We start from the raw sequence: 57,127 nt of genomic DNA on the forward strand, positions 1-57,127 counted from the left end.
GGGTGCACTACGACGAGGTCGCGGACCTGTTCGGTCGCGAGGCCGACGACGGCCTCCGCGCTGCGAGCGAGCTGCTCGACCACAGCCTGCGCGACCCGTTCGCCTCCACATGAGGGTCATCCTCGACACCAACGTGCTGATCGACGGTGGGCTCGACGCCATCGACGCAGAGCTCGCCATCAGCGTCGTCAGCCTCGCGGAGCTGCAGTTCGGCATCCTCGTCGCGGACGGCACCGCCGAGCGTGCACGACGGCTGCGCGTCCTGAGCTTCGTCGAGCGACGCTTCGACCCACTCCCTGTCGACGCGGAGGTGGCCTCGAGCTTCGGGCTCGTCTCCGCAGCGGTCGTCGCGACCGGCCGGCAACCGCGGGCCCGCTCGCTCGACCTGCTGATCGCCGCCACCGCGCACGCGCACGGCGCAGCGCTCATCACACGCAACACCGTCGACTTCGTCGGGCTCGAGGGGATCGTCGAGGTGATCCCGGCGTCCTGACGGTCGCCGCACATCCCGATCACCCCGGGGCGGGTGTCACACCCGTCTCCTTCCGTGATGCCTCGCAGATCTGAGGAGTACCCATGCCCAAGACGTTCGACCAGACGCAGGCCCTGATCCGCACGCTGCTGGCCATCGCCGACGGGGGCTCACCGCACGAGGCCGAGCGTGAGCTCGCCCGCAGCCGCGCGGAGAAGCTCATGCTCCGGCACAGCATCGACGAGGCGAGCGTGCGGATGACGCGCGAGGAGGCGCACGAGCCGGTCCGGACCGACACGGAGATCGTCGGCTCGTGGGTGCTGGACCGGCTCGCGCTGCGCTCGGCCGTCTACGGGGCGTTCGGCTGCCGCTCGCTGCGGGTGCGACGCGGCGGCGCGACCGAGCACGTGGCGTTCGGGTTCGCGTCGGACATGTCGATGGCCGCCGTGCTCGCCGACTCCCTGGAGCCGCAGATGCTCGCCGAGATGTACGCGCACGGCGGGACGGCCAGCGACAAGCGGGCGTTCGCGGCGGGGTTCACGATCGTCGTGGCGGACCGGCTCACCGCGTTCTACGCCGAGGTGCTGACCGAGGCCGAGGCCGAAGGGACGTCGAGCGCGCTGGTCGTGGCCGCGCGCGACGCACGGGTCGACTCGGCGCTCGCGCAGGCCTTCCCGCAGGTGCGCACGTCCCGGCGTCGGCTGAGCGGGGCGGGCTGGTCGGCCGGGGCGGCCGCCGGCGCCCGGGCCGACATCGCTGTCTCGGGCCGCAAGGTCGACCCGTCGACGACGAGGGCGCTGGGGGCGTGACGGCTCGAGCCGCGCGTCGGTGGGCGCCGATACGGTCGCGGTGTGTTCCTCCTCGATGACGGCGGGCTCGTCCTGAGCCCCAGCGACCTCACCCACGCCGCGACCTGCGAGTTCGCGGTCGTGCGCGCGCTCGACGCGCGCCTGGGCCGAGCCCCGGCCGTCCAGCTCGAGGCTGACGCGATGCTCGCGCGGGTCTCCACCCTCGGCCAGGTGCACGAGCAGCAGGTGCTCGCCGGGTACGGGCCCCGCGTGGTCCAGATCGCCCGGCCGACGTGGGAGCACGCGACCGAGCGGGCCACACTGGTCGAAGTCCAAAAGCGGACCCTCGCGGCGCTGCGGTCCGGCGCGCCGGTCGTCTACCAGGCCGGGTTCTTCGACGGCACGTTCAGCGGCTGGGCGGACTTCGTCGTCCGGCAGCCCGACGACCGCTACGCCGTGCACGACACCAAGCTGGCCCGCAGCGCCAAGACCACGGCGCTGGTCCAGCTCGCCGCGTACGCGGACCAGCTGGTGCGCGTAGGCGTCCCGACCGCCGACGAGGTCCACCTGGTGCTCGGCGACCGGAAGGTCTCGAGCCACCGCCTCGCGGACCTGCTGCCCGTGTACCGGGACCGTCGGGCGCGGCTCGAGGCACTGCTCGCGGAGCGGCGGGCGGACGACTCGCCCCTGCGGTGGCGCGACGAGCGGTACGCCGCCTGCGGGACGTGCGACGTGTGCGCACCGGAGGTCGCCGCGCACCGCGACGTGCTCCTGGTCGCGGACATGCGCAAGACCCAGCGCGCCCGGCTCGCGGACGCGGGCATCGAGACCATCGACGCGCTCGCGGCGTCCACCGAGCCGGTCGACGGCCTGAGCGGCGCGACGCTCGGCAAGCTGCGGCTGCAGGCCCGCCTCCAGGTCGGGCCGGGCGGCGTCACGCGTGAGGTCGCCGACGGCGCGCCGCTGGCGTTCGAGGTCGTGGACCCCGCGGCGATCGTCGCGCTGCCGGCGCCGAGCGCGGGCGACATCTTCTTCGACTTCGAGGGCGACCCCCTGTGGACCGACGACTCCGTCCCCGCCGACTCGCCCGCGGACTGGGGGCTCGAGTACCTGTTCGGGGTGGTCGAGGCTCCGGTCGGCGATGCCGACCCAGGGTTCGTACCCTTCTGGGCGCACGACCGCGTGCAGGAGCGAGCCGCCCTGGTCGCGTTCGTCAACTATGTGCAGTCGCGGCTCGCGCGGCACCCTGACCTGCACGTCTACCACTACGCGCCGTACGAGAAGACGGCCCTGCACCGCCTCGCGGGCCGGCACGGGGTGTACGAGGAGGTCATCGACCAGTGGGCGAAGGACGGTCTGCTCGTCGACCTGTACGCGACCGTGCGCCACTCGCTGCGGGTGGGCGCCGCGTCCTACTCGCTGAAGAAGCTCGAGCCGCTCTACATGGGCGACCACCTGCGCGAGAGCGACGTGACCAACGCGGCCGCGTCGATCGTCGAGTACGCCGAGGCGTGCGCCGAGCGCGATGCCGGGCACGACGAGGAGTGGCAGCGGCGGCTCGGCGAGATCGCCGACTACAACGAGTACGACTGCGTCTCGACGCTGCGGCTGCGCGACTTCCTGCTCGAGCAGGTCGGCGGCTCGGGGTCGGCGGACGACGGCGCGGCCGGGCCGGGCGCCGGCGGAGGCGACAAAGGCGACGGCGCAGGGCCGGAGGTCGACGAGCTCGAAGTCCGGTTGCGCGAGGGTGCCGCGGCGCTGCGGGCCGTGGTGCCGACCGACGAAGCAACCGACGAGGCCGCCGCCCGCGAGCGCGACGCGCACGCGCTCGAGCTGCTGGGCGCGTGCCTCGCCTACCACCAGCGCGACGACAAGCCGTTCTGGTGGGCCCACTTCGCCCGCTTCCGCGACCCGGTCGACGAGTGGTCCGACGCCCGCTCGACGCTGCTGGTCACGGGGCCGGTCGACGTGGTCGCCGACTGGCACGTCACCCCCAAGGCGAAGCGCCCCCGCCGCGAGCTGCGGCTCCGCGGGACGCTCGAGCCCGGGAGCGAGATCAGGGCCGGCGCGAAGCCGTTCGTCCTGTACGACGCGCCGCCGTCGTTCACGACGATCCCGCACAACGGGCTGCGCGGCGCGACGGGCTCCGAGGTGCTGAGCGTCGAGACCGTCGAGGACGACGACGCACCCGGCGGGTCGTGGGACGTCGTGACCGTCCGCGAGACGATCGACGCGACCGCCGAGCAGGGCGACGACCTGCCCATGGGCCTGACCCCCGGGCGGCCGCCCGTGACCGACAACATCGCCGCCGCGATCCGCGAGCTCGCGACCACGGTAGCGAGCGGCCTCCCGCGCCTGCCGCAGCACGCGGCCCTCGACATCCTGCGCCGCGTCCCGCCACGCACGAGGTCGGGTCTGCCCCTGCCCCGGCCGGACGGCCCGCAGGGCACCACCGAGGCGATCACCGACGCAGTCCTGGACCTCGACCACTCCTACCTCGCGGTGCAGGGCCCGCCCGGGACCGGCAAGACCTACACGGGCGGCCACGTGATCGCGCAGCTCGCGATGCAGGGCTGGCGCATCGGCGTCGTCGCGCAGTCGCACGCCGTGGTCGCGAACATGCTCCAGTCCGTGATCGCCGCGGGCTTCCCGCCCGAGCGCATCGCGAAGCGGAACAAGGACAAGGACGCCGACCTGCCCTGGCGCCCGGTCCCGAACGACAGGGACTACGGCGCGTTCTACGCCTCGGTGACCGGCGGCGGGTACGTCGTCGGCGGCACGACCTGGGACTTCGTCAACGCCAAGCGGATGCCCGACGAACCCTTCGACCTGCTCGTCGTGGACGAGGCCGGCCAGTTCGCGCTCGCCAACGTGGTCGCCGTCTCGGGGATCGCGCGCAACCTCATGCTGCTCGGGGACCCGCAGCAGCTGCCGCAGGTCAGCCAGGGGTCGCACCCGTTCCCGGTGGACCGTTCGGCGCTCGGGTGGCTCGCGGACGGGCACGACACCCTGCCCGACGAGCTCGGCTACTTCCTCGACCGCACGTGGCGCATGCACCCCGACCTCACGGCGGCCGTGAGCCGGCTGTCCTACGAGGACCGGCTGACCTGCGTGCCGCAGACCGCCGACCGGGACCTCGACGGCATCACGCCCGGGGTCCGGGTGCTGCTGGTCGACCACGAGGGCGACGCGGTGAGCTCGGCGGCCGAGGCGACCGTCGTGGTCGAGCAGGTCCGGGCCGTCGTAGGCCGCCGCTGGCGCGACCCCGCCGACGGCACGGACCGGCCGCTGACCAGCGCGGACGTGCTCGTCGTCGCGCCCTACAACGCGCAGGTCTCGACCGTCCGGAAGGCCCTCGACGCCGCCGGTCTGCAGGGGACCCGCGTGGGCACGGTCGACAAGTTCCAGGGGCAGGAGGCACCCGTCGCGCTGCTGACGACCGCGGCGTCGTCGCCCGACGACGTGCCCCGCGGCATGGAGTTCCTCATCAACCGCAACCGCGTCAACGTGGCGATCTCCCGGGCGCAGTGGTGCGCGATCGTCGTCCGCTCGCGCACCCTCACGGACTACCTCCCCTCGCGCCCCGAGCAGCTCGCCGAGCTCGGCGCGTTCCTCGGCCTGGGAACCCCGCCGGACTGAGGCGAGCGGCGTCATCATGCGGCTCGCTCAGCGCACGTCCAGGTTCATCGCGTACGGTTCCGTGGTCCGCCGCCTCGTCGCCCGGGGTGGAGCCCCCGAAACGACGGAGTACCTCGTGCGCAGCACGACACGAGCCCGCGGCCTGGCCGCCGGTGCACTCGCCCTGACCCTGGCCGCCACGCTCGCCGCGTGCGGCACCGACTCCGGTGACGGGTCGACCGCGTCGCCGTCCGCCTCGTCGAGCAGCTCCCCGCAGCCGACGACCGCGACCGCGAGCGCCGCCGACATCGCGTCGGTCAAGAAGATCACGGTCGTGGGTGACGCCGGCAAGGAGCCCAAGGTCACGCTCCCCGAGAAGCCGTTCTCCGTGGGCGGTCTCGTCGTGAACGTCGTCAAGGACGGTGACGGCGACGCGATCGAGGACGGCCAGCACCTCAGCGTGCAGATCGTCGCGATCTCGGGTGCGGACGGCTCGGTCCTGCAGTCGAGCTACCCCGACAGCGCCGAGTCGTTCACCGCGGGCGCGACGCAGATCCCCGACCTCGACGCCGCGCTCAAGGGCACCCACGTGGGCGTCCGCCTGACGTTCGCCGCCCCGTCGGCCGCCACGGCGACGACCCCCGCGGCGACCCAGGTCTTCGCGCTCGAGGTCGTCGGCGCCAAGACGATCCCGACCCGCGCCGAGGGCGACGCCGTCGCCCCCGAGGCCGGCCTGCCGACCGTCACGCTCAGCGACAAGGGCGAGCCGACCATCGAGCCCTCGACCGAGAAGGCGCCGACCACGCTCGTCGCCCAGCCGCTCATCAAGGGCAAGGGCGCGGAGGTCAAGAAGGGCCAGACGGTCACCGTGAAGTACTCGGGCTGGCTCTGGGACGGCACCGCGTTCGACTCGTCCTGGTCCCGCACGCCGGACACCTACGACGTCGCCAACATCGGCGAGGGCCAGGTCATCGCCGGTTGGAACGAGGGCCTCGTCGGCCAGACCGTCGGCAGCCAGGTCCTGCTGGTCGTGCCGCCGGACAAGGGCTACGGCGAACAGGCGTCGGGCTCGATCCCCGCGAACTCGACGCTCGTCTTCGTCGTGGACATCCTCGACGCCAGCTGACGAACGCCAGCTGACGTAGCGCAGAAGCTGACGGCCCGCGTCCCACCCCGAACTGGTGGGCCGCGGGCCGTTCGCATGCCCGGCTCCGCTCGCTAGGGTGAGGCGAGGGCCGACGGCGGCGCGTCCGCCGGCTGCCGGCGAGCGACCGGGAGACGAGCATGGCGACGACGCCGAGGATCCGCACCGTGGCCCTCGTCGGCGCGGCAGCCGTCGGCAAGACGACGCTCGTCGAGGCACTGCTGCACCGCGCGGGCGTGCTCACCCGGCCGGGCCGCGTCGAGGACGGCTCGACGGTGAGCGACCACGAGCCCGAGGAGATCGCCCGCGGCGTGTCCCTGAGCCTGGGCATCGCGCCCTTCACGTGGACGACCCCGGACGGGCAGGACTACGAGGTCACGCTCCTCGACACCCCGGGCACGGCCGACTTCGCCGGCGCGGTCGACGCGGCCCTGAGCGCGGCGGACCTCGCGGTGCTCGTCGTCAGCGCCGTCGACGGCGTGCAGGCCGGGACCTACGCGGCGTGGCGGGCGGCGCAGGACGTGCCGCGGCTGGTCGTCGTCACCAAGGAGGACAAGCCGCGCGCGGACTTCCGCCGCGTGCTGGCCGAGCTGCGGGCGGAGCTCGGCGACGGGTTCGTGGCGCTCGAGCTTCCGCTCGGCGAGGAGCAGGCGTTCCACGGCATCGCCGACGTGCTCACGGAGCAGGGGCTGGAGTACGACGAGGCGGGGCGGCACCACGACGAGGCGCTGCCGGAGCAGGTCGCAGACGAGGAGCACCGCCTGCACGACGAGGTCACCGAGGAGATCGTGGCGCACGACGACGACCAGCTCGAGCGCTACCTCGCGGGGGAGGTGCCGACACCCGCGGACCTCGGTCGAACGCTCGCCCACGAGGTGCGCGACCTCGAGGCCTTCCCGGTGCTGGTCGCGAGCGGCCTGACGGGCGTCGGCGTGGACCGCCTCGCGGACCTCGTGTGCGAGCTCGGCCCGTCCCCGGCGGAGCGGACCGCGCGCGTGCGGGCGGGGTCGACGGTCGTCGAGGTCGCCCCCGATCCCGACGGGCCGCTGCTGGCGCACGCCTTCCGCACGGTCGCCGACCCCTTCGTCGGGCAGGTCACGGTGCTGCGCGTGCTGTCCGGGACGCTGCGCCCGGGCGACCGGCTCGTCAACACCGCGACGCACGCCGACGAGCGCGTGCCCGGGCTGTTCCGCGTGCGCGGCAAGGAGCACCTGGTCGTCGAGCGGGCCCAGGCCGGCGAGGTGGTCGCCGTCGCCAAGCTGGCGGGCACCCCGTCGCACAGCCTGCTGGCCGAGCGGCACGGCCCGGGTGCGTCGATGACCGCGGCACCGGCGCGCGAGCGGGCCAGCGTGTACGGCCTCGCGCTCGAGCCGGTCACGCAGTCGGACGACGACCGGCTCTCGGCCGCCCTGGCCCGGCTCGTGGCCGAGGACCCGACGCTGGTCGTCGACCGCGCGTCGGAGCGGACCGTGCTGCGCGGGCTCGGCGAGACGCACCTCGCGGTCGCGCTCGAGCGGCTGACCCGCGTGTTCGGCGTGCACGTGAGCACCGCGCCCGTGCCGATCGGCTACCGCGAGACGATCCGCCGGGAGGCGACCGCCGAGGGCCGGGTCAAGAAGCAGTCCGGCGGCCACGGGCAGTACGCGGTGGTCCAGCTCCGGGTCTCGCCGCTGCCCGCCGGGTCGGGTCTCGACTTCGTCGACAAGGTGGTCGGGGGCGCGATCCCGCGCGGCTACCTGCCCGCGGTGCAGCGCGGCGTGGCCGACGCGATGGCGGGCGGCGGGCCGCACGGGTACCCGGTGGTCGACCTGCGCGTCGAGGTGGTCGACGGGCGCGCGCACTCGGTCGACTCGTCCGACATGGCGTTCCGCACCGCCGGCGCGACCGGTCTCCGGGAGGCGCTCGCCGACGCGGGCACGGTCGTGCTCGAGCCGGTGTGCCACGTGGACGTCGTCGTACCCGCGCACTCCCAGGGCGACGTGATGGGCGACCTGTCCGCCCGGCGCGGGCACATCACCGCGACGACGACGCTCGAGGACGGCCTCGTCCGCGTCGAGGCGTTCGTGCCCGAGGCCGAGCTGGGCCGCTACGTGCTGGACCTGCGCTCGATCACGGGCGGCCGCGCGGACCTGACGATCCGGCCCGACCACGACGAGCCCTGCCCGGACCACGTGACCGCCAGAGCCTGATCGCGCGATCACGGCCCGGGCCTCGTACGCTCGCAGCATGGCGCGCTACCTGGACGTCCACCCCGAGAACCCCCAGCCGCGGTCCATCGCCCAGGTCGTCGACATCCTGCGCAAGGACGGCGTCATCGCCTACCCCACGGACTCCTGCTACGCGCTGGGCACCCGGATCGACAACCACGAGGGCGCCGAGCGGATCCGCAAGATCCGCCACCTCGACGACCGGCACCACTTCACGCTCGTGTGCGCGGACTTCGCCCAGCTCGGCCAGCTCGTGCACCTCGACAACAGCGCCTTCCGCGCGATCAAGGCCGCGACGCCCGGGCCGTACACGTTCATCCTGCTCGCCACCCCGGAGGTGCCGCGGCGGCTGGCTCATGCCAAGAAGCGGTCCGTCGGCGTGCGCATCCCGAACCACCCGGTGGTCTCCGCGATCCTGCGCGAGCTCGGCGAGCCCCTGCTGTCCAGCACGCTGCTCATGCCGGGCCACGACTGGCCGATGACCGAGGGCTGGCAGATCAAGGAGGAGCTCGACAACGAGCTCGACGCGGTCGTCGACGCCGGTGACTGCGGGACGGCGCCGACGACCGTGGTCGACTGGACCGACGGCACGCCCGAGGTGGTGCGCGTCGGAGCGGGCGACCCCGAGCGCTTCTGATGCCCGACGCGCTGGCCGACCTCGACGCCGAGGTCGTCGCGTGCCGCGCGTGCCCGCGCCTGGTCGCGTGGCGCGAGGAGGTCGGCCGGGTGCGCCGGGCGGCCTTCCGCGACGAGACCTACTGGGCGCGGCCCGTGCCGGGCTTCGGCGAGCCGCACGCGCGCGTGCTCGTCGTCGGGCTCGCGCCGGCCGCCCACGGCGCGAACCGCACGGGCCGGATGTTCACGGGCGACCGGTCGGGCGACTTCCTGTTCGCCGCGATGCACCGCACCGGCTTCGCCTCGCAGGCGACCTCGACCCGCATCGGCGACGGCCTGACCCTGACCGACATCCGCGCGACCGCCCCCGTGCGGTGCGCCCCGCCGGACAACGCACCCACGCCCGACGAGCGCCGCACGTGCGCGCCGTTCCTCGCGCGCGAGCTCGAGATCGTCGACCCGGCGGTCGTCGTCGTGCTCGGCGGCTTCGGCTGGCAGGCGCTGCTGGCGACCCTGCGCGACCTCGGCTGGGACGTGCCGAGGCCGCGCCCCGCGTTCGGGCACGGCGTCGAGCTCGTGGTCACGCGCGGCACGACGAGCCTCACGCTGCTGGGCTGCTTCCACGTCAGCCAGCAGAACACCTTCACGGGTCGCCTCACCCCGGACATGCTCGACGCGGTGCTGCTGCGCGCTCGCGCGCTGTCGGAGGTCTGAGGGACGCTGGCGCGATGGACATCTCCTTCGTGGCCGGCTTCGGCCCCATCACGCGCGACGCGTCCGCCCGCTCCTTCTGGTCCGAGGGCGGGCTCGGCATCGAGCTCCAGGAACCCGTCCCCGGCTACCTGACCAACGACGACCTCGAGGGCGTCAAGGCGTTCGCCCTGTGGCCGCTCGAGGCCGCCGCCGAGTCGACGTTCGGCACGCCTGCGTGGCCCGACGACGTGCCCGTCCCGCAGGCGTGGGTCGAGTTCGACGTCCCCTCGCCGGCGGCGGTTGCCGACGCGGTCGCCGAGCTCACCGCCGCCGGACACACGATCCTCAAGGGTGCGGCCGAGGAGCCGTGGGGGCAGACGACCGCCCGCCTGCAGAGCCCCGAGGGTCTGCTCGTCGGCGTCACCTACACGCCGTGGATGCACCCCACGGCGTAGTCGTCAGTCGTCGACCATGCACAGGAGCTTGCCGGCGTCGCCCTCGACCGTGCCGATGTACTCCTGCGGGCACTGGGCCTCGTCCGTGACCTCGGCGATCGCCCGGTAGGAGTGCGATGCCGAGCACGGCACGGCCACGGCCTGGTCCCCGTCGAGCTTCCAGCACGAGCCGACGGTCGCGGTCACGTTCTCGGACTCCACCCACGAGCTCGCGGCGACGCCTCCTGCGACCACGCTGACGAGCAGCGCGATCCCGACGACCGCCATCGCCCGGCTCGTCAGTGCCGGACCGCCGGACGCGCGCGAGGCGCGGTAGCTCATGACAGCCCGCACGAGAGAGGCGATGCCGACGATCAGACCGCCGTACCAGATCACGCCGCCACCGTTGCGGGACGCGATGTAGATCGCCACCGAGCTCGCGACGAAGAACGCGATGCCGATCCAGAACGAGCGGACCGCGTGCTTGCGCTGGTGGTCGGTCTCGGTCACGGCGGCCAGGGGCTCACCCTCGATCCACAGCCGCCAGCCCGGGGGCGGGGGCGGCAGCGAGGGGTCCGGCGTCCAGCCGGCAGGAGGGACCCAACCCTCGGGAGGTGCAGGCCAGTTCGGGGGTGGGTTGAATCGCATGCGCATCCATCGGCACGCTCGGTCGCGGGCTTGACGGGAATGCATGCCCCGGGCGATTCGTTCTCCAGGTCATGCCGCTGACCGGAGAGTACGCACCGAGCACGTCCGAGCACGCCCGCACGCAGGCCGAGACCTACGAGGCGACTGACGGCCGCGAGGCCAACACGATGCGCGGCGTGCCGATCATCGTCCTCACGACGCTCGGCGCCACGAGCGGCAAGCTCCGCAAGACCGCACTGATGCGCGTCGAGCACGAGGGCTCGTACGCCGTCGTCGCCTCGAAGGGCGGAGCGCCCGAGCACCCGCTCTGGTACCACAACCTCGTCGCGAACCCGCTGGTCGAGCTGCAGGACGGCGCAGACAAGCGGGACTACGTCGCGCACGAGGCCTCCGGTGCCGAGCGTGACGAGTGGTGGGCCCGCTCGGTGGCGAGCTGGCCGGACTACGCGAGCTACCAGACCAAGACGGACCGGCTCATCCCGGTGTTCGTCCTGACGCCGGTCGAGTCAGCCGAGTAGCAGCTTCCATCCGCCGACGCCGATCACGCCCGCCACGAGCGGCGCGACGACCGGCACCCAGCCGTACCGGAAGTCCGACCCGCCCTTGTGCTTGAGCGGGAACAACGCGTGCACGATGCGGGGACCGAGGTCGCGCGCCGGGTTGAGCGCCGGACCCGTGGGTCCGCCCAGCCCGGCGACCAGGCCCCAGACCAGGAAGCCGATCGCGACGTGCGCGACGCCGGGCTCGGTCGCGGTCAGCGGGGAGTGCACGAGCGCGAGTGCGCACGAGAACAGCACGACCGACCCGAGCAGCTCGTTGGCGAAGCCGTTGACGCGTGAGTGCGCGGCGTTGATCGTCGAGAACGTGGCGAGCACGTCGTCGGTGCTCGTCGTCCGGTCGTAGTACGGCTTGTGCGTCAGGACGATGGCGGTCTGCCCCGCCATCGCGCCGAGCAGCTGCGCGACGACGTACGGCGCGACCTCCGACCACGGGAACAGGCCCCAGGTGGCCAGGCCGATCGTGAACGCCGGGTTGATGTGGTTGCCGCTGATGCCGCCGAACATCACGGCCGGGATCATCACCCCGAACCCGTAGCCCATCGCGATGAGCGACCAGCCGCCGCCGTAGCCCTTGGACCCCTTGAGGTGCACGTTCGCGACCGTGCCGTTGCCGAGGATGATGAGGATCGCCGTCCCGATGAACTCGCAGGCGACTCGGGTCCACAGGTCGTAGGACGGGTCCATGCAGGTCAGCCTGTCAGGTCGACGGCGGCCCGACCAGGACCTTGAGCCGACCACAGGTGGATCCGCGGCTCCCGCGGCCGAGCGCGCGCGGCATGGTCGGAGGGTGCGAGCGCGCTGGGTGTGGGCCGGGCTGCTCGCCTGCTGCCTCGTCGTCGGGCTCGGCGGCCCGTGGTGGCTGCGCACGCGCGCGGCCGCGCAGTTCCCCGTCGCCGCGGCCGACCTCGCCGACGCCCGGGCCGCGCTCACCGCGCTGCCCGTGCGCGCGCCAGCGTCGTCCGACGGGTACGAGCGCGCGCAGTTCGGGGCAGCGTGGGGCGACGAGGACCACAACGGCTGCGACACCCGTAACGACGTCCTAGCCCGCGACCTGACCGCGCCCGTCGTCGAGGAGTGCGTCGTGCTGCGCGGCACGCTCGACGACCCGTACACCGGCACGCGGATCGCCTTCGCGCGCGGTTCAGGCTCCGCCGCGGTGCAGATCGACCACGTGGTCGCGCTCGCCGACGCGTGGCAGACCGGCGCGGCCTCGTGGAGCGCGGCCCGACGACGCTCGTTCGCCAACGACCCGGCGAACCTGCTCGCCGTCGACGGCGGCGCCAACCAGGACAAGGGCGCGTCCGACGCGTCCGCCTGGCTGCCGCCGTCGGTCGGCTACCGGTGCGTGTACGTCCTGCGGCAGGTGCGCGTGAAGGCGGCCTACGGGCTGTGGGTCACGCCCGACGAGCGGTCGGCGCTCGCGCGCGAGCTCGGCCGGTGCGTCATCGGGCGCTGAGCAGCCACCAGCCGCCGAGCGCCAGGGCGCCCAGGCAGACGAGCAGGAGCACGGCGACCCAGAACCCGCCCGGCAGATGGGTGAGGCGACCGAGCGAACCCGCGTCCGACGTGTCCTGCCGGCCGCTGCGGCGCAGGCCACGGCGCTGCGACTGCATCTCCAGCACCGCGCGCGGCGCACCCAGCAGCAGGAACCAGGTCACGGCGTGCGTGGTGATGCCCTGCACGTCAGACGATCCCCACACGGTGACCGCGACGAGGACCGCGCCGCTGACGAGCACGGCCCACAGCCCGTACCAGTTGCGGATCTGGACGAGCACGAGCACGACGAGCACGAGCAGCGCCCACAGCACCCCGACCGTGTAGCCGAGCGAGAGGAACCAGGCCGCACCGAGCCCGACGATCGCCGGGCCCGGGTACCCGGCAGCGGCCGTGGCGACCATGCCCGGGCCGCGCGGCTTGCCGACCGAGACCGTCAAGCCGGAGGTGTCCGAGTGCACGCGGATGCCGGACAGGCGTCGCCCGACGAGCACCGCCACGAACGCGTGCGCGGCCTCGTGGACGATCGTCAGCGCGTGCCGGGCGATGTGCCAGACCGAGGGGATCACCAGGCACGCGAGCACGACCGCGGCCGTGATGAGCGTTGCGGTGGTCGAGGGCGCGGGCTGGGGGTTCGTGACGTCGTGCCAGACGTCGGAGAGCCAGTCCACCCGTCAGCTCTGGGCGGTCAGGACGACGTCGTCGCCCTCGGCCGTGATGCGCAGACCCTCGTCGGTGACCGTGGCGTCGGTGAGCGCGAGGCCCTCCGGCAGGCCATCGACGGGGATGTCGATGCCCTCGAGCTTCGACCCGCCGCCGCCCGGGATGTCGCTCGGGTCGACCTTCAGCCCGCCGAGGGAGAGCCCGGTGATGTCCACGAGCAGCTTGCCGTCGGCGACGCGCGGCTGGATCTGCGCCGCGAGCGTCAGCCCGAGAACCGAGCCGGAGACCTTGAGCTCGTCACCGACCAGCGCGACCTTGAGGTCGAAGCCGGTCCGGTCGGCCACCACCTTCTCGATCGACGCGGTCGGCAGCGTCGCGGACACGGTCGCGTGGTCGGCGGTGTACGGCTCGCTCGTCGAGACCCCCGTGGCCTCGACGTCGACGTCGGTCGCGTCGAGCCCACCGAGCGTCGCGCCCTGCACGTGGCCCGTGACGTCATCGATCGAGCCCGCCCAGATCTGGGTGAGGAACGGGAAGCTGCCCACGTCGACCGAGGGCGTGCCGACGACGCCCTCGAGATTCTGCTCGATCGCGTCGACCGCGCGGTCCTGCGTCTCGCCGGCCGCCCACCGGTCGGCCCCCACGGCGCCCGCGCCGAGGACGACGACGACCACGACGACGCCGATCACCGCACCTCGTGCACTCACGCGTCGCTCCGGGGGTTGCTGGTCCTGTGTCGGGTCACCGGAACACCGTAGGCGAGACGGCTCAGGGCGCCCACTCGCAGCCCACGCCGTCGCCGTCGCCGTCGCGGTCGAGCTTGCGGCTGTAGCCCGGGTCGCCCGCGTGGACGGGCGCGGCGCCTGCCTCCCACGCCGCGGCGCAGTTCGCGTACGTCACGTCGGCGTTGGTCGTGGTGGGCTTCTTCGTCGGCTTCGGCGCGGTCGCCTTCGGGGATCCGAGGTCGGCGCCACCCGGACCAGGGACCGGGTCCGACGTCGGCAGCTTCTGCTTCGGGCACGTCGCGAGCACGCGCGCCATGGCGTCGTGCTCTGCGCGCGTGACCCACAGGTCGTAGTCGAGCTTCACCGCGACCTGGCGCGCCACGTACTCGCAGCGGAACGCCTTGTTCGGCGGCAGCCACGTGGCCGCGTCGCCGTCGCCCTTGGACTGGTTGAGCGGGCCGTCGGCGGCGAGCAGGTTGAGCGGGTCGTTCGCGAACGCGGTGCGGCGCGCGTCGTCCCAGCGCTGGGCGCCCTTCTGCCAGGCGTCCGAGAGTGCGACGACGTGGTCGATCTGGACCGCGGTGGACGTGTCCTGGCCGCGGACGAAGTCGATGTCGTCGCCCGAGTAGCGGTCGTGCAGCGTGCCGTAGGCGACGACGCACTCGCGCGTGGACGGCTTGTAGCCGACGTCGACGAGGTCACGGCCGAGGATGTCGTTGCGGGTGTCGCAGCCGTTGCGGTCGACGTCCTGCCACGCGGGGCCGAACTCGTCGCGGTCGTAGCCCGTGCGGGGGGCGCGGCCCTTGACGTCGAGCTCCGCGACGGCGGCGAGGGCCGTGCCGGGTGCGGTGGTGGGCGTCGTCGTGGGCGCGGTCGGAGCGGACGTCGGCGTCGGTGTGGGCGTGGGCGTCGGCGTCTCGGCCGACGGCACCGGGCTCGGCGCCGGGGTGGTGGCCGCGGGAGTGCTCGTGACGGGCGCGTCCGACGAGGCCGCCGGCTGCTCGACCGAGGCGTCGCACCCGCCGAGGCCGGCGAGCGCCAGCGCCGCCACGATGCTCAGCACCGCGGTGCGTGTCGTCGTCAGAGCCCTCACCCCCTTCGCATCGGCGGCGTTCACCCCGGTCCTGAGCGCCGCCCCCCTGGCGTGCGTCACAGTGCGGACCTAGCCTGACGAGACCTGCACGACGAAGGACGCCCGATGATGTGGGTTCTGCTGATCTTCGTCCTCCTCCTTCCGGGGGCGCTGTTCTGGCTGGCGGTCATGTGCATCCCGTCGCCCGACGAGCCGCCGCGATGGCGGACGGCCCTGGCCGCCCGCCTTGAGGCGATGGCGAACCACCTGCGGCACCGGCACCCGCCCGTCACGGACCCGTTCGACGCGCTGCGCGTGCAGGAGCGACTCGGCGTCGTCGCGGACCACGTCCGGGCGCTCGAGCGCGACCCGCACCTGTTCGCCCGGGCCGAGCGGATCATCGCCTCGCAGCTCGCGTATGACCAGCTGCTCGCCGAGGCGTGCCAGATGGCCGGCGTCGAGGTACTGCCGAGCGCGCTGGGCGACCCGAGCGAGCGGTTCCGTGAGGAGGTCGAGCTCACCTCGCGCGGGTGGTCCTGGTAGCAGAGGCGCTCACGACGCGAGGACGCGCAACGTGCTGGGCCCGTCCGGCAGCGGTCGGACCTCGATGCGGTCGGCGATCGACTGCTTGAGCGCGTCGACGTGCGAGACCACACCGACGACCCGCCCCCCGGCGCGCAGCTTGCCGAGCTCGAGGAGCACCTGGTCGAGGGTGTGCGCGTCGAGCGTGCCGAACCCCTCGTCGACGAACAGCGTGCCGAGGTCGATGCCGCCGGCCTCCGCCGTGACGACGTCCGCCATCCCGAGCGCGAGGCACAGCGAGACGTAGAAGCTCTCGCCACCTGACAACGTCCGCGGGTCGCGCGGCTGCTGCGTGCGGTGGTCGATCACCCGCATCGAGAGGCCCGTGCGCCGCGAGCTGACGTCCTCCTTCTGCTCGGAGCGCGTGAGCTCGTAGCGGCCGTCGGACATCGCCAGCAGCCGCTCGTTGGCTGCGGCGACCACGTCCTCGAACCGGCGCGCGAGCACGTATGTCGCGAGCGACAGGCCCTTGCCGTTGTCGCCGCCCGTGCCGGACGCGAGCCCCGCCAGCCGGGTCACCGGGCCTCCCGCGGTCCATGCGGCCGCGAGTCGGCCCGCCGCGTCGGACACGTCGGCGGCGGCGCCCTGCGCGGCGGCCGCGCGCTCGACGGCGATTCGCGCGTGCCCCTCGGCGGCGGTGGCTGCAGCTCGCGCAGCACGCTCGGCGTCGCGGGCGGCGTCGAGGTCGACGGCGGCGTCGGGCGCCAGCGCGCGGATCTCGTCCTCCGCCAGGCCGGCGCGCACCCGCTCGACGGCCGCGGTGTACGCGGTGATGCCCTGCTCGAGGTCCGCCAGGTCGGCGCGGCCGATCTGCGCGGCCCGCGCGGCATCGGCGTCGGCGAAGTCCCGCTCGGCCAGCGCCCCGTCGAGCTCGGCGCGCCGGTCGGCCGCGTGCCGCTCCGCCTCTTGCCGGTCGGTGACGGCCTCGAGGAGCTCGGTGGCGGCCCCGACCACGGCCAACAGGACCGACTGCCGTGCGACGACCGTCGGGTACCCGGCGCAGGCCAGCGCGACCTCGGCCTCGTCGGCGTCCAGCGCCTGCTGCAGCACCTCGACGCGACCGGTCACGTCCGCCTGCCGCGCAACGGTCTCGTGCCGAGCTGCCTGCCGGGCCGCGGTCGCCTCGTCGTGGGACGTGAGGCCAGCCGCGAGCCGTGCGGCGTCCCCCACGGCGGTGCGAGCGGCCGCCAGCAGCGCGCTCGTGCCCGCGAGGTCTGCCGCGACCTGCTCGGGGGTCGAGCCCGCGAGCTGCTCCTCGGCCAGCTGAACGCGCTCGGAGAGTCGTCCGTGCAGGTCGCGCGCGCGGCCCAGCGCGGCCTCGGCGTCGCTGCGTCGGCGCTCCGCGGCGGACACGTCGGCGGCGGACACGTGGTCGGGGGCGAGCGAGGCCTTCGCGGGGTGGTCGGCCGACCCGCAGACCGGGCACGACTCGCCGTCGACGAGCGCGGTCGCGAGCTCACCGGCCAGCCCCGCGATCCGCGCGGTCCGCAGCGCGGCCTCGCGCGTGACTGCCTCGGTCGCCTCGGTCGCTGCCGCCGCCTGGGCCTTCGCAGCCCGCGCGAGCTCGCTCCGCGAGGTACCGAGGGCCAGGTGCGCTGCCGCGGTCGCCTCGAGGCCAGCGAGTGCCGCCGCGTGCTCCGGTGCGCGCGCGGCCAGCGCGTCGGCGGAAGCAGCCTGCTCGGCGAGCGACTCGCGCAGCGCCGGTCGGGCGGCCAGCCATCGGTCGTCCGCCGCGATCTCGTCGCGCAGCGTCTCGACCAGGTCGCGGGCGTCGCGCACCGCACGCCGCTTGTCGTTGAGGTCCGCCTCGAGCCCGACGACCCGCGTGAGCGCGGCGGCGTCGCGGACCCCGTCCTCGCGGACCTGCCGCACGGACGCGAGCACGGCGGGGTCGTCGAGCACGTCGACATCGCCGTCCGGCACCAGGCCGGGGACGAGCGCGGTCAGCCCCGCCGGAGCCGCGTCGAGCGCGGCGAGGACTGTCTTGCGTGCAGTGGCCACGTCGGCGAGAGCACGATCCGCACCCTCGAGCAGTGGCCGCACCGCGGCGGCGGACCGCCCGCGCTCGAGCAGCAGCACGGCCTCGCCGTGCTGCTGGAGCGCGGCGTCGAGCGCACCCTGCTCGGCCAGCAGGCGCGTCCGGCGCGCCAGCAGGCGGTCGGTCCGCACGGCGTCGTCCAGCGCGACCCCGGCGGCGGCGCGCCCGAGCTCCGCGATGGCGGCCGCCGCGAGCGAGCGCTCCGCGTCCGCACCCAGCGCCACGGCGTGCCCGGCGACCAGGGCCGTGACGTCGTCGACCCCCGTGGACGCGGAGACCGCGTCCACGCATCCGCGCAGCGCGGCGGCGTCGTCCTCACCGAGCCGGGCCGCGCCGATCAGGTGGGCGGTGGCCGTCCCGAGCGCGGCGCGTGCCGCCTCGATCTCCCGGTTCGCCTCGGCGCGCATCTCCGCGAGCCGCTGCTGCATCCGCTCGTACACCTCGGTGCCGAAGATCTTCTGCAGCAGCCCGCGCCGGTCCTCGGGGTTGGCGCGCAGGAACCGCGCGAACTCGCCCTGCGGCAGCACGATCGTCTGCACGAACTGCGTGCGCGAGAGGCCGACCACGCGCTCGATCTCGAGTCCCGCCTCGTCGAGCCGGGTGAGCGGCTCGCTCGCGGGCGCACCCGTGGGGTCGTCTGGCAGCACGCGCCACATGCGCACGGAGGCCTGCTGCTTGACCGTTCCGGAGCCGCGCTTCTTCGGCCGGTCGTACGCGGGCGTGCGCCGCACCCGGTAGATCCCCGAGCCGACCTCGAACGTGAGGTCCACGTAGCTCTCGACGTCCTCGGCGGCGTACGCCGAACGCAGGCGGTCGTCGCTCGCCTCGGCGGACGCGACCTTGCCGTAGAGCGCGAACACGACAGCGTCGATGAGCGTCGACTTGCCCGAGCCCGTCGGCCCGTCGAGCAGGAACAGCCCGGAGGCGGACACGGCCTCGAAGTCGACCGTGTGCTCGCCCGCGAACGGGCCGATGGCCTGCAGGGTCATGGTGCGCAGGTGCATCAGGCGCTCCGCTCCGCCGCGGCGACGTGCTCGTACGCGGCGCGCAGCACCGCGAGCTCGTCGGCCGAGGGCGCGTGGCCCGTCACGTGCTGGACGAAGTCGGCCCCGACGGCGACCGGGTCGTGGGAGGCGGTCACGGCGACGGCCCGCGCCGCGACCGCGTCGGACGACGAGCGGTGCTGGACCACGAGCGCGTGCGGGAAGCGGTCGCGCACCCGGCGGTACAGGTCTGCGGGGCGGTGCGCGTCGGTGACCGTCACGCGCGTCCACGCGTCGACGTGCGGCTCACCGGCGGCGCCCAGCAGCTCGTCGAGCGTGCCCGTGACGTCGGCGAGGCGGCGAGGGACGGGCGCGGCGACCAGCTCGGTGCGCACCTCGTCGGCCGAGAGGTCCACCAGGACCGACGACTTCGCGTGGTGCTGCTCCGAGAACGAGTAGGCCAGCGGCGAGCCCGAGTAGCGCAGCGTGGTGCCGTCCGGACCCGAGACGCGCTGCGGCCCGTGCAGGTGACCGAGGGCCACGTAGTCGGCGCCCGCGAACACCCCGGCGGGCACGTGGTCGACACCGCCGACGCGGATGTCCCGCTCGGACTCCGACGCGAGGCCACCCACGACGAACGCGTGCGCGGCCACGACGGCCCGGTGCCGGGCGGGGCGGCCGGCGAGGTCCGCCCGGATGCGGCTCATCGCGGCGACGGTCACGGCCTCGTGCGAGCGCGCCGGCACCGTGCCCTCGTCGTCCGCGAGCGCGTGCCGCACCGCGTCCGGGTCCAGGTACGGGATCCCGTAGACCAGCACGCCGTCCGGCAGCTCGACGGGCTCGGCGAGCCCCGCCACGCGCGTGCGCAGGCGCACCCGGTCACGCATGAGGGCGGACCCGAACCCGAGCCGCGTCGCGGAGTCGTGGTTGCCGGACGTCACGACCACGGTCGCGTGCTCGGACAGCTGCGCGAGCGTCTCGGACAGCAGCGTCACGGCCTCGACGGGCGGGATCGCGCGGTCGTACACGTCACCCGCGACGACCACCGCGCCGACCTGCTCGGCGCGCACCACGTCGACCAGGTGCGCGAGGTACGCCGCCTGGTGGTCGAGGAGGTCGACCCCGTGCAGCGTCCGGCCCAGGTGCCAGTCGGAGGTGTGCAAGAACCGCATGCCCGGACCGTATCCCGCGGGTCCGACACGACTCCGAAGGCAGGCCGGGCCCTACCGGACGGGTGCGGCGTCCGCGTCCCGGAGCTGGTCGGAGTAGCCGATCATCTCGAGCACGTCGCGCAGCACGCGCCGCGGGTCGCGCAGGGCGACGTCGATGCCGGCCTCGGCCGCCGCGTGGTGCAGCTGCATGACGAACGCGATGCCGGACGAGTCGATGAACGTCGCCTCGGTCGCCTCGATGAGCACGGGTGCGTCGGCCGTCAGGGCCAGCGCCATCGACTCGCTCGCCTGCGAGCGCAGGGCCGCGTCGATCTCCCCGACCAGGCGCACGACGGTCGTCTCCGGGCCCGCCTCGATGCGGATGCTGCCGGCTGCTGCCAGGTCGATCACGTGCGCCCCTCGTCGGTCGTCTGCCGGGTCGTCGGCCGGTCGTCTGCCGGGTCCTGCCACGCCTCGGCGACAAGACCGTACGCCGGTCGCCGCCGGGCGCCACTCGAACGGAACAACGGGCCGGACGTACCGGACGTTCCCGACGTGGCGTGCCTCACGCGGGGGTCTCGGGGTCGGTCACGTCGGCGACCGTCGCCCCGAGCGCGCGCACCAGCGCGGACCCGTCGAGACCCGCCGCGACGCCGTGCGCACCTGCGCCGATCGATATGTAGCCGCCGGGCACGCGGGCGTCCGCGACCACGGGCCAGGGCTGCAGCGAGCCGAACGGCGTGATGGTGCCGCGCTCGTACCCCGTGACGTCGCGTGCGACCGCCGCGTCGGGCATCGAGATGCGGTTGACGTCGAGCAGCTCGCGCAGCTTGGGCCAGCTGATCGTCCGGTCGCCGGGCACCAGGACGAACACGAAGTCCCCCTCGCCCCGCCGCACGACGATCGTCTTGACGATCCGCGACGGCTCGACGCCGCGCGCCGCCGCTGCCTCCGCGAGCGACCCGACCCGCCCGTGCCGGGTCAGCTGGTAGGTCAGTCCGCTCGCCTCCAGCGCGGCCACCGCGCGCTGCTCACCCTCCGTGGTCTCCACCGGATCACCGTACGACGCGTGCCGGACAGATGACCGAGTTGCGCCGGTTTGTCCGTCCGCGCGAAGGTGTCGGGGTTGCCCGTCGCACCCGCCGCCACAGCCGCCGGGGCCGGGCCGACGTCAGGGGGATCCGATGACCACACGACCACGCACGCGCGCGCTGCTCGCCGCGCTCACGTCCGCCGCGCTCGCGCTGTCCGCGGGCGCACTCACCGCCACCGCATCGAGCGCCGCCGCGCCCAAGCCGGACACGACCAGCGCGACAGAGGCCGCCCGGGTGGACCGGGTGAAGTCCAAGCCGGCCTGGTTCGACTGCTCGAGCGTCGTCGGGCCCCGCGCCCAGTGCGGGACGATCGAGCTCCCGCTGGACTACGACCAGCCGAAGGGCGCCACGACCGAGGTCGCGATGCTGCGGATCAAGGTCGCGGACCCGAAGAAGAAGATCGGCACCCTGTTCCTCAACCCGGGCGGACCGGGCGGCTCGGGCGTGTCCATCGCCGCCGCCGCCCCCGACTTCCTGTCGCCGGCCGTGCTGGCCCGGTTCGACGTCGTGGGCATCGACCCGCGCGGCACCAACTTCAGCGACAACGTCGCGTGCTTCAAGAACCTCGGCGTCCAGGCGACCGCCCTCGGCCCGCTGCTGACCACACCGTTCCCCGTCGGGTCGAAGGAGCGCACCGCGTACGTCGGCGCGGCCGAGAAGTTCGGCAAGGCGTGCTCGACCACGGGCAAGCCGCTCTCGGCGTCGATGTCCACGGCCGAGGTCGCGCGCGACACGGACGTCGTGCGCCGCGCGCTGGGCGACAAGAAGCTCACGTTCCTCGGCTTCTCCTACGGCACCTACCTCGGCAACGTCTACGCCAACATGTTCCCGGACCGCGTGCGGGCGATCGTCATCGACGGCGTCCTCGACCCGCTCGCCTGGGCCGGCCGGGCCTCGACCGCGTCGGTCCCGCAGACCCAGCGGCTCAAGTCCGGCGAGGGCGCCTACCGGGCTCTGCAGGAGATCCTCAAGCGCTGCCAGAAGGCCGGGCCCACGAAGTGCTACACCGCCCAGTTCGGCGACCCCGAGCTGGTCTGGGCCAAGCTCGTCGCGAACGTGAAGAAGAAGCCGATCGCGCTCCGCGACGACGAGGGCGGGCTCGTGTTCGAGGTCAACTACGCGATTCTCACGTCGATCCTGCTGGGTGACCTCTACCAGCCCTACGCGGGCGAGCTGATCGACAGCGACATCACCTGGTTCACCGAGCTCGCGAACCCGTCGAGCACGGCGAAGAAGGCGGCCGCCCGGGCCGGCCTGCTCGCCCACCTGAGCGGCCAGAAGGCGGCGGCGAAGGCCGCGGACAAGAAGACCGCGCGGCTCGCGAAGGCGATGGGCTTCGGGTTCCCCTACGACAACTCGCCCGAGGCGTTCCAGTCCGTGCTGTGCAGCGACGGCCTCAACCCCGCGAAGGCGTCGAGCTGGGGAACCGCCACCAAGTACGCCGAGGTCAGCGCGCCCGGGTTCGGGCCGCTGTGGTCGTGGGCCTCGGCGCCGTGCGCGTCGAGCACGTGGACCGCGAAGGACGAGGACTCCTACCGCGGCTCGTTCTCGCACCGCACGTCGGCTCCGGTCCTCGTCGTCGGCAACTACTGGGACCCCGCGACGAACTACGAGGGTGCGGTGCGCGCCGCGCACCTGCTGCCCAGCAGCCGGCTGCTCTCGAGCGACAGCTGGGGGCACACCGCCTACGGCACGTCGCCCTGCGTGACAGGTGCAGTCGACACGTACCTGCTCACCGGCAAGACGCCCAAGGCCGGCAAGGTCTGCAAGGGCGACGCGCAGCCGTTCACGCAGGTGATCGACGACGAGAGCGGTCCGGTCGCCGGTGACCAGGGTCTGCGCACGGGCACCAAGCGCACGCTCCCGCCCGTGGTCGCGCCGCTGCCGGGTGGCCTGCCGCGGTACTGACGCATCCCGTCTCGTGGACCCGGCGCTGCTGCGCCGGGTCCACGAGCCATTTCAGGGCGCGGCCAGGGCGCCGGGCCTGGGAGAATCGTTGATCGTGACCACCAGCCCGCCGAGCCCGGCGTCCCCCGCCTCGCGCGGTCGCCGCGGTCGCGGTCGGGGTGGAGCCGCCCGACGAGAGGGCGGGGGTGCGCCGACGACGGGCGCCCGCCGCCCCCGCGGGGGCACGGGGTCAGGGTCGAGCGAGGCCGACGAGCAGCGCCGGGCCGCCCGCCGCGCGCGGGACGCCGAGCGCCGCGCGGCGGTCGTCGTCCCGCCCCTGAACTTCCCCGAGCAGCTGCCCGTCAGCGCCCGGCGCGACGAGATCGCCGCGGCGATCCGCGACCACCAGGTCGTCGTCGTCGCGGGAGAGACCGGCTCGGGCAAGACCACCCAGCTGCCCAAGATCGCCCTCGAGCTCGGCCGCGGCCGCGCCGGCCAGATCGGCCACACGCAGCCCCGCCGCATCGCGGCGCGCAGCGTCGCGGAACGGATCGCCGAGGAGGTCGGCACCACGCTCGGCGAGATCGTCGGCTACCAGGTGCGGTTCACCGACCAGTCGTCGGAGTCGACGCTGGTCAAGGTCATGACCGACGGCATCCTGCTCGCGCAGATCCAGCGCGACCCGATGCTGTGGTCCTACGACACGCTGATCATCGACGAGGCGCACGAGCGCTCCCTCAACATCGACTTCATCCTCGGCTACCTCACGCGGCTGCTCCCGCGGCGGCCGGACCTCAAGGTCGTCATCACCTCGGCGACCATCGACTCCGCGCGGTTCGCCGCGCACTTCGCCGACGCGAACGGCGTCCCGGCGCCGGTCGTCGAGGTCAGCGGGCGCACCTACCCGGTCGAGATCCGGTACCGGCCCCTGTCGCCCGACGAGCTCGGGACCGACGGCGCACCGGTCAAGGGCGCGAAGGACCGCGACCTGCCGACCGCGCTGACCGAGGCCGTCGACGAGCTCATGGCCGAGGGGCCGGGCGACATCCTCGTGTTCTTCTCGGGCGAGCGAGAGATCCGCGACGCCGAGGACGCGCTGCGCGGCTCGCTCGGCCCCCGCGTGACCGACCCGAAGCACCCGCAGCACGTCGAGCTGCTGCCGCTCTACAGCCGGTTGTCCGCGGCCGAGCAGCACCGCGTGTTCGAGCGCCACCAGCACCGGCGCATCGTGCTGTCGACCAACGTCGCGGAGACGTCGCTGACCGTCCCCGGCATCCGCTACGTGATCGACCCCGGCACCGCGCGCATCAGCCGCTGGTCCAAGGCCACCAAGGTGCAGCGGCTGCCCATCGAACCCATCAGCCAGGCATCGGCGAACCAGCGTTCGGGCCGCTGCGGGCGCGTGGCGGACGGCATCGCGATCCGGCTGTACTCGGAGGAGGACTTCGAGTCGCGACCGATGTACACCGAGCCGGAGATCCTTCGTACATCGCTCGCGTCGGTGATTCTGCAGATGATCGCCGTGGGCGTGGCGACCACCCCGGAGGACGTCAACGACTTCCCGTTCGTCGACCCGCCCGACGACCGGTCGGTGCGCGACGGCGTCCAGCTGCTCACCGAGCTCGGCGCGCTCGAGCAGCGCGACGGCGTCACGCGCCTCACGACGACGGGCCGCGCGCTGGCCCAGCTCCCGATGGACCCGCGCCTGGCCCGCATGATCGTCGAGGGCGGCCACCGCGGCGTGGCCCGCGAGGTCATGATCATCGCCGCCGCGCTGTCCATCCAGGACCCGCGCGAGCGTCCGGCCGAGGAGCGCGAGCGGGCCGACCAGATGCACGCGCGCTTCGCGGATCCCACGTCCGACCTGCTGTCCTACCTCAACCTGTGGCACTACCTGCGCGACCAGCAGCGCGACCTGTCCGGCTCCGCCTTCCGCCGGTTGTGCCGCGCCGAGCACCTCAACTACCTGCGCATCCGCGAGTGGCAGGACGTCGTCACGCAGCTGCGCGAGCTGGCCAAGCCGCTCGACATCGTCGTCGGCGCCCCTCGCCCGAAGGACGAGCCGGAGGGTGAGGTCGACGAGACCGTCCGCACCGGGCAGTTCGCACTCACCTGGGACGGCGACCGCATCCACATCGCGATCCTGGCCGGCCTGCTCTCGCACATCGGGATGCAGGAGGCCACGGAGGTGTCCACCCGCAAGGGTGCCAAGGACCCGCGCGGCGGCCGTCGGCCCCGCAACGAGTACCTGGGAGCCCGCGGCGCGCGCTTCGCGCTCTTCCCGGGCTCGGGCCTGTCCCGCAAGCCCCCCGCCTGGGTCATGGCGGCCGAGCTCGTCGAGACCTCGCGGCTGTGGGGCCGGGACGCCGCGCGCATCCAGCCCGAGTGGGCCGAGGAGGTCGGCGCGCACCTGGTCAAGCGCACGTACTCGGAGCCGGCGTGGTCGACGAAGCAGGGGGCGGCGACCGCTTTCGAGAAGGTGCTGCTCTACGGCGTGCCGATCGTCGCGCAGCGCCGCGTGCTGTTCGCCAAGGTCGACCCCGCGCAGGCGCGCGAGCTGTTCGTCCGGCACGCGCTCGTCCAGGGCGAGTGGACCACCCACCACCAGTTCTTCCACGAGAACCGCCGCCTGCTCGCCGAGGCCGAGGCGCTCGAGGCCCGCGCGCGCCGCCGCGACCTGCTCGTGGACGACGACGTGCTGTTCGACTTCTACGACGAGCGGGTGCCCGACGACGTGGTCTCCGCGCGCCACTTCGACCAGTGGTGGAAGTCCGCGCGGCGCACGACGCCGGACCTGCTCTCGTTCAGCCGCGAGCTGCTGGTCGCCTCCGGCGCGGACCAGATCGACGAGGCGGCGTTCCCGTCGCGCTGGCCCCAGGGCGACCTGTCGCTCCCGCTGACCTACCAGTTCCAGCCCGGCACCGAGGCCGACGGCGTCACGGTCCACATCCCCATCGGCCAGCTCACGCGCGTCCAGCCCGACGGCTTCGGCTGGATGGTGCCCGGGCTGCTCGACGAGCTCGTCACCGCCACGATCCGGGCACTGCCCAAGCACGTGCGCGTGCAGCTCGTCCCGGCGCCGGACGTCGCGCGCCAGGTCGCCGCGTGGATCCGCGCGAACATGGCCGACTGGACCGACACCGTGCGCGCAGGCGACTCCGCGCCCTCGTTCCACGACGCGTTCCGCTCGGCCGTCCGCGCGCTGCGGGACGTCGACGTGGCCGAGGACGACTTCGGCGACGACCGCCTGCCGGGCCACCTGCGCATGACGTTCCGCGTGGTGGGGGACAGGGGCGGGGTGATCGACGAGGGCAAGGAGCTCGCGGTCCTGCAGGACCGGCTCGCCTCGCGGGCGCAGCGGGCGGTGGACGACGCGGTGCGCACGGCGGTCCAGGCGGCGATGGCCGAGGCCCGCGCGGCAGCGCCGGCACCGACCCCCGCGCCCGCCGCCGCGGCGGCTGACGACGGGCCGAGCGCGAGCACCCCGGCACCGTCCCCGGCGGTCGACCTCGTGCGCACCGGCCTCACCACCTGGCCCGCCGACCTGCCCACGCTGCCCGAGGTCCTCGAGGCGACCGGCCCGAGCGGGGTCGTCGTCCGGGCGTACCCGACGCTCGTCGAGGAGCCCGACCGTTCGGTCGCGGTCCGCGCGCTGGCCGACGAGTACGCCGTCCCGGCCGCCGCCCGGGCGGGGCTGCGCCGGCTGCTGCTCCTGGACGTCGGCCTCCAGCCCGCCCGCATCACCTCCCGCTGGACCGGCACCCAGGCCCTCACCCTGGCGGCGAGCCCCTACCCCAGCACGAACGCGCTGGTCACCGACGTGCAGCTCGCGGCGATCGACGCGCTCGTCGGCCCGATCGTCGTGCGCGACGCCGAGGCCTACGCCGCGCTGCGCGCGAAGGTCCGCGACGGGCTCGAGGACGCCGTGCACCAGGTCGTCGGATCGCTGGTCACCGTGCTGACCTCGTGGCGCGAGCTCGACGTGGACCTGCGCGGTGCCACCAGCCTGGCCCTGCTGGCGACCGCCCAGGACGTGCGCGCGCAGGCGAACCGGCTCGTGCACGACGGCTTCGTCGCGCAGATCGGCGCGGCCCGGCTCCCGCAGCTGACCCGCTACCTGCGCGCGGCGCAGTACCGGCTGTCCAAGGCGGCGGACAACCCGCAGCGCGACGCCGACCGCGGCTGGCAGGTGCGCGACGCCGCCGAGCAGCTCGACACCGTCCGGCCGGGGGCCGACCCCGCGAAGGTCGACGAGGTGCGGTGGCTGCTCGAGGAGCTGCGGGTGAGCCTGTTCGCGCAGCAGCTCGGCACGCCCGTACCGGTCTCGCCGACGCGGATCCGCAAGGCGATCGCCGCCCTCTAGGACTGCGGCTCGTTCGGCCCGTCCTGGCCGGCCACGAGGTCGCCGCAGCTGACCTCCTGCGCGGTCGTCACGACGGGATCGTCCTTGGCGGCACCCGTGGCCACCTTCTCGGCCTCGCCGTTCGTCGCGGTCCGGCCGTCCGACGAGAGGTCGACGAACGTCCGCGTCACGTCGAAGGTCGCGCCGTCGTCGGCCGACACGGCGTTCAGCCCGGCCAGCCGCAGGACGCCGCCGTCGGACGTGCAGCCCACGCCCGTGCCCGCGTCTCCGAACCCGCGGTCGAACGTGTACGGCTCGCCCTGCGCGTTCTGGACGGGGGTCACGGCGCAGTCCGACAGGGAGAACAGCAGCGCCTCCCGGCCGACGTCGACGAGGGCGATCGGCAGCTTGTCCGTCTGCACCAGCTGCACGACCGCGGACGCCGGCTCGGGGCTCGCGCTGTCGATGGCCGCCGAGAAGGTCGCGCCCGACGCCGTCGTGATGCCGAACCGCCGGTCCGCGCCGCCGGTGATCCAACCCTGGTCCTCGCGGCCGTCGCCGTCCACGTCAGCGACCTCGGCGACGTCGGCGCTCGCCGGTGTGGTGTCGTCGGTCGGGGCGCAGCCGGCGGGGGCGGTCGTCGTGGTGGTGGTCGCGGTCGGTGCGGCGGACGAGGGTGCGCTCGTCGTGCTCGTCGTGCTCGTGGTCGGCGCCGGCGCGGCGGCATCGTCGTCGGGCCTCGTCGCGAGGATCACCGCCACCACGACCACCACGACGACGACGCACGCCGCCACCACCCATGCCCAGGTCCGACGGGAGGCGGTCGGGTTCTCGATGCTCACCCCACCTTCCTACCCCCAGCGCCTCACCGCTGCCGCCGGAACAGCACGCTCGCGGCGACCCAGCCGACGAGCAGCAGCCCCACGCACCAGGCGATCGCCTGCGCGGCCGACGAGCCGACCGGCGTACCCAGCAGCAGCCCGCGCACGGTGTCGGCGACCGGGGTCACGGGGTTCCAGGCGGCGATCGACGAGAGCACGGACGGCATCGAGTCGACCGGGACGAACGCGCTCGAGACGTAGGGGAGGAACAGGATCGCGAACGAGAAGCCGCTCGCGGCCTCCGGGCCGGACGCGACCACACCGATCGCGACCGCGATCCACGTCAGGGCGGCCACGTACAGGGCGATGAGCCCGATCGCCGCGAGCCAGTCGAGCGCCGAGGCCTGCGCGTCGAAGCCGATGAGCAGCGCGATGCCGATCACGAGCGCGGTCGAGACCGCGTTGCGCGCCATGCTCGCCGCGACGTGGCCGGTCATCACGCCCGTCGCGCGGATCGGCATCGAGCGGAACCGGTCCATGATCCCGGCCGTGATGTCGCTCGCCACGTCGACCGCCGTCGTGGACGCGCCGTAGCCGGCGGTGAGCAGCAGGATGCCGGGCACCACGAAGTCGACGTAGTCCATGCCCGACTGGATCGCGCCGCCGAACACGTAGACGAACATCAGCAGCAGCATCACGGGCAGCATCACGGCGAGCAGAAGCGTGTCGAGCTGGCGGGTGGACCGGCGCAGGCACCGGCCGACGAGGGCGAGGGTGTCGCCGAGGTTCCCCGTGGGGGACTGGTCGACGCGGGGGGTCAGGTCGAGCGTGGTCATCGGATCTCCTGGAGCTCTCGGGCCTCGGTCGTGGCGGGTTGGCCGGGTTCGGCGGGCTGGCCGGTCAGGGTGAGGAAGACGTCGTCGAGGGTCGGGGTGCGCACGGCCCAGCTGTCGACGAGCAGGCCGCGGCGCTCCACGTCGCCGAGGATCCGGTGCACGTCGCCCACCGAGCCGTCGGTCTCGATCCGCTCGATCCCGGTGGCTGTCGTCAGCTCGACGTGCGCGGCGCCCACCTGGCTCTTGAGCGAGGCCGCCGTCCCGCTGGCGATGACGCGGCCGTGGTCGATCACCGCGACGCGGTCGGCGAGCTGGTCGGCCTCCTCGAGGTACTGCGTGGTGAGCAGCACGGTGGTGCCCGCACGGACCGCGTCGCCGATCACGGCCCACAGGTCGTTGCGGCTGCGGGGGTCGAGGCCGGTGGTCGGCTCGTCGAGGACCAGCACCTGGGGTCGGCTGAGCAGGCTCGCCGCGAGGTCGAGCCGGCGCCGCATGCCGCCCGAGTACGTCTTGACCGGGCGCCGGGCCGCGTCGGTGAGGTCGAACAGCTCGAGCAGCGCCGCGGGCCTGGTGCGTGCCTCAGTGCGGCCGAGGTGCGAGAGCCTGGCCATCAGGCGCAGGTTCTCCTCGCCCGTGAGCAGCTCGTCGACGGCCGCGAACTGCCCGGTGAGGCTGATCGCCGCGCGCACGCGGCCCGGACTGCGGACGACGTCGTACCCGGCGACGGTCACCGTGCCGGCGTCGGGCCGCAGCAGCGTGGACAGGATGCGGACGGTGGTCGTCTTGCCGGCGCCGTTCGGGCCGAGCAGGGCGAGCACCTCACCGCGAGCGACCTCGAGGTCGAGGCCGTCGAGGACGGTCACGTCGCCGTAGGACTTGCGCAGCCCCTGCACGGCGATGATCGGAGCGGTCATCGTGGTTCCTTTCTGCGTACGTCGTAAACTGTGTGTGTATGTCATACACACTTATAGGATCGGGCGTCAAGGAGGTTGCCGTGACCGAGCACGACGAGCTGGACCCCACCGAGGCGGCGCGCGCACAGCGCGAGGCCGAGGACGCGCGACGCGAGGCGGACGCGCTGCGACGCGACCGCGAGCGCGACGAGCGCGCCGCACAGAAGGAGACCGAGCGGGCCCGGCGCGACGCCGAGAAGATCGAGCGGACGCGCGCGAAGGACGCCGAGCAGGCCCGACGCGACCAGGAGAAGCGCGACCAGGACGCGGTGAAGGCGGCCGAGACCGCCCGCCGCGACCAGGAGCGGGCCGAACGCGAGCGGGCGAAGGCCGAGGAGAACGCGCAGCGCGAGCGCGAGCGGTCCGCCCGCGACGCCGCTCACGAGGCAGGCCGAGCCCTGCGCGACGCGGCCAAGGCCGAGCGGGCCGCCGCCCTCGCGCAGCAGCGCGCCGCCCGTCAGGCGGAGAAGGCCCGGGCCGAGGCCGACCGCGCGGGCGACGGACCCGGGCCCGACCTCGCAGGCCTGCCGCGCGACCTCGCGGTGTTGTGGCGCGCGCCGGCCCCGGGTCGACGAGGACCGCGCCCGGGCCTGACCGTCGAGCAGATCGCCGACGCCGGCATCGCGCTCGCGGACACCGAGGGGATCGCGGCGGTGTCCATGGCCCGGCTCGCCGAGTCGCTCGGCTTCACCACCATGTCCCTGTACCGCTACGTCTCTTCGAAGGACGAGGTCCTCGCGCTGATGTCCGACCGCGCGGGGGGCCGTCCGCCGCTCGTCGGACCCGAGGTGGGGGACTGGCGCGCACGACTGGAGGTCCTGCTCGGCGAGCAGCGGCCGGTCATCGCCGCGCACCCGTGGCTCGCGCACACCACGTCGGTCCTGCACGCGCTCGGCCCGAACCGGCTCGCGTGGATGGAGGCGATGCTCGCGGCGCTCGACGACACGCCCCTGTCCCCGGCCGACCGGCTCGCGGTAACGGGCACGCTCGCCGCGCACATGCTCGACGAGGCCCGGGTGGCGTCGGCGATCGCCGCCCGGCGCGCCGAGCTGGTCGACGACGACGTCGCGGCGTCGCCCGACGAGCTCGTCCTGCTGCTCGCCGACGAGCAGACCCATCCCTCGCTCGTGGCCGCGGCACGGGCGGGGGCGTTCGCCGCGCCCGACGACGGGGCGCTGCCGTTCGGGACGCGCGTGATCCTGGACGGGATCGAGGCGATGATCGCGCGGGCCTGACGCTGCTCGGCCCCGACGGTCGTCGAGCCGACCACAGCCCCCGGCTCGGGCGGGCTCGTCCACCATTCACCCCGGAAGTCGACACCGATGTCGGAGCCCGGCGGCAGACTCGCCCTATGACCGATGTCGCCCAGGGCAGCGCCGCCCCGTCCGTCCCCCTCGCTGCCTCACCCGCGCCCGGCGCGCGGTGCTTCGGCGACGGCAACCCCCTCTACGAGCGCTACCACGACGAGGAGTGGGGCCTGCCGGTGCACGGCGAGCACGCGCTGTACGAGCGGTTCACGCTCGAGGCGTTCCAGTCCGGCCTCGCGTGGATCACCGTGCTGCGCAAGCGGCCCGCCTTCCGCGAGGCGTTCGCGGGCTTCGACCCCGAGGTCGTCGCGGAGTACGACGAGTCCGACGTCGCCCGCCTGATGGCCGACGCGTCGATCGTGCGCAACCGGGCCAAGATCGACGCCTCGATCGCCAACGCCCGCGCCCTGCGGGACCTGCACGCGGCCGGCGGCACGCTCGACGAGATCCTCTGGTCGTTCGCACCGGACCGCTCAGACTGGGTCCGCCCGTCCAGCTGGGCGGGCCTCCCGGCGACGACGCCGGAGTCGAAGGCGCTCGCCAAGGAGCTCAAGGCGAGCGGCTTCCGCTTCGTCGGGCCGACGACCGCCTACGCGGCTATGCAGGCGTGCGGCGTCGTCGACGACCACCTCGCCACGTGTCCCGTCGTCCTGGCCCGGACGCCGGCGTCGTCCTGACTCTCCTGGCGCGGGACCTGGCGGTCGCCACGTCGCCCTGCAGTGCCGAGCGGTGTCCGACGGCGTCCTGACCAGGCACTCTGCGCCGTCCTTCTCCGGGCACGGCCCGAGGCCTCGTGCCGCTCGCTCGCTCGACACCCGTGCCCGCCCGACCCAGACCACCCGCGGCCGCCCTGGGCTCGTTGCTCCCGGCGGGTGACGTTGCCCGCGCCGAGTTCTGCCGGGTCCCCCTAACGGGCTACTCTGCCGCGCATGACCGATCTGCCCCGTAGCGAGCCCGGCGACGACGCCGCGCGTGCCGCACGTGAGGCGCTGGTCGGATCGGCCGCCCCGGACGCGTCCATCCTCGCGGCCGTCCAGGACGGCCTGATGTCCGTCCCCGCGCCCGCGTCGTGGTTCGACGTCCCGTCGCAGCGCCAGCGCCCCCAGCCCTTCACCCCGCCCCGCCGCCGCGCCTGAGCGCGCCCCACACTCAGCGCCCCGCGCCTCCCGGCCCTCGGCCCCACCCGCCAGGCTGCGTTGTGTTCAGCGTTGATGCCTCTAGGCGTGACCAACGCTGAACACAAGGGTTGACCCGACCGCCCGGGCCGCAGCCCGGACGCCGTCGTCTCAGTGAGTGGGAAACCTTGCCCACGATGCGAGAGCGTGGCTAATCTTCAGCCAACCATCCAGAGCGGCCGAGAGACCTGGCTCATTGACGCCGCAGCAACCCCCTTCGCGACGAGGGTGTGGGTGCTTCCGCCAGGACCGATGGAGTGAACCATGTCGCAGACCTCGTGTCTGAGCACCCTCGGGTCCGCCGCGTGAGCGCCGCGACCGTGGAACCGCGTACCCCGGCGGCACACGCCGCGCCCGCCCTGCGCCCGCTGGCGTCGGTGGACCGGCCGACCGTCTCGTTCGAGCTGTTCCCGCCCCGCAACCCGCACGCCGCGCCTCGGCTGTGGGAGACCATCCGCGCCATCGAGGACGTGCGCCCCGACTTCGTCTCGGTGACGTACGGCGCCTCGGGCAAGACGCGGGAGACGAGCCGCACGCTCGTCACGCAGCTGCTGCGCGAGACGACGCTCAACCCGATCGCCCACCTGACCTGCGTCGGGACCAGCCGCGCCGAGGTGACCGCGATCGTCGAGGAGTTCCTCGACGAGGGCGTGCGCTCGTTCCTGGCGCTGCGCGGCGACCCGCCCGCCGACCAGCCGGACTGGCAGCCGCACCCGGACGGGCTCAACACCGCCGGGGAGCTCGTGGAGCTGCTGCGGGAGATCGAGTCGCAGCGCTGCATCGCGAGCCCGTCGCAGGCCGTGCGTGCCCGCGTGCGCCCGCTGTCGATCTCGGTCGCGGCGTTCCCGCGCGGCAACGCGGCGACCGGCGGCACGCGCGCGCAGGACGTCGCCTCGCTCCTGGCCAAGCAGGAGGCCGGCGCCGACTTCGCGATCACGCAGGTGTTCTTCGACGCCGACGCCTACCTCGGGCTGGTCGCCGAGGCCCGCGAGGCCGGCGTCGTGATCCCGATCATCCCGGGCATCATCCCGACGACCGACCCGGCCCGGCTGCTGCGCGTGCAGGAGCTGACCGGCGTCCCGGTCCCGCGGACGCTCCTCGACCTGCTGGGCAACGCCGACGGCGAGGCCGACCAGCACCGCCGCGGCATCCGCGCCGGGATCGACCTGATCAACGGCGTGCTCGACGGAGGCGCTCCGGGCGTCCACGTCTACACGTTCAACAAGCACCACGCCGCCCTCGACCTCCTCGAGGGCGCGCAGCTGCACGGCGGGGCAGGCACCTCGTCCCGCGCCGCCGCAGCCACCGACCCCGCACCTGCAGCACCGACTACCCCCGAAGGCTGATCTCATGAGCAACGTCCCCCAGTTCCCGGCCGGCTCCGTCCTCGGCTACCCGCGCATCGGGCCGCGTCGCGAGCTCAAGAAGGCCATCGAGGCGTTCTGGGCAGGCAAGACGTCGGCCGACGAGGTCGAGGCCACCGCCGCCGACCTGCGCCGCCGCACCCGCACGCGCCTCGCCGAGCTGGGCCTGCCCACCGACGTCCCGGCGATCCCGAGCGCGTTCTCCTTCTACGACCACGTGCTCGACGCGACCGCCGTCGTCGGCGCCGTGCCGGCCCGCTTCGCCGACCTCGTCACCGACGGCGGCCTGGACCTGGCCGGCTACTCGACCGTGGCCCGCGGCCGCGGCGACGACCTGCCGCTCGAGATGACCAAGTGGTTCGACACGAACTACCACTACCTCGTGCCGGAGATCGGCCCCGAGACGGTGTTCAGCTACTCGAGCGACCGCCCCGTCCGCGAGTTCGCGGAGGCTCTCGCCGAGGGGGTCGTCACGCGCCCCGTCATCGTCGGCCCGGTCACCTACCTGGCCCTGGCCAAGGCCACCGAGGGCTCGCCCGAGGACTTCGCGCCGATCGACCGCCTGCAGGACATCCTCCCGGTCTACGTCCAGCTGCTCTCGGAGTTGGCCGCCGCCGGCGCCACCTGGGTGCAGCTCGAGGAGCCCGCGCTCGTCTCCGACTCGATCGAGGTCCCCGCCGAGCGCCTGCTCGCGGCCGTCGTCGAGGCCTACGGTGTGCTGACCGGCGCGGAGAGCCGCCCGGCGATCTTCGTCGCGGCTCCCTACGGCGACCTGGGTGCGGCCCTGCCGGTCCTCGCAGCCACCGACGTCGAGGCCATCGGCATCGACCTGGTCCGCGGCGACCTCCCGACCGAGGCCGTCCCCGGCCTCGAGACGAAGACGCTCGTCGCCGGTGTGATCGACGGCCACAACATCTGGCGCGCCGACCTCGACGCCAAGCTCGCGATCCTCGAGCGCCTCGAGAACCTGGGCGCGGCGGCGGTCACGGTCGGCACGTCGACGAGCCTGTTCCACGTCCCGCACACCACCGAGGACGAGCCCAACCTCGACGCGACGCTCAAGAGCTGGCTCGCGTTCGCGGACCAGAAGGTGCGCGAGGTCGTCGTGCTCGCCGAGGGCCTGACCGAGGGCCGCGAGGCGATCCACGAGCAGCTCCTCGAGGCCACGGACGCCGTGAACTCGCGCAAGACCGCCCCCGGCGTGGTGCGCCCCGAGGTCCGCGACCGCGTGGCCGCGCTGACCGAGGACGCGTTCAACCGCGGCGACTTCGAGACGCGCAAGAAGGCCCAGGCCGAGCGCCTCGACCTGCCCCCGCTGCCGACGACGACCATCGGTTCGTTCCCCCAGACGCCCGAGATCCGCAAGGCCCGCGCGGCCTTCGTCAAGGGCGAGCTGACCGCCGGGCAGTACGAGGACGAGATGAAGGCGGAGATCGCCCGCGTCGTCGAGCTCCAGGAGCAGATCGGTCTGGACGTGCTCGTGCACGGCGAGCCCGAGCGCAACGACATGGTGCAGTACTTCGCCGAGAACCTCGACGGGTTCTCCGTGACCGAGAACGGCTGGGTCCAGTCGTACGGCTCGCGCTGCACGCGCCCCTCGATCCTGTGGGGCGACGTCTCCCGCCCGGCGCCCATCACGGTGGCGTGGGCGCAGTACGCGCAGTCGCTGACCAGCAAGCACATGAAGGGCATGCTGACGGGCCCGGTCACGATCCTGGCCTGGTCGTTCGTGCGCGACGACCAGCCGCTCGGCGACACGGCCAACCAGGTCGGCCTGGCGCTGCGCGACGAGATCAACGACCTCGAGGCCGCGGGCATCGCGATCATCCAGGTCGACGAGCCCGCGCTGCGCGAGCTGCTGCCTCTGCGCGCCGAGGACCACGCGGCGTACCTGGACTGGTCGGTCCGCTCGTTCCGCCTCTCGACGGCGGGCGTGCGCGAGGACACCCAGATCCACACGCACCTGTGCTACTCGGAGTTCGGCCAGATCATGGGCGCGATCGACGGCCTCGACGCCGACGTGACGTCCATCGAGGCCGCGCGCTCGAAGATGGAGATCCTCGGCGACATCGCCGCGGCGGGCTACCCGCGCGCCGTCGGCCCGGGCGTCTACGACATCCACTCGCCGCGCGTCCCCTCGGAGGCCGAGGTCACCGAGCTGCTTGCCGACGCGGTCAAGGCCATCGCGGTCGACCAGCTCTGGGTCAACCCGGACTGCGGCCTGAAGACCCGCCGCTACGAGGAGGTCACCCCCTCGCTCGAGCGCATCCTGGCGGCGACCCGCACGGTCCGCGCCACGCTCTGACGCGTCCCACCCCGAAGGCCCCGGCTGCCACGTGCGGCCGGGGCCTTCGTGCGTCTCGGCCACCACCGCTAGCCTCGGCGCCATGGCAGGGGCTCGGGCTGGCGGCGGCGTGCTCGAGCTGTTCGCCGGCACCCGCGGGCGGTTCCTCGCGACGATCATGCTCGCCGAGCTCGGCGCGGCGATGCAGGGCATCGCCTACTCGACCGTCCTGCCCGTCGTCGCCGCCGACCTCGACGGCTCCGCGCTGTTCGGCGCGACCCTCGCGGCGGGCAACATCGCCGCGGTCCTCATGCTGTCCGTCACGGGTGCCGTGCTCGGGCGCGTGCGGCCCTCCCGGGTCCTGCTCGCCGGCGTGCTGCTCTACGTCGTCGGCGTCGGGCTCGCCGTCGCCGCCCCGACGATGGCGTGGGTGCTCGCGGGCACGGCCGTGCGCGGCATCGCCGCCGGGCTGCTCGGCGGGTTCGGCACGTCGGCGATCGGCGCGCTGTACGACGAGCGGGAGCGGCCGCGCGTCTTCGGGATCTTCGCGTTCGTCTGGATCCTGCCCTCGATCGTCGGCCCGGCCCTGAACGCGGTGGTGACCGAGGCCGTCGGATGGCGGTGGGCCGTCGCGTGGCCGGCGATCCTGGTCGTCGGCGCCCGGTTGCTGATGGGCCGCTACGTCAAGGCGGTGCCGTGGACGCGCGGCGGGCAGTCGACCCAGCTCGGGACCGGGCTGCTGGTCGCGGCGGGCCTCGCGGTCGGCGCCTGGGGGTCCGGCCACGGCGGGCCCGTCGGTGCGACCGCGCTCGTCGTGGGGCTCGTCGTCGCTGCGGGTGGCTTCGTCGCCTTCGTCGTGCGCGGCTCGGCCCACGACCGCGCACCGGTGCGGGCGCTGCTCGCGTTCGGGGTGACCTGCGCCGCGTTCTTCGGCATGTACGAGCTGCTCGCGCTCGCCGTCGTCGAGGGGCTCGACCAGTCGCTGTGGTGGGCCTCGGCCTCGCTGACCGGCGGTCTGCTCGGGTGGTCGATCGCCGGGCTGCGTCCCCGACCGGCAGCCCGACCCGACCGAGCGCTCGTGGGTGTCCTCCTCGTGCTCGCCGGCGTCGCGGGGGTGGTCGTGGCGCTCGCCGGACCGCACGCCGCGCGCTCGCTCGCCCTCGTCGTCGGGTTCTCGATCGCGGCGGGCATCGGCATGGGCCTTGCGTACCCCCTGCTCAGCGCCGCGCCGTTCGACGTGAGCGCCCCCGAGCGCACGACGGTCGTGGGGCCGCAGATCGCGTTCGCCGAGGTCGCCGGGACCGCGTGGGCGACCCTGCTGGGCGGGGGTGCGTACTCGCTCGCGGCCGCGGACCACCCGCCCGCGCGCGCCGTCCTCGTCGCCTACCTGGCGGTGTCGGTCGTCGCGATCGCCGCCGTCGTCACGGTCGCACGCCGACGCATCTCGCCCCTCTCGTGACGGGAGACCCCGCCTGAGATCCCTCGGACGGCACTCCACGTGACGCGCACGCCAGGTGGGGCGGGAACGGTCGCGCTAGCGTCGGACCGGTGACGATCTTCGACACCGTCCCCCTCGCCGAGCTGCGGCAGCGCACCAGCATCAAGTGGAGCCACTACGCGCCCGACGTCCTGCCCTGCTGGGTCGCCGAGATGGACGTCCCGCAGGCGGAGCCCGTGATCCGCGCCGTCACCGACGCGATGGTCGCCGGCGACACCGGGTACGACACCCCGACCGCCTACGCCGAGGCGTTCGCGCCCTTCGCGCTCGAGCGGTTCGGATGGACCGTCGACGTAGCGGCCGCGCGCACCGTGCCCGACGTGATGACGGGCATCGTCGAGGTGATCCGTCTGTGCACCGATCCGGGCGACGCGGTCGTCATCAACCCGCCGGTCTACCCGCCCTTCACGCAGTTCCTCGAGCATGCCGACCGCCGCGTCGTGCCGGTCCCGCTGCGAGGCGCGCGGCTCGACCTCGCCGCGCTCGAGGAGGCGTTCGCGACCGCCACGGCCGGCGGCCGACGCGCGGCCTACCTGCTGTGCCACCCGCACAACCCGACCGGCACCGTGCACACCGTGGACGAGCTGCGCGCCGTCGGCGAGCTCGCGCGGGCCGCTGGCGTCGCGGTCGTCGCCGACGAGGTGCACGCGCCCCTCGTGCTCGACGGCACCTTCGTCCCCGCCGCGACGGTCATCCCCGAGGCGATCGCCCTGCACTCGGCGTCGAAGGCCTTCAACCTGGCCGCGCTGCGCGCCGCCGTGGCGGTGCCGGGGACGGCAGCCGTCGACCGGCTGGCCCGCATGTCCGACGTGGTGGCCGACGGCGTCATGCACCTCGCGACGCTCGCACACGCCGCGGCGTACCGCGAGTGCGGAGCGTGGCTCGACACACTGCTCGAGGACCTGCGGACGAACCGTTCACTGCTGCAGAGGCTGCTGGCGGAGCAGGTAACGTCGGCGCGCTGGGAGCCCGGCTCCGGCACCTACTTCGCGTGGATCGACCTGCGGCAGCTCGGAGACGACCCGGCCGGGACGCTGCTGCGTGAGGCCCGGCTCGCCGTCAACCCCGGCACGACGTTCGGACCGGAGGGAGCGGGCTTCGTGCGGCTCAACTTCGCAGCGTCGACCGCCACGATCACCGAGGCGGTGCGCCGCATGTCCGGCGTGCTGCACGGGTGACGGCTCAGACGCTCGCGACTGCGTCGATCGCCTCGACGATCCGCACGTCCGCGTCCAGCCACGGCACGGTCAGCCAGTGCCCGGCGGCCAACCACCGGACCTCGTCGTGCTCCACCAGTGGAGCGGGGACGCCGCCGGCCAGCTCCGCGTACCAGAGCCGCATCACGTACTTCTCGGTGAGCCGCCAGGCGCCCTCGTCGGGCCCGACGACCTCCGCGCCCAGGCGGACGCGGACCCCGAGCTCCTCACGAAGCTCGCGGTGCAGCGCGTCGACCGGGTCCTCGTCGACCTCGACCTTGCCGCCCGGGAACTCCCACCGTCCCGCGAGCGACGCGGGGACGGCACGGCGAGCAGCGAGCAGTGCTCGGGGATCGTCGAGGTCGTCCACGATGGCGGCCGCGACGACGAGCACCGGTTCAGTCATGCGCGCGAGTCTGCCAGGGTGCGAGCCTGGCGCGAGAGGGGGGTCAGCGGATGCCGTGCTCGATCGCCCAGGCCACGGCCTCGGAGCGGGTCGAGACACCGATCTTGCGGTAGACGCTCCGGACCTGGGACTTCACGGTGTTGCGCGTGACGAACAGGCGGGTGGCGATCTCCTCGAGGGTGACGTCCTCGCCGAGCTCGGCCAGGACGACGCGCTCGCGGCGCGTCAGGGAGACGGTGGCGGCCGACGTCGGCTGCTCGCTCGTGTCCAGGATGGTCATGATGTCCTCCGGTTCTGACGTGTTCCCGGCCTGCGCCGGGCCCACGGTGGGGCTGAGTACCGGATGAGAGCGGGTGAGAAGGTGGTTATGACGCCACTTTCGAAACCTGTCTCGTCGTGCCTCGTTGCCCCCACCGCGGCGTGTGTTCTGCCGTCAACAATGAACCGAGTCCCTCGAGGTAGATACACCGAGCCCTGGATCTAGCGACCATTCACTCTATCGGGCCGTGACGATTCCCCCGTATGCCGTAATCCCCCGTGCGAGGTCTCAGCCCGCGGACTGAGCCGCGTAGGCCTCCGCCGTGAGGACCGGGCCGGTCTCGGCGACGTCGACCTTGAGGAGCCAGCCGGCGCCGAACGGGTCGGAGTTGACCAGCGACGGGTCGTCGATCGCGGCCTGGTTGACCTCGGCCACGGTGCCGCTCACGGGGGAGAAGAGCTCGGAGACCGACTTGGTCGACTCGATCTCGCCGATCACGGAGCCCGCCGTGAGGGACTCGCCGACGGCCGGCAGCTCGAGGTAGACGATGTCGCCGAGCGCGTCGGCGGCCACCGAGGTGATGCCGATCGTCGCGGGCGACGCGTCGTCGAGCCACTCGTGCTCGACGGTGTAGTGCAGGTGGGCGGGCAGCTCGACGGTCATGAGGCTTCTCTCTCGGCGTTCAGGCTGGGCAGGGGACTGACTCGGACTACCGAGGACGACGGTAGAAGGGAAGAGGCACCACGCGCACCTGTTCTCCGCGACCGCGCACGTCGACGAGCAGCTCGGTGCCCTCCGCGGCGTGCTCGGGGGACACGTAGGCCATCGCGACCGGGTGGCCGAGCGTGGGCGACGGGGCGCCCGAGGTGACCTCGCCGACGACGGTGCCGTCCGGCGTCGTCACGGGGTAGCCGTGCCGCGCGGCTCGTCGGCCCAGACCCTGCAGCCCGACGAGCTGGCGCGTGGGCTGCGCCTCGCCGCGCGCGGCCAGGGCGTCGCGGCCGACGAACGGCACGGGGTTGCCCTCGTCGTCCACCTTGTCGAGCTTGACCACGCGGCCCAGCCCGGCGTCGTGCGGGGTCGTCGTGCGGTCGAGCTCGTTGCCGTACAGGGGCATCCCGGCCTCGAGGCGCAGGCTGTCGCGCGCCGAGAGCCCGGCGGGGACGAGGCCCAGCGGCGTGCCGGCCTCGAGCAGCGCGGACCACAGCGCGGGCGCCTGCTCGGCGGGCACGAACAGCTCGAAGCCGTCCTCACCTGTGTAGCCGGTCCGGGCCACGAGCGCGTCGATGCCCGCGACGGTCGCGTCGACCGCGGCGTAGTACTTGAGGGCGCTCACCGCCTCGGCCTGGGGGGTCAGGCTCGTGACGATCTGCTCGGCGAGCGGGCCCTGCACCGCGACGAGCGCGGTGGCCAGCGAGCTGTCCGTCAGCACGGCGACGCCGCTGAGCCGCTCGACGAGGGCCTCGCGCACCACCTCGACGTTCGAGGCGTTCGCGACGACGAGGTAGCGGTCCTCGGTGAGGCGGTAGACGACGAGGTCGTCGATCACGCCTCCGTCCTCGGCGCAGATCATCGTGTAGCGGGCGCGGCCCGGCGCGAGCGCGGAGAGGTTCCCGACGAGCGCGCCGTCGAGCGCGCGCCCGGCGTCGGGCCCGCTGATCTCGAGCTCGCCCATGTGGGACAGGTCGAACAGGCCGGCGGCGGTGCGCACGGCCTGGTGCTCGGCGATGTCCGAGGAGTAGCGCAGCGGCATCTGCCAGCCGGCGAAGCTCGTCAGGGCGGCGCCCAGCGCGACGTGCTCGTCGTGCAGGGGGGACAGGACGTCGGTCATCTGGCTCTCCTTCATTCGGCGTACGCCTCGACCGGCGGGCAGGAGCAGACGAGGTTGCGGTCGCCGCGGGCTCCGTCGATGCGGCGCACGGGCGGCCAGTACTTGCCCGCACGCAACGACGCGACGGGGAACGCAGCGGTCTGCCGTCCGTACGCGTGCTCCCAGACGTCCGACGATACCGACGCGGCCGTGTGCGGGGCGCCGCGCAGCGGGGAGTCCTCGACGGGCCAGGTGCCGTCGGCGACCTGGTCGATCTCCTGGCGGATCGCGACCAGCGCGTCGACGAAGCGGTCCAGCTCGCCCAGGTCCTCGGACTCGGTCGGCTCGATCATGAGCGTGCCCGCGACCGGGAAGCTGAGCGTCGGGGCGTGGAAGCCGTAGTCCATGAGCCGCTTGGCGACGTCCTCGGCCGTGACGCCCGTGGTGCGGGTGATCTCGCGGATGTCGAGGATGCACTCGTGCGCGACGAGGCCCGCGGGGCCGGTGTAGAGCACGGGGAAGTGCTCGTGCAGGCGCGTGGCCAGGTAGTTCGCGCCCAGGACCGCGGTCTCGGTCGCGGTCCGCAGGCCGTCCGGACCCATGAGCGCGACGTACGCCCACGAGATCGGCAGGATGCCGGCCGATCCCCACGGGGCCGCGCTGACCGGGGCGACCGCGTTGGTCGCGCCCGGCGTCGGGTCGCCCGGCAGGTAGGGCGCGAGGTGCGCCGCGACCGCGACCGGGCCGACGCCCGGGCCGCCGCCGCCGTGCGGGATGCAGAACGTCTTGTGCAGGTTGAGGTGGCTGACGTCGCCGCCGAACTCGCCCGGCCGCGCCAGGCCGACGAGCGCGTTGAGGTTGGCGCCGTCGATGTACACCTGCCCGCCCGCGGCGTGGACCAGGTCGCACACCTCGCGGACGTGCTCCTCGTAGACGCCGTGCGTGGAGGGGTAGGTGATCATGATCGCCGCGACGGCCGGGCCGTGCTGCTCGAGCTTGGCGCGCAGGTCGTCGAGCTGGATCTCGCCGTCGTCGGCCGTGGCGACCACGACGACGCGCATGCCCGCGAGCGCGGCCGATGCCGCGTTGGTGCCGTGCGCGCTCGCCGGGATGAGGCAGATGTCGCGCGCCTCGCCGTTGGCCTCGTGGAACGCCTTGATCGCCAGGAGACCCGCGAACTCGCCCTGCGAGCCGCCGTTCGGCTGGACGCTGACCGCGGCGTAGCCCGTGATCTCGGCGAGCCAGTCCTGCAGCTGGGTGACGAGCTCGGCGTAGCCCTGGGTCTGGTCGGCCGGGGCGTACGGGTGGATGCTCGCGAACTCGGGCCAGGAGATGGGCTCCATCTCGACCGTGGCATTGAGCTTCATGGTGCACGAGCCGAGCGGGATCATCGTGCGGTCGAGCGCCAGGTCCTTGTCCGAGAGCTTGCGCAGGTAGCGCAGCATCGCGGTCTCGGAGCGGTGCAGGTGGAAGACCGGGTGGGTGAGGTACGCGTCGGTGCGGCGGGCCCACGCCGGGAGCTCGCTCCCCGCCGCGATGGGCGAGTACGCGAAGGCCCCGTTGTGGACCGTGAAGCCCCCATCCGTGCTGGTGTAGTCCGACGGGCCGTCGCCGGACGGGACGTCGGTGACCCCGGCATCCACGAACGCGAGGAACGCCTCGAGCACGTGGTCGTCGGTCGTCGCCTCGTCGAGGCTGGCCTGGACGTGGTTCCCGTCAGGCGCCCAGAGGTTGATGCCGCGTCGGTTCGCGGCCTCGACGACCGCTCGCGCCTGACCGGGCACCTCCGCGCGGATGGTGTCGAAGAAGGCCTCGTGCTCGACCGCCACGCCGACGCTGCGCAGCCGCGCGGCCAGGGTGCTGGCGTGGCCGTGCACGCGCTCGCCGATCGCCCGCAGGCCGTCGGGGCCGTGGTAGACCGCGTACATCGACGCGACGATCGCGAGCAGCGCCTGCGCGGTGCAGATGTTGCTCGTCGCCTTCTCGCGGCGGATGTGCTGCTCGCGGGTCTGCAGCGCGAGGCGGTAGGCGGCGGCGCCGTCGGCATCGATGCTGACGCCGACCAGGCGACCCGGGAGCATGCGCTCGAGGCCGGTGCGGACCGCCATGAACGCGGCGTGCGGGCCGCCGCCGAACAGCGGGACGCCGAAGCGCTGGGCGGACCCGACCGAGACGTCCGCGCCGAGCGTGCCCGGGCTGGTCAGGAGCGTGAGCGCGAGCAGGTCGGCGGCGACGGTGACGAGCGCGCCCCTGGCCTTCGCGGCCGCGATCACGGGTGCGAGGTCGCGCACCTCGCCGGATGCGGCGACCTGCTGGACGACGATGCCGATGAGGTCGCCCTCGACGTCGGGCAGCCCCTGGCTCAGGTCCGCGACGACGACCGGCAGGCCGATGGCCTCGGCGCGACCGAGCGTGACGGCGAGCGACTGCCCGAACAGCTGGTCGTCGAGGACCACGGTGCCGGCCTTGTTGCGCTGGCCGCGCCACATGAGGGCGACGGCCTCGGCGACCGCGGTGGCCTCGTCGAGAAGCGAGGCGTTGGCGATGTCCAGGCCGGTGAGGTCGGTGACCATCGTCTGGAAGTTGAGCAGCGCCTCGAGGCGGCCCTGGCTGATCTCCGGCTGGTAGGGCGTGTAGGCCGTGTACCAGGCGGGCGACTCGAGCACGTTGCGGCGGATCACCGCGGGCGTGATCGTGTCGGAGTAGCCCTGACCGATCATCGAGGTGAGGACCTGGTTCTTGCTCGCGATGGTGCGCAGCGCGGCCAGCACCTCGACCTCGCTGCGCGCGGCGGGCAGGTCCAGCGGGCGGCCGCTGCGGATCGACTCGGGCACGGCCGCGTCGATGAGCGCGTCGAGGCTCTCGTAACCGACCGTCGCGAGCATGCGGGCGGTCTCGGTCCCGCGCGGGCCGATGTGGCGGTCCGCGAAGTCGACGGCTGCGGGCGTGTGCTCGACGGCGGTGGTGGGGACCGACTCGGCCTTGATCGCCGGGATGAACTGGGGATTCGTCACGTGCTGCTCCGCTGGGGGCTCGCCCGACTGACGTCGGGGCGGACGGTGGGCTCCCCGCTCTGTCATCCGTGTGCGGGCACACGACCTGAGAGTTTTGCCGGTCCGCCACGCCCTCTCGGGGCTTCGGGGCGCGCCGGCTTGCACCGTCGGTGGGCCCGTTGCCGGGCCGCTTTCCAGAGTTGCCTCGCCGCGGCGGTACAGGGGCCTGAGAGTTTCCCGGGGAGGTTTCTCCTTCGGCGTCCCGCCACACGCGCGGGATCTCTCCCGCCGCGGTTCGAGCAGCGTGTTCAGTTGTGCGGCCAGGGTACCGGGCGCCGGCGCCCGCCGTCGCGTGCGGTCCACGGGGTGGCGTCGCGGGGTCATCGACGCAGGGGAGACGTGCCGAGGAACCCCCGCAGGTGCTCGGCGAGCACCCGCACCTGGACCGCGCTCGCGCCGCCCGCGCCACCTGTCGGGCGCCGGCTCGGGCAGACGACGACCTGCGCCCCGCTCACCAGCGAGATCGCGACCCCGTGCATCGCAAGCGTGCCGCAGGACGCCGGGGTCTCGTCGATCGACCGGACGTCACGCCAGTCGACGCGGACCAGCCGGGACGCGTCCCGGCCGCCGTCCCAGAGCTCGACCCCCCGGCGCGACCAGGCCATCACCAGTGCGGCCGGTGCTCGCGGGAGGATCCGGTCGATGCCGAGCGCCGCGAGGTTCTCGCCGAGGGACTCATCGGCCCAGACGGCCGCGACGTCCCAGCCGCGACGCCTGACCGCCACGCGGCGCACCCGGCCGCGGTTCGCGCCGACGAGGAGCAGGAGGATCGCGGCCACGAGGAGAACTCCGCCGCCGGTGTACGCGAGGTCGGTCCGGAGGATCGGCAGCAGCTCCTCTCGCGGTCTTCCGACCAGCCCGAAGATGCACCCGGCGATCCAGGCCGCCGGCGGTCGCGAACGGGACGAGCCACGGCGGTCGTTCCTTCTTCATGCGTGCTCCTCTGCAACGGTGTCGCTGTGGGTGTCGCTGGGGGTGTCGCTGTGGGTGTCGCTCTGGACGTCGACCGAGTCGACGATGGTGTCGAAGAGGTCGAGGAAGGCCTCGGCCGCGTCGACGAGCGGGGTGCTGAACGTGAGCAGGACGATCTCGTCAGCTCCCGTCAGGTCCATCCAGTAGTCGGCGCGGAGCGCCCGGGCGTCGGGCATCGGAGGGTCGGGCGCGGACCGGTCGACCCACGTCCGGCGGAGCAGGGACCCGCGGTCGGCGACCACCAGCTCGAGGTCGGTCGACGGCTCGCCCGCGAACGCCCGCTCGAGCGCCTCCAGCTCGCCCCCGCCCGAGCGGGGCACCCGGTAGATCGCGAGCGCGGCCGGGAGCCGCACGTCGCCGACCTGCATGAGCGAGATGGCCAGCAGGAACGCGCCCGCCCGGGCTGCGTCGCGCGCCTGCCTCCCGAGCGCCGCCCTGACCTCGGCTCGTAGGGCAGCCCGGTCGTCCCCGCGGCCGACCTGCCGGGCGACCAGCGCGGCGATCGAGCGCTCGCGGGCGCGCTTGGAACGCACGTCGACGATCCACCACTCGTCCGGGAGGTAGATCGCGAGGGGTGTCGCCGCGGACTCGGTCATCCGCGGGCCCCCAGCCGGAGCTCACGACGCGCGTCACCGGCGGGGTCACTGTGCAGGCCACCGAAGGCGTGCTGGGTGCCGGTCGCGAACTTCTCGTCGGTCGTCGCCGCATCCGCGACGTCCTGCGGTCCGAGCAGGGCATCGGCAGCGGTCAGCCCGTAGGCGCCCGCCGCGGCGCGGCGCCAGCGCAGCGAGCTGCTGACGGCCGCAGCGGTGTCGGGCGAGGCTGCGACAAGGACCGGCGATATCCGCTTCACGCTGTCGAGGTCCTTCGCGAGCTCCGGATCGCCCAGCATCCGCACCGCGAATGTCGCCCCGCGGCTGTCTGCCCACCACTCGCGCAACGGCTTGGTCCTGAACCGCTCGGTGCCTTCACGGACCGCACGGAACTCGATGCGCGGATCGAACATGTCGCGGAACGCCTTCCGGCCGCTCGCGGCCGTCATCGCCTCTCGCGCGGCGGTCCTCGACATCACCGGGGCATCCCCCAGCAGCGCACGCATCACGTCCTGCGAGCTGCCGACTCTCGGCACCCCGGCCGGACGGAGGTGAGGCGCCTTCGCGGCGATGACGCCTGCCTCGTGACGAGCGGTACCCGCCGCGACCTTGGTCGTGGTGCGAGCCATCGCTCCGGCGCCCTTGCCGAGACCGCCAGGGATCAGACCCACCGCGTCCCAGCCGACGTCCCCCCAGGTCACGTCGTCATCCGATGCCGCGAGGACGATGTCAGCAGCCAGCTTCACCGCTGCCGCGAGGAGGGCTGCCAGGACCAGCACCTCGCCGAGGCCCGGCACCCAGCAGAAGAGCAACGCGAGCCATCCGCACACGTTGGCGACCACGTCCGCGACCGCGGCGATCGTCGTCAGGACGGCCTTGCCCCAGTCCTGCCACCACCCGTCGTCGAGCCCGTCGTGCAGGGAGTCGCGGATCGCGACCGCCGCGGTCTCGGCGGCCGCGTCGCGAGCCTGCACCGCGCGCTCGAGGTCGGCCCGCGCCGCGTCCAGCGCGCGGTCGGCCACGTCCTGGTCGGCACGCGCCCGCTCGAGCTCCCGGGTCCGGGCGGGCAGGTCGTCGGGCGTCGCCGACTCGAGGGCAGCCCGAGCCGCGACGACCCGGGCCTCGGCGTCCTGGCGTTCGTCGTCGGCGCCCCGCCCGGCCCGCAGTGCCGCGTGGGCTGCACCCTGCGCCGCGTCCAGGCGGACGGCGTAGGCACCCAGTGCTCGCCCGACCGCCGCGTACCGCCCACGAGCGCGGCCGATCTGGTCGGCGACGTCACCGGCCTTGGTCGCGATCCCCGCGACCGCCTCCGAGGCGTCGTGGCGCTGGGCGGCGATCTCGCGCAGACGGGCGGCCGCGGTCGCGATGGCGAGCGCGACGTCCTCGTACCGCTCGGACGCCCGGCGCACGGCACGTGGGTCGCCGGGGACGGGATCGGCGGCCGCGAGGGGGAACCACGACTCGCTCACGCGTCCCCCCGGAGCACTGCGGCGAACTGCAGGTCGAGGTCCTCGAACGCGCCGCCGACCCCGTCGCACGACTGCGCCAGGGAGGCGACGTCCTGGACCATCTCCGCGCGCCGGTCGTCCCAGCCGTGCGCGAAGTCGCGGACCGCGGCGGCCAGCTCGTCGTGCCCGACGTGCTCCGCGACCGCGTCGCTGTTCGCGTCCGCCGCGTCGAACTCGGCCGCGACGGCCCGCAGCGCGGAACCCGCCTCGCGCAGGCCGTCGGTGTCGACGGTCAGCCGGTCACCCATGCGTCGCCCCCTCGTCGCCCGTGGGTCAGCCGCGCAGCGCGGACGCGAGCTGCTTGTCGGTGTCCTCGAGGGCGTCCGACGCCTTACGCAGGTAGTCGCCGAGGCTCGACAGGCCGCCCATCAGCTCGGTCGCTCCGTGCGTGAACTTCCGGTACGACTCGCCGAACGTCACCGACGCCTGGTCGGTGACGAATCCGGAGGAGATCAGCCCCTCGATGAAGCCCTTGAGCTCGTTGAGCTTGGTCGTGATGTCGTCCTGACCCGTGCTGAGCCGCGTCGCCGCGTCGCGCATCTCGGAGTAGGAGACGTTGAGGTTGGCCATGGTTCCTCCTGGTGGTCCGTGCGGCGGAGGTCTCCGCCTGGCTGCACCGTAGGAAAGTTCGCGTCCGGTTCGTCCGGGTTTTCCACAGGCCTACTCGGCGATGGCCACCTGCACCCGCCGCAGGCGTCCGGCCTCGACGTAGACGCCGCGTCCCGGCGGGAACTCGGCGCGGCCCATGCGCGGGAAGGGCGTGCGGAACAGGGCGTCGCCGTCCAGGTGGTCGGGCTGCAGGACGAGGCCGCGGCGGCCGGCGCGCACCTCGGCGACGAGCGGCCACGACGATCCCCACGCGCTGGTCTCGGCCTCGGCGACGACCAGGTGGTCGCCTCGTCGGGCAGCGCGGACCACGTCCGTGAGTGCCTGCTCTGCCGGGCCGCCGAGGAAGTCGCTCAGCCCCTCGACGACCACGACGGCCGGCCGGTCGGGGTACGTGAGGGAGGGCAGGATCGCGCGGGCGAGCGACGCGGCATCGTCGGCGTCGAGCGCCACCTCGGTCCAACCGGCCGCCGCGTGGACGGGCGAGCGACGGTGGCCCACGTAGTACCGCGGCATGGCCGGTGACCAGCGGCGCAGCGCCTCGGCCATCGCCCCGAGGGCCGTCGTCCTGCCGCTCCCGGGCAGGCCTGCGAGCACGAACGTTCCGCGAGGCGTGAAGCCGAGCGGTTCGAGGGTGTCGTCGGCGAGGCCCAGCACCGGCAGGCCGTCGACCGCCTCCGGCAGGTCCGCCTGCGCGACGAACGTCGGAAGTCGACGCACGGCCTCCGGCGGGTGGGCCGGCCGCACCCGGGCGGCGAGGTCCGCGAGCGCGCGGGCCTGCTCCGCGGGGCTGGCGTCCCCGCCGGGGACGGCCACCTGGACCTCGTCGACCTCGCCGGAGAACACCCCGCGGCCCGGTGGGGACGCGGGGCCCAGCACGTCCTTGGGGATCCCGAGCACGCCGTACGCGGAGTCGTCGGCCTGCCGGAGCACGAGCCGGCGCGGCACGCTGCCCGACAACGAGGTCGGCAGCGCCCCCGGGCGCTCGACAGACATCGCCACGTGGATGCCGAGCGGCCGACCCTCGACGACGATGCGCTGGAACGCGGCCCACGCGCCCGTCCGCCCGGCATCCGCCTCGTGGGCCTCGCGCAAGGCGGCCAGTCCGTCCACCAGGAGCACCACGCGTGGCTCGTCGGGCCGATCCGCCAGCGCTCGGTACTCGGTGAGCGTCCCCGCGCGGGCCGCGGCGAACCGGGTGGCTCGCTCGTCGAGCTGGTCGCGGAGGCGCCGGAGCAGGCGGACCGTGCGCTCGGTGTCGGCGCCGTCGATCACCGCACCGACATGCGGCAGGACGTCCAGCATCGTGAGACCGCCGGACCCGTGGTCGAGGCCGTAGACGTGGGTCTCCTCCCCGGTCGCCGATGCGGCGACGGTCCGCAGCAGGGTCGACTTCCCGGACCCGCCCGTGCCGAGCACGGCGAGGCAGCCGTCCTCGTCGGGCCGCCAGGACACGACGAGCTGCTCCTGCTGCGCGGGACGGTCGGCGAGGCCCAGCACCATCCCGTCGCGCGCGGCCTCGAGGCCGACCACGGCCGGCAGCTCGGGCAGCCACGGTCGGCGCGGAGGCGGGAGGTCGAGCGCGGCCGCGCGGACGGTCGCCACCACCCGCGCGATGTCCGTGGGGGCGTCGTCGTCGGGCTCGTCGCCCGCGACGGGCGCGACGTCCCAGGGGACGGCCGGGCCGAACGCGAGCGACTCGATGCCCACCGTCGGCCGCCGGGGACCACCGCCCGAGCGTGCGGACGGGTACGCCGACTGGAACATCGACACGCGACCGGGACCCGTACGCACCGCCGCCCGTCCGGGGAGCCCGGGGTCGAAGCCCGCCGCGAGCGCGGAGCCGAGCACGTCGGTCGAGTCGTGCTCATCGGCCATCCGCAACGCGACGCGCAGGTTCGTGTTTGCCCGCAGGTTGTCCTTGATGACGCCGGCGGGCCGCTGGGTCGCGAGGATCAGGTGCAGGCCGAGCGACCGCCCGCGCTGGGCCACGTCGACGACGCCGTCGACGAACTCCGGCACCTCCGCGACCAGCGCGGCGAACTCGTCGACCACGATGACCAGCGCCGGCGGCGTCTCGGGGTCGCCGCTGCGCTCGAGCTCGAGCAGGTCCTTGACGCCCTTGCGGTTGAACAGGTGCTCGCGGCGGCGCAGCTCGGCGCGCAGCGACGCGAGCGCGCGGCGGACCAGGGGCGGTGACAGGTCCGTGACGAGGCCGACGCAGTGCGGCAGGTCCACGCAGTCGGCGAACGCGGCGCCGCCCTTGTAGTCGATGAACAAGAACGTCACACGGTCGGGGCTGTGCGCGGTCGCCAGCCCGAGCACCCAGGCCTGCAGGAACTCGCTCTTGCCCGCGCCCGTCGTCCCGCCCACGAGCGCGTGCGGCCCGTGGGCACGCAGGTCGAGGACGAACTGGCCACCGGTCCCGAGCCCGACGAGCGCTCGCAGCGCGGCGTCGCGCCGCCGACGAACTGGTGGCCCGTGCCGATCGAGGACCGACCCGGTCTCGCGCCACACCTCGAGCACCGCCGACGGGCTCTCGGCGACGGCCGCGCCGGCCAGCGCCACGAAGCCGACGCTGCGCGGGAGGTCGGTCTCGTCGATCACCGGGGCGCCCGAGTCGACCACGCCCGCGAGCCCGCGCGCGAAGTCGGTGGCCTCGCCGGTCCCGACCCGTTCGACCTCGACCTCGACCCGAGACCCGTCCCCGACGGTCCCGACGTGCCACGAGCCGTCGCCCGGACCGGCGACGAAGGCGCGACATGCGGCGGGCAGCCGGTCGACGACGTCGGCGCGCCACAGCACGTGGACCCCGACGGCCGGACCGGTCTCGGCGAGCCTCACCAGGCGCCCAGGGTCGGCGAGGGCGTCGTCCTCGACGACGAGCAGGACCGCAGGCAGCACCCCGCCCGCCGCCGCGCGCGCCGCGACCAGCTCCTCCACGCCCGTGACCAGCACGGATGCGGCCGCCGGGTGGGCGGCGAGGTGTGCGCCGGCGAGCGGGCTGTGCGGGGACTCGACGTGCGGGAGCCACGCCAGCCACTCCCAGGACACCTGGCTGGACGGCGATGCCACCGCCGCGATCACGAGCTCCGCCGGCGAGTGCAGTCCCGCGACCTGCAGGACGAGCGCGCGCGCGACGTCGTCCGACGCGGGTCCCGCGACCCCCAGGGCTCCCACGGCGCGCAGGTCGGCCACGAGCGGCACGCCGGCGACCGCGGCGTGCCGGTCGCGGACGTCGGTGAGCATCGACCAGAGCTCGGCCGTGGCCCGGCCGCGCGCGGGGAGGCGGACCGTCGTGCGCGACGACGCGCTGCCGATGCCGAGGCGCACGGTCAGGAACGCCGCGTGCTCGGGCCGGCGGCACCACAGGACCGGGCTGCGGGTCTGCGCGCCGGACACGACCTCGGCGGTGGACGGCATCTCCGCGAGCCGCGCGGCCCGTTCCTCGTCGGCGGCGAGCTCTCGGTCGAGGGCGGCGACCTCCTCCGCGAACTGCGCAGCCTGCTCGCGCTGGCGCCGCCGGTCGCTGCGTCGTCGGTCGACGAACGTCGCGACCATGATCACGGGGCTCAGTGCGAGGAACACGAGCGTGAGCGTGCTGCGCATGACCGCGAAGAGCGCGACACCGAGGAGCAGCGGCGCGACGAGCACGAGCAGCGGCAGCTTGGCGGGAGTCGGCGGCTCGGGCGGCGTCGGTGCCTCGACCGTGCGCGCCTCGAAGCCCTGGACGAGTCGCGGGGACCGGTTGAACGCCACCACGGCGCTGCTGTCCCGGTCGTCGGGCGCCAGCGGCGTCACGCGGAGCACCGAGTCGCCCAGGAGCACGTAGTCCGAGGGCCCGACGACGACGCGGTCCACCCGTCCACCGCCGACGACGATCCCGTTCGACGAGCCCGCGTCGACGATCTCGACGTGCGCACCGACGAGGACGCGTGCGTGGCTGCGCGAGACCATCGGGTCGTCGATCATGACGTCGCTGCCCTCGCCGCGCCCGAGCGACGCCAGGCCGCGCGGCACCACGACGTCGAGCCCCGCTGCCGGCCCGGTCAGCACCTGCAGCCGCGCGCCGGCGACGGCATCGTCCTGCTCCGGGTCGACGAGCATGACGACCGAGCCGGCGCGCAGTGCCACCTCGGCCGCGACCGCGCCACGAGGCAGCGCCCACCCGTCGGACTCCCCGGCGTGCACGACGCGCAAGGTCGACCCCGGCGGCTCTGCCATCGACCGCGCGAGCGTGTCCGCGACGTCGCCCACGGTCGCGTCGGCGTCCGTCGTGACGACGACGTCGCACGCCTCGCCGCCGCGCAGGACCGTGAGCCTCGTCCGCATCCGACCTCCTTCCGATCGGCGGGACGCTAGCCGCGTTCGCGTCGGCCCGTCGGCGGTTGTCCCCAGGCCGGCGGGCTGTGGACGACGCCGGGGCGCGGTCGGGCGCCGTGGTTACTCTGGCCGCGTGCCCGCCACCAGCAGCGCCGTCGTCGTGGTCGTCTCCGACCGCTCGGCCGCCGGCGTGCGCGAGGACCGGTCGGGGCCCGCTGCGCGCGAGCTGCTCGAGGCGGCGGGCTACGCCGTCGACGTGCGGGTCGTGCCGGACGGCGCCGCCTCCGTCCGCTCCGCCATCGAGGCAGCCGTCGGCTCCGACGTCGTCATCACGTCGGGCGGCACCGGCGTCGGGCCGCGCGACGAGACGCCCGAGGGGACCCGGCCCCTGCTGGTGCGCGAGCTGCCCGGCATCCCGGAGCTGCTGCGCCGGTCCGGCTCCGTCGCCACCGCCGTGCTCTCCCGCGGCCTCGCGGGCGTCACGGCCGACGGCACCGTCGTCGTGAACCTGCCGGGATCTCCCGGTGGCGTCGCCGAGGGCCTCACCGCGGTGCTCCCGCTCCTGCCCCACCTGATCGACCAGCTCGCGGGCGGTGATCACCGGTGATCGCCCGGATCTCCGACGAGCCGCTGGACCTGCTGTTTCACGTGGAACACGTCAGCAGCCCCGTCGCGGGAGCCGTGGCGACGTTCGCCGGGCTGGTCCGCGACCACGACCCCTCCGTCGAGGGCCGGGTGGTCGCGCTCGAGTACTCGGCACACCCCGACGCCGACCGCGTCCTGCGCAGCATCGCCGAGGCCGTCGTGGCGGAGAACGAGATCCTCGGCGTCGCCGTCAGCCACCGCATCGGTCACCTCGAGGTGGGGCAGGCAGCGATCGTCGCGGCGGTGGCTAGCGCGCACCGGGCGGCCGCGTTCGACGCGTGCCGCCGGCTCGTCGAGACCGTGAAGGCCGAGCTGCCGGTGTGGAAGCGTGAGATCCTCGAGGACGGCTCACACGTCTGGGTGGGGATGCAATGACGGCACTCGTCGACCGGTTCAACCGCCCGCACCACGACCTGCGGATCTCGCTCACCGACCGCTGCTCGCTGCGCTGCACCTACTGCATGCCCGCCGACGGCGTCCCGTGGCTGGCGCGCTCGACCATGCTCAGCACCGACGAGATCATCCGCGTGGCCCGCGTCGGCGTCGAGAACGGCATCACCGAGATCCGCCTGACCGGGGGCGAGCCCCTGCTGCGGGTCGACGTGGTGGACATCGTCCGCCGCCTGACGGCGCTGCCGAACGCGCCCGAGGTCTCGATCACGACCAACGCGCTGCGCCTGCCGGCCCTCGCCGCGCCGCTGAAGGACGCCGGCCTCAGCCGCGTCAACATCAGCCTCGACACGCTCGACCGCGCCCGTTTCATGGAGCTGACCCGCCGCGACCGCCTCGTCGAGACCCTCGCGGGCATCGCCGCCGCCGACGCCGCGGGCCTGCGCCCCGTGAAGATCAACGCCGTCGCGATGCGCGGCGTCAACGACGACGAGGTCGTCGCGCTGACCCGGTTCGCCGTGGACCGCGGCTACCAGATGCGCTTCATCGAGCAGATGCCGCTCGACGGCGGCCACACCTGGGACCGCGTGCAGATGGTCACCCAGGCGGAGATCCTCGAGCGCCTGGCCGGCGAGTTCACGCTCACCGAGGTCGAGGGCCGCGGGGCTGCTCCCGCCGAGCTCTGGTACGTCGACGGCGGCCCGCAGACGGTCGGCGTCATCGCCTCGGTCACGGCCCCGTTCTGCGGCGCGTGCGACCGCCTGCGCCTCACCGCCGACGGCCAGCTGCGCGCGTGCCTGTTCTCCGAGGCCGAGGTCGACACCCGCCAGATCCTGCGCGAGGGCGGCACGGACGCCGACCTCGTCGACGCGTACCTGCGCTGCCTCGCGGGCAAGAAGGCCGGCCACGGGATCGGCGAGCCCGGGTTCCATCAGCCGGACCGGCCGATGAGCGCGATCGGCGGCTGACGAGCCCGCCGGACTCACCCGACTCACCGTTCGCCGAGCTCAGCGCCCGCCGAGGAGTGCCTTCCGACGCTCAGCCGCCGGCGAAGGGCGGCAGCACGTCCAGCGTCGCACCGGCCGCGACCAGGTCGTCACCCTCGACGCGCACCCCGTCCGCCAGCAGCGCGCACCGCCCCAGCACCGCAGCGAGCGCCGGGTGCTGCTCGACCAGAACGGCAGCGACCTCACGGGCCGATCCGGCCCGCACCCGCTCAATGTCCACACCGGCCGCCTCAGCCGCAGCCGCGAAGTAACGCACGGTGATCACGCGGAGCCGTCCAGACCGGAGGCCCACTGCGCGGCGTGCTGCTCGACGATCCGCAGGATCCGCTCGACGTCCTCGGGCGTCCCGCCGGCCGAGGCCAGACCTGCGACGAAGAGCGTGACGGGCACCGCGGGCCGCGCGACCTGGTGCGCGACGTCGCTGGCCAGCTCGAGGATGCGATCGATGTCGACCAGCGCGCGGTCCACGCCGATCTCGGTCGTCAGCCGGTCCACCCACAGCGGGAGGTCAGCCCCGGGTGCGCGGCGAGGGTCCTGGCTCATGGTGCTGCTCCGTCGCGTCGGGGGCCGTCGTGGGGTTCGATCGTGCCACGCAGGGACGCGTCGAGGCGACGGACGTCGGACCAGGTGTCGGCATCCGCCCCGAGGTCGCCGACGTCGGGCACGTCGACCAGGTCGAGGCCGGCGACGAGCGACCGCATCGAGGCGCCCGCGGGATCGCCGAGGCGCTCCAGCGCGCCGGCCAGGATGGACCGACGGTAGGCCGCGACGAGGTGCTGCGGCCGACCGTCGGCGACGAGCCGAGCGCCGTCAGCCTCGCCCACCGCGGCGAGCAGCGCGGGCACAGCCTCCGCCCCGCGCGGGACGTCGCAGCCCAGGACCACGACGACCGGGGCCGACGAGGCGACGAGGTGCGCCAACCCCGCGGCGAGGCCGGCGACCGGTCCGCCGCCGGGCGGGTCCTCGAGCACGCGCGCGACACCGGGTCGAGCGACGGGGGGCGGCCCGACGACGACCACGGCCGCGGCCGAGCCGAGCCCGCCGAGCACGTGGTCGAGCAGCGCACGGCCGGCCACCTCGACGTCCGCCTTCACGACGCCGCCGAGCCGCGAGCCCGCTCCGCCGGCGAGGACGACGGCGTCGAACGCCGAGGTCACTCCGGCCGCCGCCAGTCGCCCGACTTCCCGCCCGTCTTCGCCTCGAGCCGCACGTCGGCGATCGACACCGACTTGTCGAGCCCCTTGACCATGTCGACGACCGCGAGCGCTGCGACCGACACCGCGGTCAGCGCCTCCATCTCGACGCCCGTCCGATCGGCCGTCCGCACCGTGGCGGTGAGGTGGACACCGTCGTCCTCGACGGACAGGTCGACGACCGCGCCGTGCACGCCGATCACGTGCGCGAGCGGGAGCAGCTCGGCCGTGCGCTTGGCGGCCGCGATGCCGGCGATCCGCGCGACCGCGAGCACGTCGCCCTTCGGCACGTCGCCCGAGCGCAGCGCCGCCACGACCGCCGGCCCGCACGCGACCCGCCCGGACGCGGTGGCCGCGCGGACGGTCGGCTGCTTGTTCGTCACGTCGACCATGCGGGCGTGCCCGGCGGAGTCGAGGTGGGTGAAGTCGCTCATGTCAGGTCACCTTCAGGACGTGGACGGATGCGCCGACGACGACCTCGTCGACCTCGGCGGGAACGACGGCGAGCCCCTCGGCGAGGGCGAGGCGTGCGACGAGGTGCGAGCCCGAGCCGCGGCCGGTGGCGGGAACCACACGCGCGTCGCCGACGAACCGCACGGGCATGAGCTGCGCGCGCCCCGGAGGCGTGCGCCAGCCCTCGTCGGCCAGGGCCGTCACGGTCGGACGCTCGACGGCCGCGAGCCCGCGCATCCGACCCAGTGCGGGCCGCACGAACATCTCGAACGAGGCGAACGAGCTCACGGGGTTGCCCGGCAGCGTCCAGATCGGCGTGCCGCCGGGCAGCCGGCCGAGGCCCTGCGGCTTGCCGGGCTGCACCGCGACGGGCAGGAACTCGACGCCGGGCGAGTCCGCGAGCGCCGCCTTGACCACATCGAACGCGCCCATGCTGACCCCGCCGGACGTGACCACGCCGTCGACCGAAGGGTCAGCGTCCAGGGAGTGGAGAAGCTCGAGCAGGGCGGCCGGGTCGTCGCTGACGGGGCCGAGCCGGACGGCCACCGCGCCCGCCTCGGTCACGGCGGCCGCGAGCAGCCAGGAGTTGGAGTCGGGGAGCTGGCCACGGCGCAGGTCCGTCCCCGGGGGGACGAGCTCGTCGCCGGTCGAGACGACCGCGATCCGCGGGCGGCGGTGGACGAGCGCCGACGAGCGGCACGTCGACGCGAGCGCGGCGACGTGCGCGGGCCCGAGCAGCGCGCCGGCGGCAAGGACGAGGTCACCGGGGATCGCGTCCTCGCCGGCGCGCCGGATGTGGGCCGCCGGCTCCGGGGCGACGCGGATCTCGACGGTCGTCGTGCCGGCGTCGGTCACCTCGATCGGCACGACGGCGTCGGCGCCGGGCGGGACGGGAGCGCCCGTCATGATCCGGGCCGCGGTGCCGGGTTCGAGGGCGGGCTCGTCGGGCGATCCGGCGGGCAGATCCGCGACCACGCGCAGCACGGCCGGGACCGTCAGGACGTCCGCGCGCCGGACCGCGTAGCCGTCCATCGCGGAGTTGTCCCAGCGGGGCAGCGGCTCGTCGGCCCGCACGTCCTCGGCGAGGACCATGCCGAGCGCGTCGGCCAGCCCGACCTCGACGGCGGGCAGCGGTGCCGCGAGCGCAAGCGCTGCCGCACGATGCTCGTCCAACGCGCGCACGGCGCCCCTTCCACGGTCCGATCAAGCCTGACCAGCGATCCTGCCACGACCCGCCCGCGACCCCGTGGGTCGCTCAGGCTCCG

Annotated in this window: 52 protein-coding genes and 2 riboswitches (1 of these 54 running past the window's edge); of the genes, 24 read left to right on the forward strand and 28 right to left on the reverse strand. The window is 74.1% G+C overall.

Annotation, left to right across the window (positions count from 1 at the left end):
• From D1825_RS17425 to D1825_RS17465, 9 genes are all read left to right on the forward strand, one after another.
• Positions 1 to 113, forward strand: the 3' portion of a protein-coding gene (locus D1825_RS17425; RefSeq protein ID WP_118768686.1) for a type II toxin-antitoxin system Phd/YefM family antitoxin. Its footprint begins 136 nt before the window's first position; the window shows 113 of its 249 coding nt (coding positions 137-249); its start codon lies off the left edge, out of view; its stop codon occupies positions 111 to 113.
• Positions 110 to 493 carry a type II toxin-antitoxin system VapC family toxin gene (locus D1825_RS17430; protein WP_118768687.1) on the forward strand — a complete coding sequence of 128 codons (384 nt, stop codon included), beginning with the start codon at positions 110 to 112 and terminating at the stop codon, positions 491 to 493. The genes D1825_RS17425 and D1825_RS17430 overlap by 4 nt, the downstream gene beginning before the upstream one ends.
• A gap of 83 nt (positions 494 to 576) precedes the next feature.
• Positions 577 to 1,281, forward strand: coding sequence for a DUF2786 domain-containing protein (locus D1825_RS17435; protein WP_118768688.1), 705 nt, complete (start codon positions 577 to 579; stop codon positions 1,279 to 1,281).
• A gap of 42 nt (positions 1,282 to 1,323) precedes the next feature.
• Positions 1,324 to 4,899: a TM0106 family RecB-like putative nuclease gene (locus D1825_RS17440; protein WP_118768689.1), complete on the forward strand. Its 3,576-nt coding sequence runs from the start codon at positions 1,324 to 1,326 to the stop codon at positions 4,897 to 4,899.
• 115 nt (positions 4,900 to 5,014) lie between these two features.
• Positions 5,015 to 6,004, forward strand: coding sequence for an FKBP-type peptidyl-prolyl cis-trans isomerase (locus D1825_RS17445; RefSeq protein WP_118768778.1), 990 nt, complete (start codon positions 5,015 to 5,017; stop codon positions 6,002 to 6,004).
• A gap of 158 nt (positions 6,005 to 6,162) precedes the next feature.
• The gene (locus D1825_RS17450; RefSeq protein ID WP_118768690.1) at positions 6,163 to 8,211 is read left to right on the forward strand and encodes an elongation factor G; all 2,049 of its coding nucleotides are present in this window, start codon (positions 6,163 to 6,165) and stop codon (positions 8,209 to 8,211) included.
• A gap of 37 nt (positions 8,212 to 8,248) precedes the next feature.
• A complete protein-coding gene (locus D1825_RS17455) occupies positions 8,249 to 8,866 on the forward strand; it encodes an L-threonylcarbamoyladenylate synthase (protein WP_118768691.1) in 618 nt (205 codons plus the stop codon).
• Positions 8,866 to 9,558 carry a uracil-DNA glycosylase gene (locus D1825_RS17460; RefSeq protein ID WP_118768692.1) on the forward strand — a complete coding sequence of 231 codons (693 nt, stop codon included), beginning with the start codon at positions 8,866 to 8,868 and terminating at the stop codon, positions 9,556 to 9,558. The genes D1825_RS17455 and D1825_RS17460 overlap by 1 nt, the downstream gene beginning before the upstream one ends.
• 14 nt (positions 9,559 to 9,572) lie before the next feature.
• The gene (locus D1825_RS17465) at positions 9,573 to 9,992 is read left to right on the forward strand and encodes a VOC family protein (protein ID WP_118768693.1); all 420 of its coding nucleotides are present in this window, start codon (positions 9,573 to 9,575) and stop codon (positions 9,990 to 9,992) included.
• Positions 9,993 to 9,995: 3 nt separating this feature from the next.
• On the opposite strand, the gene D1825_RS18340 is transcribed toward D1825_RS17465, so the two are convergent.
• Positions 9,996 to 10,481: a hypothetical protein gene (locus D1825_RS18340; RefSeq protein WP_158580770.1), complete on the reverse strand. Its 486-nt coding sequence runs from the start codon at positions 10,479 to 10,481 to the stop codon at positions 9,996 to 9,998.
• A 209-nt stretch (positions 10,482 to 10,690) separates the two neighbouring features.
• On the opposite strand from D1825_RS18340, the gene D1825_RS17475 reads away from it, so the two are divergent.
• A complete protein-coding gene (locus D1825_RS17475; protein ID WP_118768694.1) occupies positions 10,691 to 11,137 on the forward strand; it encodes a nitroreductase family deazaflavin-dependent oxidoreductase in 447 nt (148 codons plus the stop codon).
• Here the strand turns inward: D1825_RS17475 and D1825_RS17480 are convergent.
• Positions 11,126 to 11,863 (reverse strand): MIP/aquaporin family protein, encoded by a 738-nt coding sequence (locus tag D1825_RS17480; protein ID WP_118768695.1) that lies wholly within the window; start codon positions 11,861 to 11,863, stop codon positions 11,126 to 11,128. The genes D1825_RS17475 and D1825_RS17480 overlap by 12 nt on opposite strands.
• 103 nt (positions 11,864 to 11,966) lie before the next feature.
• Here D1825_RS17480 and D1825_RS17485 point away from each other — a divergent pair, with 103 nt between their 5' ends.
• Positions 11,967 to 12,635: an HNH endonuclease family protein gene (locus D1825_RS17485; protein ID WP_233549968.1), complete on the forward strand. Its 669-nt coding sequence runs from the start codon at positions 11,967 to 11,969 to the stop codon at positions 12,633 to 12,635.
• Here D1825_RS17485 and D1825_RS17490 read toward each other — a convergent pair.
• From D1825_RS17490 to D1825_RS17500, 3 genes are all read right to left on the reverse strand, one after another.
• The gene (locus tag D1825_RS17490) at positions 12,622 to 13,344 is read right to left on the reverse strand and encodes a M50 family metallopeptidase (protein ID WP_118768697.1); all 723 of its coding nucleotides are present in this window, start codon (positions 13,342 to 13,344) and stop codon (positions 12,622 to 12,624) included. The two genes, D1825_RS17485 and D1825_RS17490, sit on opposite strands and share 14 nt — an antisense overlap.
• Before the next feature lie 3 nt (positions 13,345 to 13,347).
• The gene (locus D1825_RS17495; RefSeq protein WP_118768698.1) at positions 13,348 to 14,043 is read right to left on the reverse strand and encodes an LmeA family phospholipid-binding protein; all 696 of its coding nucleotides are present in this window, start codon (positions 14,041 to 14,043) and stop codon (positions 13,348 to 13,350) included.
• A 61-nt stretch (positions 14,044 to 14,104) separates the two neighbouring features.
• Positions 14,105 to 15,124 carry an HNH endonuclease family protein gene (locus D1825_RS17500; RefSeq protein WP_233549969.1) on the reverse strand — a complete coding sequence of 340 codons (1,020 nt, stop codon included), beginning with the start codon at positions 15,122 to 15,124 and terminating at the stop codon, positions 14,105 to 14,107.
• Between the two features lie 135 nt (positions 15,125 to 15,259).
• Between D1825_RS17500 and D1825_RS17505 the strand changes: the two genes are divergently transcribed.
• Complete coding sequence (locus tag D1825_RS17505; protein ID WP_118768699.1) at positions 15,260 to 15,676, forward strand: hypothetical protein; 417 nt, start codon at positions 15,260 to 15,262, stop codon at positions 15,674 to 15,676.
• Positions 15,677 to 15,685: 9 nt separating this feature from the next.
• Here D1825_RS17505 and D1825_RS17510 read toward each other — a convergent pair whose 3' ends face one another.
• The 4 genes from D1825_RS17510 to D1825_RS17525 form a co-directional block, all read right to left on the reverse strand.
• A complete protein-coding gene (locus tag D1825_RS17510; protein WP_118768700.1) occupies positions 15,686 to 18,757 on the reverse strand; it encodes an AAA family ATPase in 3,072 nt (1,023 codons plus the stop codon).
• Positions 18,757 to 19,908: an exonuclease SbcCD subunit D gene (locus D1825_RS17515; protein ID WP_118768701.1), complete on the reverse strand. Its 1,152-nt coding sequence runs from the start codon at positions 19,906 to 19,908 to the stop codon at positions 18,757 to 18,759. Before D1825_RS17515 ends, D1825_RS17510 begins: the two co-directional genes overlap by 1 nt.
• A 51-nt stretch (positions 19,909 to 19,959) precedes the next feature.
• Complete coding sequence (locus D1825_RS17520) at positions 19,960 to 20,298, reverse strand: STAS domain-containing protein (protein WP_233549970.1); 339 nt, start codon at positions 20,296 to 20,298, stop codon at positions 19,960 to 19,962.
• 154 nt (positions 20,299 to 20,452) lie between these two features.
• Positions 20,453 to 20,938: an aminoacyl-tRNA deacylase gene (locus D1825_RS17525; RefSeq protein ID WP_118768702.1), complete on the reverse strand. Its 486-nt coding sequence runs from the start codon at positions 20,936 to 20,938 to the stop codon at positions 20,453 to 20,455.
• A 133-nt stretch (positions 20,939 to 21,071) separates the two neighbouring features.
• Between D1825_RS17525 and D1825_RS17530 the strand changes: the two genes are divergently transcribed.
• Together D1825_RS17530 and hrpA are read left to right on the forward strand one after the other, a co-directional pair.
• The gene (locus D1825_RS17530; protein ID WP_118768703.1) at positions 21,072 to 22,889 is read left to right on the forward strand and encodes an alpha/beta hydrolase; all 1,818 of its coding nucleotides are present in this window, start codon (positions 21,072 to 21,074) and stop codon (positions 22,887 to 22,889) included.
• 94 nt (positions 22,890 to 22,983) lie between these two features.
• Positions 22,984 to 27,231: an ATP-dependent RNA helicase HrpA gene (gene hrpA / locus D1825_RS17535; protein ID WP_118768704.1), complete on the forward strand. Its 4,248-nt coding sequence runs from the start codon at positions 22,984 to 22,986 to the stop codon at positions 27,229 to 27,231.
• Here the strand turns inward: hrpA and D1825_RS17540 are convergent.
• Genes D1825_RS17540 through D1825_RS17550 form a run of 3 tightly spaced genes read right to left on the reverse strand, consistent with a single transcriptional unit; the run spans position 27,228 to position 29,781 of the window.
• On the reverse strand, positions 27,228 to 28,052 hold the full coding sequence (locus D1825_RS17540) for a hypothetical protein (RefSeq protein WP_118768705.1): 825 nt from the start codon (positions 28,050 to 28,052) through the stop codon (positions 27,228 to 27,230). The genes hrpA and D1825_RS17540 overlap by 4 nt on opposite strands.
• A 23-nt stretch (positions 28,053 to 28,075) precedes the next feature.
• The gene (locus tag D1825_RS17545; RefSeq protein ID WP_118768706.1) at positions 28,076 to 28,867 is read right to left on the reverse strand and encodes an ABC transporter permease; all 792 of its coding nucleotides are present in this window, start codon (positions 28,865 to 28,867) and stop codon (positions 28,076 to 28,078) included.
• On the reverse strand, positions 28,864 to 29,781 hold the full coding sequence (locus D1825_RS17550; RefSeq protein ID WP_118768707.1) for an ATP-binding cassette domain-containing protein: 918 nt from the start codon (positions 29,779 to 29,781) through the stop codon (positions 28,864 to 28,866). The genes D1825_RS17545 and D1825_RS17550 overlap by 4 nt, the downstream gene beginning before the upstream one ends.
• A gap of 80 nt (positions 29,782 to 29,861) precedes the next feature.
• On the opposite strand from D1825_RS17550, the gene D1825_RS17555 reads away from it, so the two are divergent.
• From D1825_RS17555 to D1825_RS17585, 7 genes are all read left to right on the forward strand, one after another.
• Entirely contained in the window at positions 29,862 to 31,055 is a 1,194-nt protein-coding gene (locus D1825_RS17555) for a TetR/AcrR family transcriptional regulator (protein ID WP_158580771.1), read from the forward strand.
• Positions 31,056 to 31,171: 116 nt separating this feature from the next.
• Complete coding sequence (locus D1825_RS17560; RefSeq protein WP_118768709.1) at positions 31,172 to 31,804, forward strand: DNA-3-methyladenine glycosylase I; 633 nt, start codon at positions 31,172 to 31,174, stop codon at positions 31,802 to 31,804.
• 252 nt (positions 31,805 to 32,056) lie between these two features.
• A complete protein-coding gene (locus D1825_RS17565; protein ID WP_118768710.1) occupies positions 32,057 to 32,263 on the forward strand; it encodes a hypothetical protein in 207 nt (68 codons plus the stop codon).
• Positions 32,264 to 32,465: 202 nt separating this feature from the next.
• Positions 32,466 to 32,561: riboswitch (SAM riboswitch) on the forward strand.
• A gap of 46 nt (positions 32,562 to 32,607) precedes the next feature.
• Positions 32,608 to 33,648, forward strand: a complete 1,041-nt coding sequence (locus D1825_RS17570; RefSeq protein ID WP_118768781.1) for a methylenetetrahydrofolate reductase — start codon at positions 32,608 to 32,610, stop codon at positions 33,646 to 33,648.
• A gap of 4 nt (positions 33,649 to 33,652) precedes the next feature.
• Complete coding sequence (metE, locus tag D1825_RS17575) at positions 33,653 to 35,971, forward strand: 5-methyltetrahydropteroyltriglutamate--homocysteine S-methyltransferase (protein ID WP_118768711.1); 2,319 nt, start codon at positions 33,653 to 33,655, stop codon at positions 35,969 to 35,971.
• An 82-nt stretch (positions 35,972 to 36,053) separates the two neighbouring features.
• Positions 36,054 to 37,409: an MFS transporter gene (locus D1825_RS17580; RefSeq protein WP_118768712.1), complete on the forward strand. Its 1,356-nt coding sequence runs from the start codon at positions 36,054 to 36,056 to the stop codon at positions 37,407 to 37,409.
• A gap of 89 nt (positions 37,410 to 37,498) precedes the next feature.
• Positions 37,499 to 38,626 (forward strand): MalY/PatB family protein, encoded by a 1,128-nt coding sequence (locus D1825_RS17585; protein ID WP_199721635.1) that lies wholly within the window; start codon positions 37,499 to 37,501, stop codon positions 38,624 to 38,626.
• Between the two features lie 4 nt (positions 38,627 to 38,630).
• Here D1825_RS17585 and D1825_RS17590 read toward each other — a convergent pair whose 3' ends face one another.
• The 11 genes from D1825_RS17590 to D1825_RS17640 all read right to left on the reverse strand — a co-directional run bounded on the left by D1825_RS17590 (position 38,631) and on the right by D1825_RS17640 (position 52,183).
• A complete protein-coding gene (locus tag D1825_RS17590; protein ID WP_118768713.1) occupies positions 38,631 to 39,050 on the reverse strand; it encodes a (deoxy)nucleoside triphosphate pyrophosphohydrolase in 420 nt (139 codons plus the stop codon).
• 43 nt (positions 39,051 to 39,093) lie between these two features.
• Positions 39,094 to 39,330 (reverse strand): LuxR C-terminal-related transcriptional regulator, encoded by a 237-nt coding sequence (locus tag D1825_RS17595; protein WP_118768714.1) that lies wholly within the window; start codon positions 39,328 to 39,330, stop codon positions 39,094 to 39,096.
• A 267-nt stretch (positions 39,331 to 39,597) separates the two neighbouring features.
• Positions 39,598 to 39,972 carry a glycine cleavage system protein GcvH gene (gene gcvH / locus D1825_RS17600; protein WP_118768715.1) on the reverse strand — a complete coding sequence of 125 codons (375 nt, stop codon included), beginning with the start codon at positions 39,970 to 39,972 and terminating at the stop codon, positions 39,598 to 39,600.
• Between the two features lie 46 nt (positions 39,973 to 40,018).
• Positions 40,019 to 41,140 (reverse strand): glycine cleavage system aminomethyltransferase GcvT, encoded by a 1,122-nt coding sequence (gcvT, locus tag D1825_RS17605; protein WP_118768716.1) that lies wholly within the window; start codon positions 41,138 to 41,140, stop codon positions 40,019 to 40,021.
• An 11-nt stretch (positions 41,141 to 41,151) separates the two neighbouring features.
• Positions 41,152 to 44,106: an aminomethyl-transferring glycine dehydrogenase gene (gcvP, locus tag D1825_RS17610; protein WP_233549978.1), complete on the reverse strand. Its 2,955-nt coding sequence runs from the start codon at positions 44,104 to 44,106 to the stop codon at positions 41,152 to 41,154.
• Between the two features lie 210 nt (positions 44,107 to 44,316).
• Positions 44,317 to 44,410, reverse strand: a riboswitch (glycine riboswitch).
• Positions 44,411 to 44,492: 82 nt separating this feature from the next.
• On the reverse strand, positions 44,493 to 44,951 hold the full coding sequence (locus D1825_RS17615; RefSeq protein ID WP_118768718.1) for a hypothetical protein: 459 nt from the start codon (positions 44,949 to 44,951) through the stop codon (positions 44,493 to 44,495).
• A 150-nt stretch (positions 44,952 to 45,101) separates the two neighbouring features.
• Entirely contained in the window at positions 45,102 to 45,740 is a 639-nt protein-coding gene (locus tag D1825_RS17620) for a hypothetical protein (protein ID WP_118768719.1), read from the reverse strand.
• Positions 45,737 to 47,206: a hypothetical protein gene (locus D1825_RS17625; RefSeq protein ID WP_118768720.1), complete on the reverse strand. Its 1,470-nt coding sequence runs from the start codon at positions 47,204 to 47,206 to the stop codon at positions 45,737 to 45,739. The genes D1825_RS17620 and D1825_RS17625 overlap by 4 nt, the downstream gene beginning before the upstream one ends.
• The gene (locus tag D1825_RS17630) at positions 47,203 to 47,493 is read right to left on the reverse strand and encodes a hypothetical protein (RefSeq protein WP_118768721.1); all 291 of its coding nucleotides are present in this window, start codon (positions 47,491 to 47,493) and stop codon (positions 47,203 to 47,205) included. The genes D1825_RS17625 and D1825_RS17630 overlap by 4 nt, the downstream gene beginning before the upstream one ends.
• Before the next feature lie 25 nt (positions 47,494 to 47,518).
• Positions 47,519 to 47,815 carry a WXG100 family type VII secretion target gene (locus tag D1825_RS17635; protein ID WP_118768722.1) on the reverse strand — a complete coding sequence of 99 codons (297 nt, stop codon included), beginning with the start codon at positions 47,813 to 47,815 and terminating at the stop codon, positions 47,519 to 47,521.
• 90 nt (positions 47,816 to 47,905) lie between these two features.
• The gene (locus tag D1825_RS17640) at positions 47,906 to 52,183 is read right to left on the reverse strand and encodes an FtsK/SpoIIIE domain-containing protein (protein WP_118768723.1); all 4,278 of its coding nucleotides are present in this window, start codon (positions 52,181 to 52,183) and stop codon (positions 47,906 to 47,908) included.
• A 124-nt stretch (positions 52,184 to 52,307) separates the two neighbouring features.
• On the opposite strand from D1825_RS17640, the gene D1825_RS17645 reads away from it, so the two are divergent.
• Genes D1825_RS17645 through moaA form a run of 3 tightly spaced genes read left to right on the forward strand, consistent with a single transcriptional unit; the run spans position 52,308 to position 54,177 of the window.
• The gene (locus D1825_RS17645) at positions 52,308 to 52,781 is read left to right on the forward strand and encodes a MogA/MoaB family molybdenum cofactor biosynthesis protein (protein ID WP_233549971.1); all 474 of its coding nucleotides are present in this window, start codon (positions 52,308 to 52,310) and stop codon (positions 52,779 to 52,781) included.
• A complete protein-coding gene (locus D1825_RS17650) occupies positions 52,778 to 53,194 on the forward strand; it encodes a molybdenum cofactor biosynthesis protein MoaE (protein ID WP_118768724.1) in 417 nt (138 codons plus the stop codon). The genes D1825_RS17645 and D1825_RS17650 overlap by 4 nt, the downstream gene beginning before the upstream one ends.
• Positions 53,191 to 54,177: a GTP 3',8-cyclase MoaA gene (gene moaA / locus D1825_RS17655; RefSeq protein ID WP_118768725.1), complete on the forward strand. Its 987-nt coding sequence runs from the start codon at positions 53,191 to 53,193 to the stop codon at positions 54,175 to 54,177. Before D1825_RS17650 ends, moaA begins: the two co-directional genes overlap by 4 nt.
• Positions 54,178 to 54,247: 70 nt before the next feature.
• On the opposite strand, the gene D1825_RS17660 is transcribed toward moaA, so the two are convergent.
• From D1825_RS17660 to D1825_RS17680, 5 genes are read right to left on the reverse strand one after another with little or no spacing between them, the layout of a single operon-like run.
• Positions 54,248 to 54,481: a MoaD/ThiS family protein gene (locus D1825_RS17660; protein ID WP_118768726.1), complete on the reverse strand. Its 234-nt coding sequence runs from the start codon at positions 54,479 to 54,481 to the stop codon at positions 54,248 to 54,250.
• Entirely contained in the window at positions 54,478 to 54,759 is a 282-nt protein-coding gene (locus D1825_RS17665) for a DUF6457 domain-containing protein (protein WP_118768727.1), read from the reverse strand. Before D1825_RS17665 ends, D1825_RS17660 begins: the two co-directional genes overlap by 4 nt.
• Complete coding sequence (gene mobA / locus D1825_RS17670; RefSeq protein WP_199721636.1) at positions 54,756 to 55,373, reverse strand: molybdenum cofactor guanylyltransferase; 618 nt, start codon at positions 55,371 to 55,373, stop codon at positions 54,756 to 54,758. The genes D1825_RS17665 and mobA overlap by 4 nt, the downstream gene beginning before the upstream one ends.
• Positions 55,370 to 55,843, reverse strand: a complete 474-nt coding sequence (gene moaC, locus D1825_RS17675) for a cyclic pyranopterin monophosphate synthase MoaC (RefSeq protein WP_118768728.1) — start codon at positions 55,841 to 55,843, stop codon at positions 55,370 to 55,372. The genes mobA and moaC overlap by 4 nt, the downstream gene beginning before the upstream one ends.
• A 1-nt stretch (position 55,844) precedes the next feature.
• Positions 55,845 to 57,044: a molybdopterin molybdotransferase MoeA gene (locus tag D1825_RS17680; protein WP_118768729.1), complete on the reverse strand. Its 1,200-nt coding sequence runs from the start codon at positions 57,042 to 57,044 to the stop codon at positions 55,845 to 55,847.
• Positions 57,045 to 57,127 lie beyond the last annotated feature (83 nt).

The sequence above is a fragment of the Cellulomonas rhizosphaerae genome (genome assembly GCF_003470205.1).
GTDB lineage: Bacteria > Actinomycetota > Actinomycetes > Actinomycetales > Cellulomonadaceae > Cellulomonas > Cellulomonas rhizosphaerae.

Bases quoted from the DNA above. Each gene is read 5' to 3' on its own strand.
- gcvT (WP_118768716.1), bottom strand. From the start codon at position 41,140: ATGACCGACGTCCTGTCCCCCCTGCACGACGAGCACGTCGCGCTGGGC.
- D1825_RS17455 (WP_118768691.1), top strand. From the start codon at position 8,249: ATGGCGCGCTACCTGGACGTCCACCCCGAGAACCCCCAGCCGCGGTCC.
- D1825_RS17635 (WP_118768722.1), bottom strand. From the start codon at position 47,815: ATGGCCAACCTCAACGTCTCCTACTCCGAGATGCGCGACGCGGCGACG.
- D1825_RS17665 (WP_118768727.1), bottom strand. From the start codon at position 54,759: ATGAGCCAGGACCCTCGCCGCGCACCCGGGGCTGACCTCCCGCTGTGG.
- gcvH (WP_118768715.1), bottom strand. From the start codon at position 39,972: ATGACCGTCGAGCTGCCCGCCCACCTGCACTACACCGTCGAGCACGAG.
- D1825_RS17450 (WP_118768690.1), top strand. From the start codon at position 6,163: ATGGCGACGACGCCGAGGATCCGCACCGTGGCCCTCGTCGGCGCGGCA.
- D1825_RS17550 (WP_118768707.1), bottom strand. From the start codon at position 29,781: ATGACCGCTCCGATCATCGCCGTGCAGGGGCTGCGCAAGTCCTACGGC.
- D1825_RS17590 (WP_118768713.1), bottom strand. From the start codon at position 39,050: ATGACTGAACCGGTGCTCGTCGTCGCGGCCGCCATCGTGGACGACCTC.
- D1825_RS17580 (WP_118768712.1), top strand. From the start codon at position 36,054: ATGGCAGGGGCTCGGGCTGGCGGCGGCGTGCTCGAGCTGTTCGCCGGC.
- moaC (WP_118768728.1), bottom strand. From the start codon at position 55,843: ATGAGCGACTTCACCCACCTCGACTCCGCCGGGCACGCCCGCATGGTC.
- D1825_RS17565 (WP_118768710.1), top strand. From the start codon at position 32,057: ATGACCGATCTGCCCCGTAGCGAGCCCGGCGACGACGCCGCGCGTGCC.
- D1825_RS17630 (WP_118768721.1), bottom strand. From the start codon at position 47,493: ATGGGTGACCGGCTGACCGTCGACACCGACGGCCTGCGCGAGGCGGGT.
- D1825_RS17475 (WP_118768694.1), top strand. From the start codon at position 10,691: ATGCCGCTGACCGGAGAGTACGCACCGAGCACGTCCGAGCACGCCCGC.
- D1825_RS17510 (WP_118768700.1), bottom strand. From the start codon at position 18,757: ATGCACCTGCGCACCATGACCCTGCAGGCCATCGGCCCGTTCGCGGGC.
- D1825_RS17435 (WP_118768688.1), top strand. From the start codon at position 577: ATGCCCAAGACGTTCGACCAGACGCAGGCCCTGATCCGCACGCTGCTG.
- moaA (WP_118768725.1), top strand. From the start codon at position 53,191: ATGACGGCACTCGTCGACCGGTTCAACCGCCCGCACCACGACCTGCGG.
- D1825_RS17530 (WP_118768703.1), top strand. From the start codon at position 21,072: ATGACCACACGACCACGCACGCGCGCGCTGCTCGCCGCGCTCACGTCC.
- D1825_RS17620 (WP_118768719.1), bottom strand. From the start codon at position 45,740: ATGACCGAGTCCGCGGCGACACCCCTCGCGATCTACCTCCCGGACGAG.
- D1825_RS17465 (WP_118768693.1), top strand. From the start codon at position 9,573: ATGGACATCTCCTTCGTGGCCGGCTTCGGCCCCATCACGCGCGACGCG.
- D1825_RS17595 (WP_118768714.1), bottom strand. From the start codon at position 39,330: ATGACCATCCTGGACACGAGCGAGCAGCCGACGTCGGCCGCCACCGTC.
- D1825_RS17480 (WP_118768695.1), bottom strand. From the start codon at position 11,863: ATGGACCCGTCCTACGACCTGTGGACCCGAGTCGCCTGCGAGTTCATC.
- D1825_RS17430 (WP_118768687.1), top strand. From the start codon at position 110: ATGAGGGTCATCCTCGACACCAACGTGCTGATCGACGGTGGGCTCGAC.
- D1825_RS17505 (WP_118768699.1), top strand. From the start codon at position 15,260: ATGATGTGGGTTCTGCTGATCTTCGTCCTCCTCCTTCCGGGGGCGCTG.
- D1825_RS17515 (WP_118768701.1), bottom strand. From the start codon at position 19,908: ATGCGGTTCTTGCACACCTCCGACTGGCACCTGGGCCGGACGCTGCAC.
- metE (WP_118768711.1), top strand. From the start codon at position 33,653: ATGAGCAACGTCCCCCAGTTCCCGGCCGGCTCCGTCCTCGGCTACCCG.
- D1825_RS17560 (WP_118768709.1), top strand. From the start codon at position 31,172: ATGACCGATGTCGCCCAGGGCAGCGCCGCCCCGTCCGTCCCCCTCGCT.
- D1825_RS17640 (WP_118768723.1), bottom strand. From the start codon at position 52,183: ATGCGGACGAGGCTCACGGTCCTGCGCGGCGGCGAGGCGTGCGACGTC.
- D1825_RS17545 (WP_118768706.1), bottom strand. From the start codon at position 28,867: ATGACCACGCTCGACCTGACCCCCCGCGTCGACCAGTCCCCCACGGGG.
- D1825_RS17460 (WP_118768692.1), top strand. From the start codon at position 8,866: ATGCCCGACGCGCTGGCCGACCTCGACGCCGAGGTCGTCGCGTGCCGC.